General features: G+C 64.4%; 60 protein-coding genes, 1 tRNA gene and 4 pseudogenes (2 of these 65 running past the window's edge). 43 read left to right on the top strand and 22 right to left on the bottom strand.

Translation table 11 applies throughout. The annotated features are described in order from the left end of the window. On the bottom strand, positions 1 to 224 hold the 5' portion of the coding sequence (locus RDV64_RS03540) for a metal-sensitive transcriptional regulator (RefSeq protein ID WP_309197902.1). The gene continues 52 nt to the left of window position 1, outside the view; only the first 224 of its 276 coding nucleotides appear in the window; it begins with the start codon at positions 222 to 224; the stop codon falls past the left edge of the window. Positions 225 to 553: 329 nt separating this feature from the next. On the opposite strand from RDV64_RS03540, the gene RDV64_RS03535 reads away from it, so the two are divergent. The 4 genes from RDV64_RS03535 (at position 554) to RDV64_RS03520 (ending at position 2,852) form a co-directional block, all read left to right on the top strand. After that, positions 554 to 1,288: a glutaredoxin gene (locus tag RDV64_RS03535; protein ID WP_309199424.1), complete on the top strand. Its 735-nt coding sequence runs from the start codon at positions 554 to 556 to the stop codon at positions 1,286 to 1,288. An 89-nt stretch (positions 1,289 to 1,377) separates the two neighbouring features. After that, a complete protein-coding gene (locus RDV64_RS03530) occupies positions 1,378 to 1,848 on the top strand; it encodes a DUF411 domain-containing protein (protein WP_309197901.1) in 471 nt (156 codons plus the stop codon). A gap of 13 nt (positions 1,849 to 1,861) precedes the next feature. After that, on the top strand, positions 1,862 to 2,338 hold the full coding sequence (locus RDV64_RS03525) for a cytochrome c (RefSeq protein WP_309197900.1): 477 nt from the start codon (positions 1,862 to 1,864) through the stop codon (positions 2,336 to 2,338). Between the two features lie 112 nt (positions 2,339 to 2,450). Continuing rightward, entirely contained in the window at positions 2,451 to 2,852 is a 402-nt protein-coding gene (locus tag RDV64_RS03520) for a tyrosine-type recombinase/integrase (RefSeq protein ID WP_309197899.1), read from the top strand. A gap of 58 nt (positions 2,853 to 2,910) precedes the next feature. Here RDV64_RS03520 and RDV64_RS03515 read toward each other — a convergent pair. Next, positions 2,911 to 3,692, bottom strand: a protein-coding gene (locus tag RDV64_RS03515; RefSeq protein WP_309197898.1) for an IS5 family transposase whose coding sequence is annotated in 2 segments (ribosomal slippage) — positions 2,911 to 3,339 and positions 3,342 to 3,692 — 780 coding nt in all. Because the reading frame shifts where the segments join, the coding sequence is not laid out codon by codon here. Between the two features lie 308 nt (positions 3,693 to 4,000). On the opposite strand from RDV64_RS03515, the gene RDV64_RS03510 reads away from it, so the two are divergent. Genes RDV64_RS03510 through RDV64_RS03485 form a run of 6 tightly spaced genes read left to right on the top strand, consistent with a single transcriptional unit; the run spans position 4,001 to position 12,356 of the window. Further along, the gene (locus tag RDV64_RS03510; RefSeq protein ID WP_309197897.1) at positions 4,001 to 5,239 is read left to right on the top strand and encodes a hypothetical protein; all 1,239 of its coding nucleotides are present in this window, start codon (positions 4,001 to 4,003) and stop codon (positions 5,237 to 5,239) included. Positions 5,240 to 5,253: 14 nt separating this feature from the next. Next, a complete protein-coding gene (locus tag RDV64_RS03505; protein ID WP_309197896.1) occupies positions 5,254 to 7,137 on the top strand; it encodes a VWA domain-containing protein in 1,884 nt (627 codons plus the stop codon). Then, complete coding sequence (locus RDV64_RS03500; RefSeq protein ID WP_309197895.1) at positions 7,137 to 7,469, top strand: LemA family protein; 333 nt, start codon at positions 7,137 to 7,139, stop codon at positions 7,467 to 7,469. The genes RDV64_RS03505 and RDV64_RS03500 overlap by 1 nt, the downstream gene beginning before the upstream one ends. Continuing rightward, complete coding sequence (locus RDV64_RS03495; RefSeq protein WP_309197894.1) at positions 7,469 to 8,491, top strand: hypothetical protein; 1,023 nt, start codon at positions 7,469 to 7,471, stop codon at positions 8,489 to 8,491. The genes RDV64_RS03500 and RDV64_RS03495 overlap by 1 nt, the downstream gene beginning before the upstream one ends. Next, on the top strand, positions 8,488 to 9,717 hold the full coding sequence (locus RDV64_RS03490; RefSeq protein WP_309197893.1) for a hypothetical protein: 1,230 nt from the start codon (positions 8,488 to 8,490) through the stop codon (positions 9,715 to 9,717). The genes RDV64_RS03495 and RDV64_RS03490 overlap by 4 nt, the downstream gene beginning before the upstream one ends. Further along, the gene (locus tag RDV64_RS03485; RefSeq protein WP_309197892.1) at positions 9,684 to 12,356 is read left to right on the top strand and encodes a hypothetical protein; all 2,673 of its coding nucleotides are present in this window, start codon (positions 9,684 to 9,686) and stop codon (positions 12,354 to 12,356) included. The genes RDV64_RS03490 and RDV64_RS03485 overlap by 34 nt, the downstream gene beginning before the upstream one ends. A gap of 235 nt (positions 12,357 to 12,591) precedes the next feature. Here the strand turns inward: RDV64_RS03485 and istB are convergent. The 5 genes and pseudogenes from istB to RDV64_RS03460 all read right to left on the bottom strand — a co-directional run. Next, positions 12,592 to 13,170 (bottom strand): annotated as a pseudogene (gene istB, locus RDV64_RS03480) (IS21-like element helper ATPase IstB); the annotation flags it as partial. A 20-nt stretch (positions 13,171 to 13,190) separates the two neighbouring features. Beyond that, positions 13,191 to 14,302, bottom strand: a protein-coding gene (locus RDV64_RS03475; RefSeq protein WP_309195819.1) for an IS3 family transposase whose coding sequence is annotated in 2 segments (ribosomal slippage) — positions 13,191 to 14,053 and positions 14,053 to 14,302 — 1,113 coding nt in all. Because the reading frame shifts where the segments join, the coding sequence is not laid out codon by codon here. A gap of 27 nt (positions 14,303 to 14,329) precedes the next feature. Next, positions 14,330 to 14,524, bottom strand: a complete 195-nt coding sequence (locus RDV64_RS03470) for a hypothetical protein (protein WP_309199601.1) — start codon at positions 14,522 to 14,524, stop codon at positions 14,330 to 14,332. After that, positions 14,524 to 15,813: pseudogene (gene istA, locus RDV64_RS03465) on the bottom strand (IS21 family transposase). The gene RDV64_RS03470 and the pseudogene istA overlap by 1 nt, the downstream one beginning before the upstream one ends. A gap of 368 nt (positions 15,814 to 16,181) precedes the next feature. Beyond that, positions 16,182 to 16,511, bottom strand: coding sequence for a hypothetical protein (locus RDV64_RS03460; protein ID WP_309197891.1), 330 nt, complete (start codon positions 16,509 to 16,511; stop codon positions 16,182 to 16,184). 1,279 nt (positions 16,512 to 17,790) lie between these two features. Here RDV64_RS03460 and RDV64_RS03455 point away from each other — a divergent pair. The 14 genes from RDV64_RS03455 to RDV64_RS03390 all read left to right on the top strand — a co-directional run bounded on the left by RDV64_RS03455 (position 17,791) and on the right by RDV64_RS03390 (position 32,938). Then, positions 17,791 to 18,621, top strand: coding sequence for a LysR substrate-binding domain-containing protein (locus RDV64_RS03455; RefSeq protein WP_309197890.1), 831 nt, complete (start codon positions 17,791 to 17,793; stop codon positions 18,619 to 18,621). A 470-nt stretch (positions 18,622 to 19,091) separates the two neighbouring features. Beyond that, the gene (locus tag RDV64_RS03450) at positions 19,092 to 19,868 is read left to right on the top strand and encodes an RNase A-like domain-containing protein (protein ID WP_309197889.1); all 777 of its coding nucleotides are present in this window, start codon (positions 19,092 to 19,094) and stop codon (positions 19,866 to 19,868) included. Positions 19,869 to 19,904: 36 nt separating this feature from the next. Continuing rightward, complete coding sequence (locus RDV64_RS03445; RefSeq protein WP_309197888.1) at positions 19,905 to 20,201, top strand: contact-dependent growth inhibition system immunity protein; 297 nt, start codon at positions 19,905 to 19,907, stop codon at positions 20,199 to 20,201. A 284-nt stretch (positions 20,202 to 20,485) separates the two neighbouring features. Then, positions 20,486 to 20,749 carry a transposase gene (locus tag RDV64_RS03440; RefSeq protein WP_309197887.1) on the top strand — a complete coding sequence of 88 codons (264 nt, stop codon included), beginning with the start codon at positions 20,486 to 20,488 and terminating at the stop codon, positions 20,747 to 20,749. Beyond that, positions 20,746 to 21,093, top strand: coding sequence for an IS66 family insertion sequence element accessory protein TnpB (gene tnpB / locus RDV64_RS03435; protein ID WP_309197886.1), 348 nt, complete (start codon positions 20,746 to 20,748; stop codon positions 21,091 to 21,093). Before RDV64_RS03440 ends, tnpB begins: the two co-directional genes overlap by 4 nt. 54 nt (positions 21,094 to 21,147) lie before the next feature. Next, entirely contained in the window at positions 21,148 to 22,662 is a 1,515-nt protein-coding gene (locus tag RDV64_RS03430; protein WP_309197885.1) for an IS66 family transposase, read from the top strand. A gap of 371 nt (positions 22,663 to 23,033) precedes the next feature. Beyond that, entirely contained in the window at positions 23,034 to 25,805 is a 2,772-nt protein-coding gene (locus RDV64_RS03425) for a hypothetical protein (RefSeq protein ID WP_309197884.1), read from the top strand. A 394-nt stretch (positions 25,806 to 26,199) separates the two neighbouring features. Continuing rightward, positions 26,200 to 28,512 (top strand): PAS-domain containing protein, encoded by a 2,313-nt coding sequence (locus RDV64_RS03420; protein WP_309197883.1) that lies wholly within the window; start codon positions 26,200 to 26,202, stop codon positions 28,510 to 28,512. Next, positions 28,509 to 29,246 carry a response regulator gene (locus tag RDV64_RS03415; RefSeq protein ID WP_309197882.1) on the top strand — a complete coding sequence of 246 codons (738 nt, stop codon included), beginning with the start codon at positions 28,509 to 28,511 and terminating at the stop codon, positions 29,244 to 29,246. The genes RDV64_RS03420 and RDV64_RS03415 overlap by 4 nt, the downstream gene beginning before the upstream one ends. Positions 29,247 to 29,414: 168 nt before the next feature. Continuing rightward, positions 29,415 to 30,461 carry a calcium-binding protein gene (locus RDV64_RS03410; protein ID WP_309197881.1) on the top strand — a complete coding sequence of 349 codons (1,047 nt, stop codon included), beginning with the start codon at positions 29,415 to 29,417 and terminating at the stop codon, positions 30,459 to 30,461. A 99-nt stretch (positions 30,462 to 30,560) separates the two neighbouring features. Next, a complete protein-coding gene (locus RDV64_RS03405; RefSeq protein ID WP_309197880.1) occupies positions 30,561 to 30,950 on the top strand; it encodes a hypothetical protein in 390 nt (129 codons plus the stop codon). Positions 30,951 to 31,415: 465 nt separating this feature from the next. After that, complete coding sequence (locus RDV64_RS03400) at positions 31,416 to 31,748, top strand: hypothetical protein (protein ID WP_309197879.1); 333 nt, start codon at positions 31,416 to 31,418, stop codon at positions 31,746 to 31,748. Between the two features lie 213 nt (positions 31,749 to 31,961). Next, positions 31,962 to 32,141 (top strand): hypothetical protein, encoded by a 180-nt coding sequence (locus RDV64_RS03395; RefSeq protein ID WP_309197878.1) that lies wholly within the window; start codon positions 31,962 to 31,964, stop codon positions 32,139 to 32,141. 65 nt (positions 32,142 to 32,206) lie between these two features. Continuing rightward, positions 32,207 to 32,938 (top strand): ADYC domain-containing protein, encoded by a 732-nt coding sequence (locus RDV64_RS03390; protein WP_309197877.1) that lies wholly within the window; start codon positions 32,207 to 32,209, stop codon positions 32,936 to 32,938. Here RDV64_RS03390 and RDV64_RS03385 read toward each other — a convergent pair. The 4 genes from RDV64_RS03385 to RDV64_RS03370 form a co-directional block, all read right to left on the bottom strand. Then, the gene (locus RDV64_RS03385) at positions 32,916 to 33,278 is read right to left on the bottom strand and encodes a recombinase family protein (RefSeq protein ID WP_309199422.1); all 363 of its coding nucleotides are present in this window, start codon (positions 33,276 to 33,278) and stop codon (positions 32,916 to 32,918) included. The genes RDV64_RS03390 and RDV64_RS03385 overlap by 23 nt on opposite strands. Before the next feature lie 50 nt (positions 33,279 to 33,328). After that, positions 33,329 to 34,045 (bottom strand): DUF2161 family putative PD-(D/E)XK-type phosphodiesterase, encoded by a 717-nt coding sequence (locus RDV64_RS03380; RefSeq protein ID WP_309197876.1) that lies wholly within the window; start codon positions 34,043 to 34,045, stop codon positions 33,329 to 33,331. A gap of 415 nt (positions 34,046 to 34,460) precedes the next feature. Further along, positions 34,461 to 35,663: a biotin/lipoyl-binding protein gene (locus tag RDV64_RS03375; RefSeq protein ID WP_309197875.1), complete on the bottom strand. Its 1,203-nt coding sequence runs from the start codon at positions 35,661 to 35,663 to the stop codon at positions 34,461 to 34,463. Then, the gene (locus tag RDV64_RS03370) at positions 35,656 to 36,003 is read right to left on the bottom strand and encodes a hypothetical protein (RefSeq protein WP_309197874.1); all 348 of its coding nucleotides are present in this window, start codon (positions 36,001 to 36,003) and stop codon (positions 35,656 to 35,658) included. Before RDV64_RS03370 ends, RDV64_RS03375 begins: the two co-directional genes overlap by 8 nt. Before the next feature lie 202 nt (positions 36,004 to 36,205). Here RDV64_RS03370 and RDV64_RS23810 point away from each other — a divergent pair. Beyond that, a pseudogene (locus RDV64_RS23810) lies at positions 36,206 to 36,386 on the top strand (transposase); the annotation flags it as partial. A gap of 330 nt (positions 36,387 to 36,716) precedes the next feature. Here RDV64_RS23810 and RDV64_RS03360 read toward each other — a convergent pair. The 5 genes from RDV64_RS03360 to RDV64_RS03335 form a co-directional block, all read right to left on the bottom strand. Further along, complete coding sequence (locus RDV64_RS03360) at positions 36,717 to 37,058, bottom strand: hypothetical protein (RefSeq protein WP_309199600.1); 342 nt, start codon at positions 37,056 to 37,058, stop codon at positions 36,717 to 36,719. A gap of 371 nt (positions 37,059 to 37,429) precedes the next feature. After that, positions 37,430 to 37,738 (bottom strand): DUF5681 domain-containing protein, encoded by a 309-nt coding sequence (locus RDV64_RS03350; RefSeq protein ID WP_309199421.1) that lies wholly within the window; start codon positions 37,736 to 37,738, stop codon positions 37,430 to 37,432. Positions 37,739 to 37,764: 26 nt separating this feature from the next. After that, a complete protein-coding gene (locus tag RDV64_RS03345) occupies positions 37,765 to 38,028 on the bottom strand; it encodes a DNA methyltransferase (protein ID WP_309197871.1) in 264 nt (87 codons plus the stop codon). Between the two features lie 59 nt (positions 38,029 to 38,087). Then, positions 38,088 to 38,420 (bottom strand): hypothetical protein, encoded by a 333-nt coding sequence (locus RDV64_RS03340; RefSeq protein ID WP_309197870.1) that lies wholly within the window; start codon positions 38,418 to 38,420, stop codon positions 38,088 to 38,090. A gap of 3 nt (positions 38,421 to 38,423) precedes the next feature. Next, positions 38,424 to 38,903 carry a ParB/Srx family N-terminal domain-containing protein gene (locus RDV64_RS03335; protein WP_309197869.1) on the bottom strand — a complete coding sequence of 160 codons (480 nt, stop codon included), beginning with the start codon at positions 38,901 to 38,903 and terminating at the stop codon, positions 38,424 to 38,426. Positions 38,904 to 39,152: 249 nt separating this feature from the next. Between RDV64_RS03335 and RDV64_RS03330 the strand changes: the two are divergent. The 17 genes and pseudogenes from RDV64_RS03330 to RDV64_RS03250 all read left to right on the top strand — a co-directional run. Next, a pseudogene (locus RDV64_RS03330) lies at positions 39,153 to 39,218 on the top strand (DUF3489 domain-containing protein); the annotation flags it as partial. A 68-nt stretch (positions 39,219 to 39,286) separates the two neighbouring features. After that, positions 39,287 to 39,469, top strand: a complete 183-nt coding sequence (locus tag RDV64_RS03325; protein WP_309197868.1) for a DUF2924 domain-containing protein — start codon at positions 39,287 to 39,289, stop codon at positions 39,467 to 39,469. 8 nt (positions 39,470 to 39,477) lie between these two features. Beyond that, on the top strand, positions 39,478 to 39,714 hold the full coding sequence (locus RDV64_RS03320; RefSeq protein ID WP_309197867.1) for a DUF2924 domain-containing protein: 237 nt from the start codon (positions 39,478 to 39,480) through the stop codon (positions 39,712 to 39,714). After that, positions 39,711 to 41,462 (top strand): recombinase family protein, encoded by a 1,752-nt coding sequence (locus RDV64_RS03315; protein WP_309197866.1) that lies wholly within the window; start codon positions 39,711 to 39,713, stop codon positions 41,460 to 41,462. The genes RDV64_RS03320 and RDV64_RS03315 overlap by 4 nt, the downstream gene beginning before the upstream one ends. A 499-nt stretch (positions 41,463 to 41,961) precedes the next feature. Then, complete coding sequence (locus tag RDV64_RS03310) at positions 41,962 to 43,248, top strand: integrase arm-type DNA-binding domain-containing protein (protein ID WP_309197865.1); 1,287 nt, start codon at positions 41,962 to 41,964, stop codon at positions 43,246 to 43,248. Beyond that, positions 43,245 to 43,601 carry a hypothetical protein gene (locus RDV64_RS03305; protein ID WP_309197864.1) on the top strand — a complete coding sequence of 119 codons (357 nt, stop codon included), beginning with the start codon at positions 43,245 to 43,247 and terminating at the stop codon, positions 43,599 to 43,601. The genes RDV64_RS03310 and RDV64_RS03305 overlap by 4 nt, the downstream gene beginning before the upstream one ends. Before the next feature lie 69 nt (positions 43,602 to 43,670). Next, positions 43,671 to 43,853, top strand: a complete 183-nt coding sequence (locus RDV64_RS03300) for an AlpA family phage regulatory protein (RefSeq protein WP_309197863.1) — start codon at positions 43,671 to 43,673, stop codon at positions 43,851 to 43,853. Continuing rightward, positions 43,853 to 44,077, top strand: coding sequence for a hypothetical protein (locus tag RDV64_RS03295; RefSeq protein WP_309197862.1), 225 nt, complete (start codon positions 43,853 to 43,855; stop codon positions 44,075 to 44,077). The genes RDV64_RS03300 and RDV64_RS03295 overlap by 1 nt, the downstream gene beginning before the upstream one ends. An 8-nt stretch (positions 44,078 to 44,085) precedes the next feature. After that, positions 44,086 to 45,117: a bifunctional DNA primase/polymerase gene (locus tag RDV64_RS03290; protein WP_309197861.1), complete on the top strand. Its 1,032-nt coding sequence runs from the start codon at positions 44,086 to 44,088 to the stop codon at positions 45,115 to 45,117. 418 nt (positions 45,118 to 45,535) lie between these two features. After that, positions 45,536 to 47,044, top strand: coding sequence for a terminase TerL endonuclease subunit (locus RDV64_RS03285; RefSeq protein WP_309197860.1), 1,509 nt, complete (start codon positions 45,536 to 45,538; stop codon positions 47,042 to 47,044). Next, positions 47,035 to 47,400, top strand: a complete 366-nt coding sequence (locus RDV64_RS03280) for a hypothetical protein (RefSeq protein ID WP_309197859.1) — start codon at positions 47,035 to 47,037, stop codon at positions 47,398 to 47,400. The genes RDV64_RS03285 and RDV64_RS03280 overlap by 10 nt, the downstream gene beginning before the upstream one ends. Continuing rightward, on the top strand, positions 47,397 to 47,693 hold the full coding sequence (locus tag RDV64_RS03275; RefSeq protein WP_309197858.1) for an HNH endonuclease signature motif containing protein: 297 nt from the start codon (positions 47,397 to 47,399) through the stop codon (positions 47,691 to 47,693). The genes RDV64_RS03280 and RDV64_RS03275 overlap by 4 nt, the downstream gene beginning before the upstream one ends. After that, positions 47,687 to 48,961, top strand: coding sequence for a phage major capsid protein (locus RDV64_RS03270; RefSeq protein ID WP_309197857.1), 1,275 nt, complete (start codon positions 47,687 to 47,689; stop codon positions 48,959 to 48,961). Before RDV64_RS03275 ends, RDV64_RS03270 begins: the two co-directional genes overlap by 7 nt. Before the next feature lies 1 nt (position 48,962). After that, positions 48,963 to 49,505 (top strand): HK97 family phage prohead protease, encoded by a 543-nt coding sequence (locus RDV64_RS03265; RefSeq protein ID WP_309197856.1) that lies wholly within the window; start codon positions 48,963 to 48,965, stop codon positions 49,503 to 49,505. Further along, positions 49,502 to 50,029: a hypothetical protein gene (locus RDV64_RS03260; RefSeq protein WP_309197855.1), complete on the top strand. Its 528-nt coding sequence runs from the start codon at positions 49,502 to 49,504 to the stop codon at positions 50,027 to 50,029. The genes RDV64_RS03265 and RDV64_RS03260 overlap by 4 nt, the downstream gene beginning before the upstream one ends. After that, positions 50,010 to 51,059, top strand: a complete 1,050-nt coding sequence (locus tag RDV64_RS03255) for a phage portal protein (RefSeq protein WP_309197854.1) — start codon at positions 50,010 to 50,012, stop codon at positions 51,057 to 51,059. The genes RDV64_RS03260 and RDV64_RS03255 overlap by 20 nt, the downstream gene beginning before the upstream one ends. Positions 51,060 to 51,090: 31 nt before the next feature. Then, complete coding sequence (locus RDV64_RS03250; protein WP_309197853.1) at positions 51,091 to 51,546, top strand: hypothetical protein; 456 nt, start codon at positions 51,091 to 51,093, stop codon at positions 51,544 to 51,546. Position 51,547: 1 nt separating this feature from the next. On the opposite strand, the gene RDV64_RS03245 is transcribed toward RDV64_RS03250, so the two are convergent. The 4 genes from RDV64_RS03245 to RDV64_RS03230 form a co-directional block, all read right to left on the bottom strand. Next, positions 51,548 to 51,784: a hypothetical protein gene (locus tag RDV64_RS03245; RefSeq protein ID WP_309197852.1), complete on the bottom strand. Its 237-nt coding sequence runs from the start codon at positions 51,782 to 51,784 to the stop codon at positions 51,548 to 51,550. A 115-nt stretch (positions 51,785 to 51,899) separates the two neighbouring features. Further along, positions 51,900 to 52,346: a type II toxin-antitoxin system HicB family antitoxin gene (locus tag RDV64_RS03240; RefSeq protein ID WP_309197851.1), complete on the bottom strand. Its 447-nt coding sequence runs from the start codon at positions 52,344 to 52,346 to the stop codon at positions 51,900 to 51,902. Beyond that, complete coding sequence (locus tag RDV64_RS03235; protein WP_309197850.1) at positions 52,346 to 52,534, bottom strand: type II toxin-antitoxin system HicA family toxin; 189 nt, start codon at positions 52,532 to 52,534, stop codon at positions 52,346 to 52,348. Before RDV64_RS03235 ends, RDV64_RS03240 begins: the two co-directional genes overlap by 1 nt. A 308-nt stretch (positions 52,535 to 52,842) precedes the next feature. Beyond that, positions 52,843 to 52,935 (bottom strand) — tRNA-Ser (locus tag RDV64_RS03230). A 433-nt stretch (positions 52,936 to 53,368) separates the two neighbouring features. On the opposite strand from RDV64_RS03230, the gene RDV64_RS03225 reads away from it, so the two are divergent. Next, positions 53,369 to 54,526, top strand: a complete 1,158-nt coding sequence (locus tag RDV64_RS03225; protein ID WP_309197849.1) for a diguanylate cyclase — start codon at positions 53,369 to 53,371, stop codon at positions 54,524 to 54,526. A gap of 36 nt (positions 54,527 to 54,562) precedes the next feature. Here the strand turns inward: RDV64_RS03225 and RDV64_RS03220 are convergent, their stop codons facing one another. Together RDV64_RS03220 and RDV64_RS03215 are read right to left on the bottom strand one after the other, a co-directional pair. Continuing rightward, entirely contained in the window at positions 54,563 to 55,219 is a 657-nt protein-coding gene (locus RDV64_RS03220; RefSeq protein WP_309197848.1) for a GntR family transcriptional regulator, read from the bottom strand. A gap of 1 nt (position 55,220) precedes the next feature. Then, positions 55,221 to 55,431 carry the 3' portion of a hydroxymethylglutaryl-CoA lyase gene (locus RDV64_RS03215; RefSeq protein WP_309197847.1) on the bottom strand. The gene runs 716 nt beyond the window's last position, so 211 of the gene's 927 nt are visible here — the last part of the coding sequence; the start codon falls outside the window, past its right edge — the gene reads right to left on this strand; its stop codon occupies positions 55,221 to 55,223.

Raw genomic sequence — 55,431 nt, 5'->3', positions numbered from 1 at the left:
TGGTCCTCGGGGTCTCCGGCCGCGATGGCGTCCTCCACGCAGTGGTGCGCATGGTTTTCCAGTACCAGTCGCTCGACGCCCTTCAGCGCGGCACGGATTGCTGCGGTCTGCGTGAGGATGTCCACGCAATAGCGCTCCTCCTCCACCATGCGGGCGACCCCGCGCACCTGCCCCTCCAATCGGGAGAGGCGCTTCAGGAGCGCACCCTTGTCGCAATGTTTCATGCAGCCTCCAAACCCGCCTTGCAGAAGGAACCACGCTCGCTGGGCGCCGTTCGTCCCATACCCCGTAGGCCTATAGGTCAGAAGATGGACGCATGGGCGTCTCGCGACAACCGGGCTGAACCCGGGTTCAATGCCGGTTTCGCGTCAGCCCTTGCCTTTCTGTGGCCTCTATACCTATGTGGGGTATATTGAAGATCGAGGGCATCATGAGCACCGCTGAGAATCTCGAACGTGAGCACGCCGCGGACGGACCGTCCGGCGACACCCGCGCCGAAGAACGCGCGACCGAGCCGGGGCGCAGCGGCGAAAAGGTCGCCACGCTCTACCGGATGGCGACGCCGGAGCACCTTTGTCCGTTCGGCCTGAAGTCGAAATCGCTGCTGGAGTGGCGCGGCTATGAGGTTGACGATCACCTCCTGACGAGCCGCGCGGAGCAGGACGCCTTCAAGGCCGAGCACGATGTGAAGACAACGCCGCAGACCTTCATCGGCGGCGAACGCGTCGGCGGCTACGACGATCTGCAGCGCCACTTCGGCAAGCACGTGAAGAGCAAGGACGAAACGACGTACCGTCCCGTCATCGCGATCTTCGCGACCACGGCGCTGATGGCGCTGGCGCTCGTCTTCAACCTTTACGAAGGCTTTCCCATTGCGACGTGGGTGAAGTGGTTCTTCGCCTTCTCCATGGTCGCGCTCGCGCTGCAGAAGCTGCAGGACGTCGACGGCTTCGTGAACGGCTTTCTGGGCTACGACCTTCTCGCCCGCCGCAAGGTGACCTACGGCTATATCTATCCTTACGCGGAGGCCTTTGCGGGCCTCGGCATGATGGCGCTCATTTCCAACATGAACTGGGCGGTGTTGCCGGTCGCTTCGGTTTCGCTCTTCATCGGGACGATCGGCGCGGTGAGCGTCGTCAAGGCGGTCTACATCGACAAGCGCGAGCTGAAGTGCGCCTGCGTCGGCGGCGGCTCCAACGTACCGCTCGGGTTCATCAGCCTCACCGAGAACCTCGTGATGATGGTGATGGGCGCGTGGATGCTCGCCGAATGGTTCAGCCTCATCTGACGAGCGGCAATCGGGCGCGATGTGAAGGATAATTTGCCCGTGTGCCCCGACCTGCCGACATCCACCTCTCGCAACCCGGAGCCTGAAAGATGAAGATGTTTTACGCGGCAGCACTTGCCGCGACCCTCGCTATTGTCGCGATGCCTGGATTGCCGCGCACGGCGCACGCGGAGCCGCAGAACCACACGATGCACGTTTACAAGACGCCATGGTGCGGCTGCTGCACGAGCTGGGCCGACCACATGGATCGCATCGGCTACAAGGTTGAGATCACGGAGCTGGAGGACCTTGCTCCCGTGCGCCAGCAGGCCGGCGTGCCGGCTGGTTTCGAGGGGTGCCACACCGCCGCGGTGGAGGGCTATGTGATCGAGGGGCATGTCCCGCCCGAAGCGATCGCCAAGTTGCTGAAGGAGCGGCCGGCCATTCGCGGGATTGCGGTGCCCGGCATGCCGATGGGCTCGGTGGGCATGGGCAATGATCCGCGCGCCCGGTACGACGTGCTGGGCTTCGGCGGGGACGCCGCCGAGGGCGCGTCTGTCTATTACCAAGCGGGCCGCTGAGCGGATGCGCCTCATGCGGCCCTTACTTCTTGCAGGCGCTGGCGTTGCAATCGGCCTTGCGGCGGTTGCCGCATTCGGCCTCTGGCCGCCGAAAATCGACCCGCCCAAACGCCTCCTGCCCGGTGATGCGCAGGTCGTGGCACTCGGCCAAACCATTTACGAAACCCGGTGCGCCTCCTGCCACGGCCCGAACCTCGAGGGTCAGCCCAACTGGCGCGAGCAAGGGCCGGATGGCCGCCTGCCCGCCCCTCCCCACGACGAGACGGGGCACACCTGGCACCATCCCGATGCGCTCCTGTTCAAGCTGACCAAGTACGGTTTGCCAAAGGAGATGGGGAACGGTGAGCCATATTTTTCCAATATGCCGGCATACGAAGGCATGTTGACCGACGAAGATATCATCGCCGTCCTCTCCTACATCAAGAGCCGATGGCCTCAGGAAATTCGCCAGCGCCACGACACGCTGAACGCACAGATGGCGGCGCAATGACCGCGAAATCGAGCGTTCGTCGATAGACGTCGACGGGGGAGGGGGCAGCGCCAAATCGTGCGTCGGGATGGGATGCCGGTGCTCGACCGCCGAGGCATGGGAGCAGCTCTGGGTGCGTCTCCACGAAAAGCGTGGCAACCGTCACAAGGTGCCCCGCCACCACATCCTCGAAGGCTATCTGAACGATTATCTCGACAAATGCGGCCTGTGTGAGGACTGCACGGGCCATATGTTCTGCACCATTGACCGGGATACTAAAACGCTCTCAGAGCGCCGCCTTCCCCAGGCGAATGTCTGGCAGATGATCCGGCGACGGACGCGGCCGGCCGATATCGACACGCTGATCGGATGCCACACGTTCCGGGCGACAGGCATCACCGCCTACCTCAAGAACGACGGGACGCTCGAGAAGGCGGCTCAGATGGCGAACCACGCCTCAACGCGCACAACGCGTGGTTACGACTGGCGGGCAGACGAGATCAGCCTTGATGAGGTGGAGCGAGTATCGATCTGAAAGAGATTGGGTTGGTTGTGTTTCAAGCTTAGAGCGTGTTTGAGAAGGGGCACAACCATCACCTGACGAGTGTTGCGGCGGCAGCGATCACTATGAGGGCTTCGGCGACGATGGTGAGCTGCTCATAGTCTCGTGCGAGGCGTCTGGATTTCATGATCCACGCAAAGGTGCGCTCGACCACCCAGCGGCGGCCAATGACCACGAAGCCCTTCATCCAGGGCATGCGACGGACGATCTCAAGGGTGACGTTGGTCTTGTCCTTCGCCCAGTCAACGAGGCGTCCGGCATAGCCGCCGTCCGCGAAGACGGTCTCCACGAAGGGGAATGATCGCCGGGTGCGTTTCAGCACGCCCTTCGCGCCGCCGCGGTCCTGAACGTCGGCGGCGTAGACTTCGACCGCGAGCAGGCGACCGTCGGTGTCGGTCAGAATGTGGCGCTTTCGCCCGAAGATCTTCTTGCCGACGTCGTAGCCTTTGAAACCCCCTTTTGATCCGCCGCCCTGACGCTCTGGCTGTCGATGATGGCGGCGGAATGCGAGGCCTCGCGCCCCGTGCGCTCCCGGTCCGCCATGGCGAGGCTGTGGTGGACCCGCGCCCAGACCCCTTCGCCCTCCCAGCGCCGGAGAAAACAATACACCGTCTGCCATGGCGGGAAATCGTGCGGTAAAAGCCGCCAGGAGCAACCGGCGCGCAGCAGATAAAGGATCGCCTCGACGATCTTGCGCTTGGGCGAGCGGCGCGGGCGACCGCCCGGCGCGGCGTCGGGGATCATCGGCTCGATCACGGCCCACTGGCTGTTCGTCAGGTCGCTCGGATAGGCGCGGCGCTTGCGTCGGGGCATCGGCGTTCGTCTCGCATCAGGGACTCCGACACACCATGAATCACGACGCAATCGCCGTCGGAAACCACCCTCTCAAACACGCTCTGAGCGTCTACGCATGACTTCCATATCGGGCGAGTTAGTTGGAATGTACTCTGTTTATTTATGGAGGTAGGATTATAGTCTAGCCGCATTGATGTCGAGAAACGTACATATCTACGGGGCGCTTAATGAGCAGAAACAACCGAGAATTTCGCGCTTTGATGCTTGTCACATTGCTAGTCGCCGGATCGCCCGCGTGGGCCCAGTCCGCAAATGATGCTGCACTCTTGCAGCTGACGCGTTCGTTCTATGACGTTGTTATCGGCGTTCGCGCGAGCGGTGCGCGGATTACCGAGACACCCGGGCTGACAGAGGCGTTCGTCTCGCCACAAGTTGCCGAAGCGCTGGCGAAGACCGGCACCGGTTTTGATCCCCTGTCAGGCGGTCACCAGCGCGTAATTGAACGCTATGAATTGCGCAGCGTTGAAAGTGGCCGCGTGGATGCAGCTGTTCTGGCGGGCGGCGAAGCCAAAATTGTAAACTTCAGGCTGGAGGACGGGTCTGATGGCCTGCGTATCGTCGACATCTTCGGCGATGGTTGGACCCTGGCGAACGTTGCCGCAATGTCGGACAGTGCCAGCGGATCCGGCGGGAGCCTGTTTGACCAACTGGCGGCTCCCGCCACAGAGGCCGCACGGTCCGGCAACACGCCTGGCGAAACGGCCACGCTCGACATAGAGGCGCTGATCGCCGCAGACGGAGACGAGCCAGTAACCGCCGGGGGGGCCGCTCAAACGGCGAGCTTGTCACTCCCTTTTATTGACGACTTCGATGGCCGGGACCTTGGCCCGGCGTGGCAGGTCCAGAATCCCGACACTGGCGCATACATCGTCGAAGGCAGCGCGTTGACGGTGATCTCTTCGGGCGGAAACGACACTCTGACCAAGGCCGACGCCGACAACGTCTTCATTCTGGAGGGGACACCGGCAGGCGACTTCGACATCTCACTCACAGCCAAGCTGGAGCCGAAGACCGGGTCCGACGCAGTCGAGCTTGCCCTCTTCGGCGGGCCGGAAAACGTGATCCGGCTGAGCGCGTACATCTACACGAGCGGCTGCGGGGCGCAGCTTTATGTGGGGATCTACAACACGCGCGCCGTCGGCGCCGCGAACAAGTCGGTGACGACGAGCTTCTCCCGATCGATGTTCAATGGCCCGTTCGTCAAGTCCGTGTGCAGCGGTAACCCAGGCGGCCGTGCCTACGGCGATGCCATCCTCACCGCGCTTGAGAACGACGGGTTTCGCCTCATTCTCTCCAGGCGCGGCCCGCGCTATTCCGGCCGCCTTGAGATGACACTGCCGGCGAACGGTGACCAGCCCGGCGGTCCTGCGCAGTACAACACCCAAGCCGTGGCGGCATTCAAGGTGCCCGGCCCCGTCGCACTCCTGGTCGGTCAGGGAAAGTCGCGCGGGGAAACCGTGGGGCGGCTGGAGCGCCTCGAAATCACAGCAGCAACCGCGAACTGAGTCTGGAGCCCATCGTGAAGCTTTTTGCCGCTTTCCTCGGAGCGTTCGCGTTCTCCGTTCTTTCCGCTCTTCCTGTCCGCGCGCAGGACGATGTCGGCGCGGCGGTCGCCCTTGTCGAGGCGTTTGTCAACGAACACCTTGCGCGCCTGGAGCAGGGGCGCGGATCGCTCTTGAACGATGGCCCTGCGCTGAGGCGCTATCTGGTCGACCCGCTGGCGGATGCTGTGGTGCGCACAAACTTGGAGTTCGACCCGGTGTTCGATGCGCAGGACTTCGACATCACCGGCCTTTCGGTCTACGCTGACGACGATGTGCCGATCCTTCAGGGCGCGGCGCAGGTGTGGACCGAGTTCGACAATTTCGGCGCGCCGCAGCGCATCGCCTATACCCTCGTCAAGCGCTCGCCCGGTGAGCCCTGGCAGATCTCACTGATCTCATCCTCGGCAAACAACTGGAACCTCGCCCAGATGGTCGACGCAGGCCGAGGTGACCCGAACCAGCCTGAGATCGCGCTCGGCGCCGAGCCGGCAGCCGACGAACCCATCGAGGGGGATATGCCAGGCTTCAGGCCGGACCCGTCGCGCGGCGACATGCTGTTCATCCTGGACGGGTCGGGTTCGATGTGGGGGCAGATCGACGGTGTTGCGAAAATCACGACGGCCAAGGACGCGCTTCGCGGCCTTGCGGCGGACCTGTCGGGGACGCTCAACCTCGGTTTGATGGCGTATGGCCACAACCGCGAGGCCGATTGCAGCGATATCGAGGTTTTGCTCGCCACCGGCGCGCACGACAGCCGCGTGATCGGTGATTTTGCCGAGCTTGTGACTCCGCGTGGAAAGACGCCGATCGCGGGCGCGCTGTCGCGGGCCACCGACGCCATCTCGCCGGGTGACCGGCAGGCCGATGTTCTCGTCATTTCCGATGGCCTCGAAACGTGCGGCGGCGATCCCTGCGCGGCGGCGGCCTCCCTGGCCGCCCGCGGGGTAAGAACCCGCGTCCACGTCGTCGGCTTCGGGCTGACCGAGGAACAGAACGCTGCGCTTTCGTGCATCGCAGAGGAAGGCAACGGGCTTCAACTTGCGGCCAGCAACGCCGCAGAGCTGACGGATGCGCTGGTCGAAGTCGCTGAAGCTGCCAGCGCCGACGTCCCGGTTCCGGCACCTGAACCTGAGGTGCCGCCGGTTCCTGCAGCTATGCCGTCCGAAGTGCGTTTCGAGGAAACCTTTGACGGGCCCCTCGACCCGGCGTGGCAGGTCGAGCAGCCCGCACCAGAGCTCGCCTCGTTGGACGGGAAGGGCGCGCTGTTTGCCGCCGTCGCTGGCACGACAGTCTACTCCGACGAAGAGCCTTTCAACCGCTACGTTCTCGATGAACCGCTGCCAGATGGCGATTTCGACCTCGTCGCGGACGCCCGCATGTCGCCGCAAACCGGGGCCGCGGGTCTGTTTCTTTCGCTCTTTGACGATGCGCAGAATCAGTACACGGCCGTGCTCTACCAGGATACAAAGGGCTGCGGCACGCGCCTGATTCTCGCCGCTGTCAGGCTCTCCGACGGCCAGATGACAGTGGTCGACAAGGATCTCTTCGCCGGTCCCTTTGCCAGAGATATCTGCAGGCTGGGCAGTGCATACGCCGAAAAGGTCCTGCAGTCGCTGGAAGTTGACGGCGCACGGCTCACTTTGAAACGCCGCGGCCGCGAACTGACTGCAGCCGTCACGATGACGCTGCCGGCGAACGACGAGCGCGCTGCCGAGGAGATGACCGTCACGACCGAAACGCTCACCGCGCTTCGCGTGTCGGGACGGGCGGCGTTTCTGCCCGGCCAGTATTCCGATGCCAGGAAAGGCGAAAGCCATATCTGGGTCGACCGGTTCGCCATCGAGGTCCCGGCGCCCTGATGGCGGTCTCGATTATCGGGGAGGCCGGTCCCTCGGCCTCCCTGCAGGCCCTTCTGGTCTCCGCTTTGTCCAACCCGGCGCGCACCGCGGGCGAGAACGTGGCCATCCTCCAGCGGCAGCTTGAGGAAACCGAGGGCCAGATCGCGGCGGCGCGGCGGTTCTGCAACGGCAGCGCTCGGGACTACATCACACTGATCCAGTCGACCCCTGCGAACTTCAACGCAGTGCGCAGAAGTTTCCGGCCGGCCAGCGACGTCGAGCTTGGCGCGGAAAACCGGGCGACCGTCACGGTGCCGCCCCGCGTCGGCATCGGACCGGAGGCAAGCGACTGATGGCAGGCGATCTGGCAACCCTCGTCAAGCGTGCCGAGGAGGCCGAGGAGGGCCGCGACGGCACCGTCGTGCGTGAGCACTGGGACCCGTTCGCAGGCGGGATATCGGTGGCGACACCGGACCCGTCATCCATCCGCAAGGGCTTTGCCGTCCCGCGCGCCGTCACCTCTTTCGCACTTTACGCGGTGCTTGCCTCGGTCGTCTGGGTTGGCTGGGATCTTGTCGCCGGGCGTGATCCATGGGGCGGGATCGCACTCTTCACCGCTGGGATGGCGGTCGTCTTCGGCGCCGACAAGCTGGCCAACGCCAAGGGTCGCCGCACCGTTCGGCGCATCGCGCTCGCCAACGAACTCGGCTGGTCCTACACCGGCAAGCTGGTGCGGGACGTCGGCGGGGGCGACACCCGGCGCCGATCGCCGCGCATGACGCTCATTGCCAACGAACAGCCGGGCCTCGTCACGCAGTTGCGCCCGATCGACGGCGAATTCTGGGGCACAAGCGACATTGATGGCGCGCCTTTCTGGCTCGGCATCGGCACGCTCGACCATGATGCAACTCTCGGTGCTGCTGCGTTGCGCAAGGACGCGCGCGGCGGCAAGGGGCGGCTCGGCGTTATGCTCACGCTCACCGGCGCTTACAGGCTCGGCCGCGCCACCGGCGTGCGCGCCGTTATCGCGCCCGACGCGTTTTTCGCCGGCCGCGGCAACGGCCCGGACCTCGACACGCTCTCCACCGAGTTCAGCGGGAAATACCACGCATCCGTGGAGCCCGGTCCGGACGGGGCGACGAACGAACTCGCGCTTCACCGGATCCTCACACCCGCGACGCAGACGACGCTGCTCGACCTTGCCGAACACTACGCCCGCGTCGGTTTCATCATCGACAACGATGTGCTGTTCTTCACCGCCACCGAACTTCTGATGGGCAAGAACGCCAGCCAGGCCGGGCTCGACGAGAATGTCCCCGCGGTGCTGAAGGATTTCGAACGCGCTAAGGTCGCGATCAAGGATTACGTGGAATGATGGCCGGGCGCATTGCGGCCATCGTGCTTTTCAGCGCCGCCGTCAGCACCGGCGCCACAGCGCAGAGCCTGTTCGAACAGGCGCAGCGCGACAACGCCCGATGCGCCGACGACCTGTTCGCGCTCGCCGAAGGGCGCTGCGATGAACCGGCTTCGCCCGCAGCCGCTGACCCCGCGGAGGGGACAGAACCGGACGCGCCCGAAGTTCTGCCGCCGACTCCAGCCCATGCGCCCATCTTGATGACCTCGAACGATTGGCACCAGCGGCTTCGTCTCCGGCGGCGCGGGAAGGAACGCGGCGGTGTGCGCCCGGTCGCGCAACATCGTTTTCCGGACTCCGTGCGAAGGGTCTTTCGCGCACCGGCCGAACCCGGCGACTACGAGATCGTCGACATCACCAAGGGTCGCGAGTTGGTGGCGAGGGTGAAAGTGACGCCGTCAGACGCAAAGATCGCCGCCCCTGCGGTCATAGAGCCTTGCGCGCCGACGTTTCCGGTGCGCATTCGCGGCCCGCGCTGGCATGGGGACGGGATCGACGTGAGCACGCAGGATGGCGACGTCTTTGCAAGCTTCACCTTCCTTGATGATGGCGGCAGCAACACCTTGCATCTTCCCGTGCCCGAAGCGGCCGGGGCCTATCGGGTAAGCTACAAAAGCGGTGGGCACAGTCTCGCCGCAACCACGTTCACGCGGCCGGCTTGCACGGTTCCAGCAGCGCCCGCGGAGCCGCCACTGCCGGACTTCGAGGCATTGAAGTCGGGCGGACCGGCCGCACCGCCGGAGGGACTGACGTTCGATCCTGCGAACGGAGAAACGCCTCGGCTCGAAGTCGCTGACCGCACCGTGCCGATCTGCGGCCCCATCGAGATCACCTGGCACGGGCCGGCGACACCCCGGACGCCGACGCGTTCTCTCGGATGGCCCGAGACGGTGCGGCGTGTCACGCTCGCGCTCCCCTGGCGCGAAACGCCCGACATGCTCGACTGGCAGGAACTCTACAGCGGGTTCCACACCGTGACGCTGTTTGCCCCGGCTCGGCCCGGCCCGGTGGAAATCCGCTACATCGCAATCGACAAGCGCGGCGCAGAAGCGAGCATCCTGGTGGCTGTTCCCATCACGGTCACGCCTGGCGATCCTGCGGCTTGCGCAGCGGTTGCCGGCGCCAAGCGCGCCCGTGCTGCCGGAACGACACAATGGATCACGGAAAACGGCGGGAGACCCCAATGACGGCACGTTGGATCGTGGCAGCCTTGTGGACTGCTCTCGCGCTGACGAGCGCAACGGCGCAGATCGAAACAGGCGCCTTCTCGCTCCCGTCACCCGAGCCGGTCGAACACCGCCACATCCGTGGGCCGGGCGTGCCGCCCATCAACCTGTTTCCCGACTCGCCGGAGTGGGCCGGCGCCGCCGCATCGCGGATCGGTCTGCCACCGCGAAGCCAATGGAACAACATTGCGGATTGGCAGCCGACCAATGTGGTCACTGACTGCGGGCTGGTTAGCCGGCGCGGCCATGATGCCTGCGCGCAACTGCTTCTCACCAGCGCGCTTCGCCTGGAGGCGGAACTGTCCGCGGCAATGGGCTACCTTTCCAAGCGCATCGATGTCAGCCCCGATATTCTGGGGCCAGTCGTCGACGGACCGGGCGAGGCCTCTTCGCTGGTTGTGTTCGTCGACAACAACATGAAGCCAGACGTCGTCGCTCATTTTGCGTTCTGCGACTGGACGGCCGATGCGGGGCAATCCGGTTTCATCGCCTTCAACGGCCTGCACCTCGCGGTCGACCCCGCCTACGATGTGGGCGCGACCGCCATGCACGAACTTGTGCACGCTGTGCAGGCCACAACGATCCGCAGTTCGATGAACGCCCGGCGGCCATGTTTCGACAACATCCTCACCGAAGACGACAAGTGGCTATACGAAGGCAGCGCACAGTTCGCTGCTGCTCGCTTCATCGCGGCACGGGGCACTGCACCGGAGACGATCGAACCCGGCGACCGCAAGCAGGTCTTCGGCGCAGCGAACTACGCAATCGGTCTCTTCCACCCGTCCAACGCCTACAAGGGTGGCAGCTTCTTCGCGCATCTGGCCGAGCGGTATGGCAATGGCAGCGTCAGCCTGCTCGACACGATTTTTCCGTCCGATCCGTTCCGGCCCGTGGCGCGCGAGGCCGACGCGGTGCGCTGGTTCGATAGTCTGATGCGGCAACGGTTGAACACGGCTCCCTTCGGTCCGGCGCTGACCCTCGCGATGGCCGATATCGCCAGCTACCCCGGAACCTCGTTCGAAGGGTTTCCGCGCACCCCGCCAGACATCACGCGCAGTGAATGGCTGGGCACCATGTTCAATTGCAAGGGTGTCGAGCTTTCCAAGAACAACCTGCGCTACGATAGGCCCGCCGCGCCATTCATGAACTACGCGGGACAATGCCATCAGATCGCTATCCCTACCGGCTCCGGCAAGGCGGAAATCATGATCCGGCTGGTTGCGGACGATCTCGCCACGGCGGACGGGTTTCACCTCGGCCTTGCCGCGATAACCGCCGGCGAAGATGCCTATCAGGTGCCGGTGTTCTCCTGCGCCGACGCGCTCGACGCGTCGTTGGAGGAAGGGCGCCGGGCGTGCCTGCCGATCCGCGAGGGACCGACCCGCGATGGTGCAACCCACGCCGTGCGCTGGGTTATCCCGGTGCCGCTGCTGGATCGGCCGCAGCAAATCCAGGTTGTCTACAATCAGTCCCCCATGCGCCGGTTTGGCGAGGGGGACCGGGCGACCCGGCGGTTTGTGACGGAGAAGACGCCGTGGCGTGAAGCCGACCTCGCCATCGCGCTGAAGCTGACTGATACGGCGGGGGCCACCGGCCCGGCGCCTTCGGGCAGCGGCGTCCACAGCGCCGTCGTGATCGAACCGACAACCCGCGCCTTCGGACCCAACGACTTCAACCCCTTCGATTTCGGGGACGATGAGCGCTCGGACCTTGTCGGTCCCGAAAATCGCCCGATCCTCAACGATATGTCGCGAGTGGCCGTAAGTGCGATCCAGATGCTCTTGATGACAGCTGCGGACCCCGTCACCATGGCGAAGCTGCCGCGGCTTGCGTCGAGACGCGTCGACTGGGGGGGCGCGCGCCGCGAGGTGCGCGAGGGCCTCGCAGGCGACGACACCGTCTCCGGCTTCGACCTTGCCTTCATGCGCTACACGATCCGCGACGGGCAACTCAGCGTGCCGATGACGCAGACCCAACGCGTCAGACTCGCCCTCACGGTCCCGCGCGACGACGGCCTTTTTCACGCGCGCCTCGCGCGATGGCCTGAAATGACAAAGGGCACGTCCTACGAACTGGCGCGGACTGACATGGTGGGGGGCCTTGGCAACCAGGTCGAGCCCGAAGTCTACGCTACCGTGCAGGTGACGGCGCGGGCGGAAAACTCGGTCACGCTGCGCTTTGCGTTCGCGCTGGGACCCCTTGCCGGAAGCAGCGTCACGCAGACTTTTCCGTTTCTGGAGCACAGGGTGCGCCGACCTGACCGGGACCTGGTGGGAACCGCGCTCGGCGATTTCTATCTCGCGCGATGGCGCAAAGAAGTCCGCCAGATCATGCGCGGTGTTGATTCAGCCGAACCCGAGCCGGAAGGGAAGGGCGCAACCCCGGCGCCATCACCGCAACAGCCGAGTGAAAGTGCAGCGGCATCACCCGTGTGCCCATGCACCTGCGCGGCTTTTGGGCGCCACGTCGCCGCTTCCACACCCAAGCATCCGGCGCAGAGTTTTCTGGCATGCGCGGATGCATGCTGTAGCATCTACATGATGTGCCAGACGCCAGATGAACCTGTTGCCCAAACGCTTCAGGACATGTGTCGCTGGTAAACTCGGAGCGTATCCATTTTGAACCGCACCCGCTTTCCCAGAGACCTCCTTTTCTGAGAGAATGGGGTCATCATGACGAAATCGACATCGAAGAGTGTCAAACGGCGTTGAATCGGGCCCCCCTATCGGCGGGCAAAAGGGAGCCCGCTTGTAGCAGTGGCGAGAGACGGGCCTGACACGGCGTAGCTCTCCCATGGCGAAGGCGGGTCAGGCCTGTCGAGGCACGGCGGAGGCATCAGGCGCGGTTTTTGAACCACCAGCTTTCATTGCCGGTCTCGACGATGTCGCAGTGATGGGTCAGGCGGTCGAGGAGTGCGGTGGTCATCTTGGCGTCGCCGAAGACGCTGGGCCATTCGCCGAAGGCAAGGTTCGTGGTGACGATCACCGAGGTCTGCTCGTAGAGCTCGGCGACGAGGTGGAAGAGCAGCTGGCCACCGGCCTCTCGCGAAGGGCAGGTAGCCCAGCTCGTCGAAGACGACGAAGCCCTGCCGGGACAGATGATCGGCGATACGGCCCTGACGACCAGCCCGCATCTCCGCCTCGAGCTTGTTCACGAGATCGACGACGTTGAAGAAGCGACCTCGCGAGCCGCGGCGGATGCAGGCGCGGGCGACAAGCGATCGCGGTGTGGGTCTTGCCGGTGCCGGTTCCGCCGATGAGCACCACGCCCGCGCTGCTGCTCGATGAAGCCGCCGGCGGCGAGGTCGCGCACCAGCGTCTCATTGATGTCGGCGGTGTCGAAGTCAAAGTCCTCAATGTCCTTGGCGAGCGGGAGTTTGGCAACGGTGAGCTGGTACTTGATGGAGCGTGACGTTGCCCCAGAAGTGTCCCCGCTCATAGCTGGACTCTGTTCGTGTTGTGGTCCCATCGGGACCGGGTTGCAAACTCGTTCGGGGTGAGGCCGCCCAGGCTGGTGTGCGGCCTGTCGTGGTTGTAGTCGGTGCGCCATTCCTCAATGATGCGGCGAGCGCCCGGAAGGCTGCGGAAGAGATGCTCGTTGAGGCACTCATCGCGGAAGCGACCGTTCAGGCTCTCTACGAAGCCGTTCTGCATCGGCTTGCCGGGCGCGATGTAGTGCCAATTGACGCGGCGGTCCTCCTGCCATTCGAGGATGGCATGGGAGGTCAGCTCGGTGCCGTTGTCGCTGACGATCGTGAGCGGCTTGCCGCGACTGACGATCAGGCGGTCGAGTTCCCGTGCCACGCGAGCCCCCGACAGTGATGTGTCGACAACGAGCGTCAGGCACTGGCGGGTGAAGTCGTCGAGCACCACCAGCACACGGAAGCGGCGCCCGTCGCTGAGCTGGTCGGAGACAAAGTCGAGGCTCCAGCGCTGGTTTGGTCCTCGCGGCAAGGTCATTGGCGCCCGCGTTCCGATGGCACGTTTTCGGCCGCCGCGCCGTCGTACACTCAGCCTCTCCTCGCGGTATAGGCGGAACAGCTTCTTGTGGTTCACCTCGATACCCTCGCGCCGCAAAAGGATATGCAGCCGCCGATAGCCGAACCGGCGCCGTTCGTTCGCCAGCGTTTTCAGGCGTTGGCGCACCGTCGCATCGTCCGGCCGCTGCGACCGGTAGCGGTAAGTCCTTGGATGCATCCCGATCAGGGCACAGGCGCGCCGCTGGGAATACCCCTTCTTTTCAATCGCCCAACTCACGAAGCCTCTCCGTGCGCTGGGCGTCAGAAGTTTTTTCCCAGAGCGTCCCGCAGCGTCGCCACATCGAGCATCTGTTCGGCGAGAAGCTTCTTCAGGCGGCCGTTCTCATCTTCCAGCGCCTTCAGCCGCCTGGCTTCAGACACTTCCATTCCGCCGTAGCGCTTGCGCCACGTGTAGAACGTCGCGTCGCTGATCCCGTGCTTGCGGCACAGCTCCGACACACCGATCCCCGCGGCATGCTCCTTCAGGACCGCGATGATCTGCTCTTCGCTGAAGCGGCTCTTCTTCATCTCCGTCTCCTTCTGACGGAGTCCAGTTCAGACCGAGGACATTCCAAGGGGCAACGTCAAGCGGGCTCGGCTCTCGTTGATCTCCGCCTTGAGGAGATCGCCGACGACCTGGTGAGGTTCATGCTGGCGCTTCACCGCAGTGGCGATGATGCTGCCCTCGGCACCGCGCATGCCGTAGAGCTTGAGACCGCCCATGGCGGCAAGGATGTAGGACCGTTCCATCACGGAGTTCTCCTGAGGCTGTCGTGAGCCGGGCCCAGTCAGCCGTCGGCGGGCAAGAGAGCCGCAGCGCCTCGGGCGTCATGATCGTGACCGACACACCGGGGTCGCGCCGACGTGCGAGGATGTTGATGACTTGCGTCCGCTGAATGGACGCCCTCGTTCAGCGCCTCTCGCGCACGCCGCTTCCACCGCCGGGAGCCCGTCGGTCAGCGCCGTACTGAGGATCTCCACCGGCCGGCGGGCCGCACTCGCCTCGACCGGCGACCTTGTTGTTGTCGAAGCGAACCAGGCAGGTCTTCGAGACCGATGCGGGGATCGCGTGGAAGCCGCCCTGCGGGCCGCGATACGGGACGAGACTGGCGCGCCCTTCTTCAAAGACCTGCCAGATGGACTTGCCCTGGATCTCCGGATGCGGTTGCGTCCTGGCTCAGGCAACGCATCGGTCCACCAGCCAGTCGTTCAGCTCTTCCAGGCTCTTCACACGGAGCCGCGGCGCGAAGAAGTTCTGACGCACGGTGCCGACCTGGGTATCTCGACCTGGCCCTTCTCCCAGCCCGAGGCCGGCGTGCAAGCCACGGGCTCCACCAGATCGTGGCCGCACATCTGCGCAAAGCGGCGGTTGCAGGCGCGCTCCTTGCCACCGCCGCAAAGTTGCGGCCTTGCCGACGAAGATCGCGTCCACCGCGGTCTTCATGTTGTCGTAGATGCCTCTCGTGCAGGCGCCCTTTGAAGAACGCGAACCCCTTGTCGTGGGCGCCCTACACCATCTCCTGCGTCTCGCGCGGACAGGCCCGAACGAACGGCATGCGGCTATGGCACAACCGCATGTGCGCTCGCCTGATGGTGACGGTCGTTCCGCCGATCAGCACTTGTCCGTGGCTCCAGTCGAACTGGTACGCCTCGCCGGGGTCGAAGCTCAGCGGGACGAATGCCGCCGCTGTTCCGGTGCCCTCGCGCCGTCGCCAAGACGACGCATAGCGCCGGACCGCATCGTAACCACCCTCGTAGCCGAGCCCGCGCAGCTCCTCGAAGATCCGCATCAGCGTCACACGCTTGGCGCTGCTGCGTGCCGCATTGGCACCGAGCAGCCGATCGAGCTCATCGGTAAACGGGCCAAGCCTGGGTTGCGGCTGGACGCTCGGTTCGTACGTGAACGCCGTCTCCTCAGACCGAAGGATTTTGCGCACCGTCTTTCGTGACAGGCGAAGCTCGCGGCAGATCTCCTTGATCGCCTTGCCCTCTACGAAATACGCGCTCCGGATCTTCGCAACCGTCTCCACCACCAGCATCCCAGTCCGGCTCCCGGATTATCCCTGGAAGCACCGTGACCCCTCGTCTCAGTGGGGTCCCGTTTGGACGCCGATCACCCCCGAAGCGGGGTCCTTATTCCACGCTGTTCCACACCAGAGGCAGTTCGAAGGGAGCCCGTGATCGGCGGTGAACAATCCGACCGCGATATGGTCTAACTCCATAGGCAAAGCCCCGTCGAACCGTCGTGCCGAGGCTTCTGGCTGAGCGCCTGATTTCTTTGCCGATGACGGCTTCGTCGTCACCATCAGCGACCCGTGGCTGTGCAACTCCGCCAGCGACTTCAGGAATGCGAGCGCGTCATTCTCGGCCTTGCCATTGAGCCCACTGGGGAGGAAGCGTGCTCGGCTCATTGGGCGCCCCCGCCGTTTCGGCCTTCTTGCGCCGTGACTTCCACGACGCCCTCGCCAATTGCACTGGCCCAAGCGTTAAATGCCTTGCGATCGATCCGGGTCTGCATCGACATCACGCAGCCCCCGCGCTTGCGATCGGCATCTACTCTTCGGACGGCTCGGGGCAGCGCATCGAGATAGGCTTTCAGGTCATCCGCCAAGACGACTGTTCGAGATCCGAACTTCTTGGCTGGCAGGCGTCCGGTCGTGATCTCCGTGAACAGCTTGGTTCGACCGAGACCAGACATCCAGACAGTGTCTGCGATGGAGTATGCGAGTGGTGACATGCGAATCTCCGCGTTCGGGTTTGAACGCGTTTTTCCCACACGGCTAGAGACCGGCTCTGCGGTACGGTCCAAAATCAAACGGGCCAGAATTTCAGCCGGCTCTTGAACGCTGCCTGGATCTGGAGATCCGGCATTCCGACAGCATCTCCCGTCCTCTGCACGGATTCGTGAGGACGGAAAATGAGAAATTGGTCTGTGTCGCGGGAAAGATGCACGTCAGTGGGACCCACAATGGGACCGTGAGTGACGTGATGGCGAGTTCAGCCTTAAAATCAATGATTTAGGCAGGGTCAGTGGCGGTGCTGTCAGACGAAGCGAACAAGTCTCCATCACGTAGGATCGCTCAAAGAGCGTCGATTCCGCGGATGACAGAAACACCATGAGAAAACACCATTCGCGTTCGTTAAATGGCCCGTAAACGAAGGTTTTTTGCCCATCGGTTTCGGGTCTATGGCAACTGACTGTGGGGGACTGTGTGCTTCTGCACCCATTCCGGTCGTTCAGCGCGACGTCAAGCGAGTTCCGAAGCGGACGTCCGTAGAGCGCCCGACGAATGCGGAGCTGCTGACCATCCTGCATTCCTGTCGTCCGGGCTCGGGTTAAGGAAGTTCAAAGCCGATCCAGGGCTATCGGAATCTGTCGGTCCTGACGTGGGCCGGGGCACCTGGCTGATCCTATCCCTGGAGCGCATCGCCGGCGCCTGGCCCGACGTCAGCTCGACGACCTCATGCCCTGGCGCCCGCTCCCTTCCTGCACGGCCTCTGGTGAGCGCCTACGTCCCGGGAGGGTCGCCCTCCGGAAGGACCGCCTTCTGGAGGGCGACCAGCGCACTGTTAAACTGCCCACACCTAGTGGTAGCGCTTTGCAGTTTCCCATTGCCACTAATGGCTCTCCGTAGAAAAACCGAGGATGGGATTGCTGGCAGCGTGAACCTACTTAAGGGCCTACCGCAACGGGCTGCCAACACTCGGGCCCCTGAGGCCCGGCGCTGGCAGACGGAACCGCGGATAGCCATCCGACCGACGGTGTGTTTCAACGGCCTCGGTCCCACTTGCGAGCCACGAGCGTCCGCTTCTGAGGAGTGTTCCCCATCGTCGCTACGACCGGAATTGGCACACTCCCGACGGCTTGCAGGCCGTCATTCGGGTTTCGACGACGGGGCCACAAACGGTCGTTTCTGTCCCAATCCGACACTTGGCGGCGTCGCTGGCGTATTTGCGCCCCAAAACCCCGTCCCAAAACCTTTGCGGTTTTTGGGGCGTTTTTCTCATCATGCTGCATGATTCTCGGATACGCGCGCGTCTCGACGGACGAACAGAACCTCGATGCTCAGACCGACGCCCTCACGGCGGCCGGGGCCGGACGCATCTTCGCCGACAAGATCAGCGGCACGACCCGATCACGACCGAACCTGGCTGCCATCATCGACCACGCACGCGAGGGCGACGTGATCGTGGTCACCAAGTACGACCGCCTGGCGCGCTCGCTCCATGACCTTCTCGAGATCGTGGAAGCCATCAAGGTCATCCCCGCGCTTCCCGCCTTCCTGGAGCGCCATCCGCGGATCGACGTGGCGTTCGGCCAGAGCGAGCGCATCGTCGATCTGGTGCGTGAAGGGGTGGACTGCGCCATCCGCGTCGGCGACCCGGTCGACGACAGTCTGATGATGCGCCGCCTCGGCGCCTTGCAGGAGGTAACGGTGGCAAGCCCTGACTACCTGCGTCGCCACGGCACGCCCCAGACGGTGGACGACCTCGGCGGTCACGCGATGATCGGCTTCATCTCGTCGCGAACGGGGGACGTGATGCCGCTGGAGTTCACTGTCGGTGAGGACGTGCACCAGCAGCGCCTGCCGTACCGGGTGAGCGCCAATGACGCCGAAACGGCGGCCGATCTCGTCACCCTCGGCTACGGGCTGTACCAGGCGCCCTTTTATCGCTTCGCCGAGGCGCTGCGGGCCGGCACGCTCGTGGAGATGATGGGCTCATACGCGCCGCCTCCCACATCAGTCTCGGCGCTGTACGCCCGCACGCGCCAGCCGACCCCGCGCCTGCGCGCCTTCCTGGACTGGGCGAGCGCCATCTTCGCAGAAGAGCTACCACGGCTGTGAAGCCGCCCGGCTGGGCCGTTTGTCCCCGAGTGCGACTGCGATGCGACACGCACCTCGCAGGCTCTCGGATCCAGCGAGGCTGGAACGGGACATTACTAAATGGCCGTTACACGCGCCCGACGCGTAACGGGCGGTTATGGAACCCGAAGGGGCTTACTCAAGGTCTGGCGAGCTTCGTCGCCAGCATCGTTGCGTCAGTGGACGCGCGATGCACTTTAGACGATTCGTTGGTGATTCACGAAATTTCTGGCAAAGTAGCGGGGCCTCAAGTGAGGAACCAAGATCCAGCGCTACGGACTTCCTCTATACATCGCTTGATCGGCTGTTTTTAGCATTGCACCGGCATGGGAAAAACGATTTGCATCGGTGATCGGCAATAACGCCCACGATGATGCGGAAGCGATTTACATTTCTCGGAATAAATAGAATTCATCAGTCTGATGTGCACCCCATAAATCGAAATTTTCACTATGTCTGAAACAGATTTATCGATCGTACTTACGCCCTTGCAGCTCGCAGCATTGCTTGAAGGCGAAACGATTGACGAAGACAGCAGTCTAAATAATCGCCTCTGGGGTGTGTTCAACGCGGTGTTCGGCGCCGCCGAAATGATCGGCGGCGCCGCCTTGTTCCTAATACCAGAGCCCACGACGGTCACAAAAATCGGCGGCGGGGCACTCGCCCTGCACGGGGCTGATACAGCGCAAACCGGCATCTATCAGATCGTTACGGGAAAGACGCGCGTCACGCTCACCGCGAAAGGTGCCGAGGTCGCGGCCTCGCTCGCAGGTGCCGATTCAGAGACGGCGCGCAATGTGGGCTTTGCCGTTGATATCACGGTTCCACTTGCGGCTGGTTTCGTCGGTGTCCTACGGGCTGTAGCTATCCGCAACGGCCGTCTCTTCCTTAATGCGGCTGAAAAGGCAGGGGGCCACACGATCGCAAGACACATCAGTCTGAGCGATGAAGCGCTACTTGCCCGATTAGGCAAGGACAACCGCATTTCCGCCGTCTCATCATTTCGCTCGTTGGACGACGCCGCGGCTGCTGTTTCGGCTTGCCTCAGGGCCAATCGCGACTCTATTAAGACTTGGACTAGAACGGCGAACGCTGGAAGCACGAAAACTTTTGAATTCAATCTTGGCAAGACAATTGGTCGAAGAGTAACTCGTCTGACGAAAACTCCTCAGGATTCATCGAGTGTAAAAATTGTTTTAAAGATGGAAAAATCCAACAATAGATTGTAATTTCTTCTTACATCGTACCCAATATAGAATTTTACTATGGATAATTACAAGGATTTTTCGGAATTTATCCGTGGATGGTTCCATCAGGATTTTGATTTAAACGGGCAGACTGTTGAGGAGATCGTCGGCGCGTACGTACAATCATCACGCTCCGCCGAAAGGCTGGCGTTACTTGACGAAATTGCGGCGTACAGACGCGCTCATTCCGCCGATATTGAAGATGATTTCATCGAACGCTTCTCTCCCGAGGTCGACCCAATTGCCTTCAGCGGCTCCGTCGCGACGTTCCTATACGAAATTGAAGACGCTCTGCGAAGCAGCGTTCAAAAGTAAACGATCCTCTCAAACCGTCTCGTCGAAACAGCCGGGCTGTCATTCGACGCGCTATCTGGCGCAGAATTTAACAAATTATCGTAACCGTCCGGTGAGCAGGCGTTTGTGACGTTCCCGATCTGGTCCAGATTTCGAAAGTAACTTGGCAAGTTGTTTCGAAACGAGTGGGCGGATGGGGCGGATCGAGATCCTGACGGGACGAGAGCGTCGGCGGCGGTGGAGCAAGAACGAGAAGCTCCTGATGCTGGCGGAGGCCGAAGACGAGGGCATCGCGCTCGCCGAGCGTGGCGCGGCGGCACGACGTCCACCCCCAACAGCTGTATGCCTGGCGCAGCATGATGCGGAAGGCGTCGTCGCCGCCCGTGCCGGTGCAGACGTTCCTGCCGGTCGAGATCGCCGAGCAACCGGTGCAGGATCCCGCACCGGAGCGGCGTTGCCGCACGAAGGCGGTCGAGGTGACGCTGCGCAATGGGCGGCGTCTGCGTGTCGATCCGGAGATCGCGCCGGAGACGCTGGCCCGGCTTATCCAGACGCTGGAGAGCGCATGATCGGCCCCGGCACCGGCGTGCGCGTCTATCTCGCCTGCGGCCCGCCCGACTTGCACAAGGGGATCGCCGGGCTTGCCGCCGCGGCGCAGGAGGTGCTGCGGGAGGATCCGTGCTCCGGCGCGGTGTTCGCCTTCCGAGGCCGGCAGGGCGATCGGCTGAAGCTCCTCACCTGGGACGGCCAGGGGTTCTGCCTCTATTATAAGGTCCTGGAGCGCCGGCGCTTTCCCTGGCCGTCGCGTGCCGACGGGACGGCGCGGCTGACCGCGGCGCAGCTGGCGATGTTGTGGGAAGGGATCGACTGGCGCCGCCCGAGGTGGAGCGCACCGCCGCAACGCGTCGCCTGACGGCGAGGGCGGAAAGCGCTTCCGGTCCATCGCATTCTCCGTAGATTCAAGGGCATGCGGACTGATTCGCTGCCCTCCGATCCCGACGCACTGAAGGCGAGCGAACTCGCGGCCAAGGGGAGCGTGATCGAACAGCTGAAGACCGAACTCGCGGTCCTGAAGCGGGCCCGGTTCGGGACGTCGTCCGAGAAGCTCGCCCGGATCATCGACCAGCTCGAACTGGCGCTCGGCGAGTGCGAGGCGGACGAGGCCGCAGCCGAAGAAGAGCGCGCCGTGCCGACCGCTGCGCGCGTGAAGGCCGATCGACCCGCGCGCCAGCCGTTGCCGCACCACCTGCCGCGCGAGGGGATCCTGCACGCGCCTCCTGCGACGTGCCCGGACTGCGGGGCCGGCGACGTGTTGAAACGCGGCGAGGACGGCACGGAAGTGCTGGAATACGTCCCGGCGTCCTTCCGGGTGATCCGGCACGTGCGACCGCGGGTGGTGTGCCGCTCGTGCGACCGGGCGATGCAGGCGCCGCCGCCACGCCTGCCGATCGAACGGGGCAAACCGGGGCCCGGCCTCGTCGCCCACGTTCTCGCGGCGAAGTATTGCGACCACCTCCCACTCACCTGCCAGGCCGAGATCTATGCCCGTGAGGGCGTCGAACTCTCCCGCTCGACGATGGCCGACTGGGTCGGCCGAGCGGCCATGCTGATGAAGCCGCTCACCAAGGCTCTCGCCGCGCACGTCTTCTCCGGCGATCGCCTGCACGGCGATGACACGCACGTGCCGGTGCTCGCCCCCGGCAACGGCAAGACGCGGCAGGGGCGGCTGTGGGACTACGTGCGCGACGGCCGTCCCGCCGGCGATGCCCAGACGCCGCCAGCCGCCTGTTACCGCTTCTCGCCGGACCGCAAGGGCATCCACCCGCAGCGTCACTTCGAGCCGTTCCGCGGCGTGCTGCACGCCGACGGCTACGCCGGCTTCAAGGACATCTACAAGGCCGCCCCGGACGGATCCCGCGTCCTCGAGGCGGCCTGCTGGGCGCACGTCAGGCGCAAGTTCTTCGACCTCGCGGCCGGCGGCAAGGCGCCACTGGCCGAGGCGGCGCTGGAGCGGATCGGCGAACTCCACGAGATCGAGAGGCGGGTCCGTGGCTCTCCGGCCGCCGAGCGCGAACGGATCCGCCGGGCAGAGGCCGCGCCGAAGGTCGCTGCGCTCAAACTCTGGCTGGAGCGCCAGCTCGCCCGCCTCCCGCCGAAGAGCGAGACGGCGAAGGCGATCCGCTACGCCTTGGCGCGTTGGCAGGCGCTCGAGCGATACCTCGGCGACGGCCGCATCGAGATCGATAACAACGCCGCCGAACGGGCCATCCGCCCGATCGCGCTCGGCCGCAAGAACTGGTTGTTCGCAGGCTCCGACAGGGGCGGCGAGCGCGCCGCCGGCATCCTGTCGCTGATCGAGACCGCCCGCCTCAACGGACTCGATCCGGAGCGCTACCTGCGCGATGTTGTCACCCGCATCGCCGACCACCCGGTCAACCGGGTCGCCGAGCTCCTTCCTTGGAACATCGCGAAAACCGCCTGACCGGCCTCAACGGACGGTTACATCCTTGGTGTAGCCCTCCGCAGAGATGATCAGCCTGATCATGCTGCTCTCGATGAACGAGCCACCGACGCATCGCGCAGTTCGAGCAACGTTTCTGTCTGACGTGCGCTCGCCATTGTGAATTCCATCTCGTGCATGAAGGCGATTGGCGACGCCTCGACGACCTGATGGCGCTGATGGCTGATGGCTGCACTATAGTTATGTTTTTCTTGATGTGAGGGGATTTGGCCCTTACCGATGGAATCAAATCCTGTGGGTATGTGAGATTCGTATCGTCGCCTCGACGAGCTCTCCCATTGCGAATGTTGATCGCGTGGCCCGCGCAACCAAAAAAAATGGAGCTCCCGACCATGCCCACCGTCATCGACCTGTCCGATTTCACCGCGAGCCAGACGCAGGGCTTCATCATCCAGGGCGACGCCGACGGCGACCACGCGGGCTGGAGCGTGTCGGCCGCGGGCGACGTGAACGGCGACGGCATTGCCGACGTCATCGTCGGGGCGAACAGCGGCGACGACGGCGGGACGAATGCCGGCGAGGCCTACGTGGTCTATGGCCGGTCCGGCGGGCTCGGCAACATCGACCTCACCACGCTGACCGCCGCCGAGGGCTTCATCATCCAGGGTGACACCGCCAACGACAACGCCGGCTACAGCGTGTCGGCCGCGGGCGACGTGAACGGCGACGGCATCGCCGACGTCATCGTCGGGGCGCCGTACGGCGACGACGGCGGGGGCTCTGCCGGCGAGGCCTACGTGGTCTACGGCCGGTCCGTGGGGGGCGGCAACATCGACCTCGCCACGCTGACCGCCGCCGAGGGCTTCATCATCCAGGGTGACGCCGGCAGCGACAACGCCGGCTACAGCGTGTCGGCCGCGGGCGACGTGAATGGCGACGGCATCGACGACGTTATCGTCGGGGCGCCGTACGGCGACGGCTATGTCGGCGAGGCCTACGTGGTCTACGGCCGGTCCGGCGGGGGCGGCAACATCGACGTCGCCACGCTGACCACCGCAGAGGGCTTCATCATCCAGACCGACACCGTCGCCGACTACGCGGGCTGGAGCGTGTCGGCCGCGGGCGACGTGAACGGCGACGGCATCGCCGACGTCATCGTCGGGGCGCCGTACGGCGACGACGGCGGGGGCTCTGCCGGCGAGGCCTACGTGGTCTACGGGCGGTCCGGGGGGGTCGGCAACATCGACCTCGCCACGCTGACCGCCGCCGAGGGCTTCATCATCCAGGGTGACGACGCCTTCGACTACGCCGGCTGGAGCGTGTCGGCCGCGGGCGACGTGAACGGCGACGGCATCGACGACGTCATCGTCGGGGCGTACAACGGCGACGACGGCGGGTTCAATGCCGGCGAGGCCTACGTGGTGTACGGCCGGTCCGGCGAGGGCGGCAACATCGACCTCACCGCGCTGACCACCGCCGAGGGCTTCATCGTCCAGGGCGACACCGCCGGCGACTACGCGGGCTACAGCGTGTCGGCCGCGGGCGACGTGAACGGCGACGGCATCGACGACGTCATCGTCGGGGCGCGGTACGGCAGCGACGGCGGGAGCTCTGCCGGCGAGGCCTACGTGGTCTACGGCCGGTCCGGGGGGATCGGCAACATCGACCTTACCACGCTGACCGCCGCCGAGGGCTTCATCATCCAGGGCGACATCGCCTACGACTACGCGGGCTACAGCGTGTCGGCGGCGGGCGACGTGAACGGCGACGGCATCGACGACGTCATCGTCGGGGCGCCGTACGGCGACGACGGCGGGAGCTCTACCGGCGAGGCCTACGTGGTGTACGGGTTCCGTACACTGAGCGTCGGCGCCGATACGGTGACCGGTACCAGCGGCGACGACACCGTCACCTTCACCGCCGCCACGCTCAGCGACGGCGACAGCTTCGACGGCGGCGCCGGCACCGACACCGTCGCGCTCGCCGGCGGCGGCACGTTCGACTTCACCGGCGTGACGCTGACCTCCGTGGAGGCGATCGTCACCGACGGCACCGACGCCACGCTCATCCTGCCGGACGCCTCGTACGTGCCGTTCGTGACGAGCCTCGGCGGATCCGACGACACCGTCGTCCTCTTTCCCCCGGTCGACGTTGCCAGCCTCTTCGCCCTGATCGACGCCGGCGCCGAGACGATCACCTTCGAGCGTGGCGTGGCCACCGCGTCGGTGACCTCGCCGGCGGAGGACCGCATCGAGATCGTCTACACCGACGCATCGGAGGACGGCACGGGCACGCGCTACCAGACGCAGACGCAGCTTATGGACCGCGACGGGGACCTGCGCCAGGTCCACACCGTCTTCGACGACGGCCACTCCGCGACCACCAACTACGACGAGGACGGCGTCATCACTCAGCGCGTGGTCGTCGACGGCCCGGGCAACACGAAGGCCTATACGTCGATCACCAGCACCTACGTGGACGGCGTGCGCTCCCAGATGACCAAGGCGCTCGACAACACCCTCACGTTGACGAAGACCTACGCCGCGGACGGGCAAACCCCAACCGAGACGACGGTTCGGGACGGCGCCGGCGACGTGCGGCGCTACGAGACCCTCACAACGTCCTACAATGCCGACGGCTCCATCGCCTCCCGCGTGATCGACCACGACGATGACGACCCGCGATACACGTCCGCCGCGTACGACTATGACGCGAGCGGCGCGATCGTGTCGCAAACGCTGAACCTGACCGGCGGCGGCGCCACGGAAAAGACGTTCGAGGACGGTGTCCTGGTGCTCCGGGAGGGCACGGACGAGGATGGCAACCGCACCGTGTTCGGCTTCGACGGCGACCAGGTCATCGCCGGCGGTTCGGGCGACGATCTTATGGAGGGTGGTGCGGGCAACGACCGGTTCGTCTTCGCTGACGACACCCGCTCGGGCGGCTCATTCGGAACCGACTTCGTGCGCGACTTCACCGACGAGGAGGACCGCCTCGACCTCACCGACTACGGGATCACCTCGCGCGCCGACGCGGAGGCGATCGGCACGGTGACTGAGGTCGGCCGCAATACCGTCATCGACCTCGGCGCCGACGGCGCTGTCACCTTGAGGGACTTCGCCCTCGCCAACCTGACCGATGACGACTTCGTCGCCTTCACGTGACTGGCTGGCCGGAGCGCGAGCCTTCGTGTTCCGGCCACCACGCGCCCCGCCGCCATCACAGGCGGCTCGATCCGGCTTGATGCCAACGCAGTCAGGTTAGGGCCGTCGAAGCCGGATGGGCGACGCGTATAAGCAGTTGATAATATCCTTTATCAGTCAGCCAGTCAGGCGCTTATAGCCCCGTCGCCGCTTCTGCCGCGTGACCACTTGAAGTGCGACGAACGCTGGGCCTGCAGTCTGCTGGTGGTCGTGCCATTGCCGCCCTGAACGATCGATCCGCCTCATTTGCGCACCGGAACCGATCGCCCCATCCCTCTGATACAATCGATACAATGCGCGAGGCCGTTGCGATACATCGCAATGCTACCGAATTGCGTTCGTGTGGGAGAGTATCGTGACGACTGGACCCGTGTCCCGCCCCGCTCCGCAGCCCGGCGCCGCCCGGCCGACGGTGGAAATGCTGAGCGAGGCAATCCACGCCCTCGACCAGGCCGTCGTCCTGTTCGACGCGGCAGAGCGCTTCGTGTTCGCAAACGAGGCCTGGTACGCAATGTTCTACGCGGCCGGCCCGCGCCCCCCGCTCGGCATCTCGGCAGCCGCGATGAACGCCGAACTCGTCGACGACGGCTTCTTCCATCTGGCCGAAGGCGTCGACCCGGACGACTGCAAGGCCGCAGCCCTTGCCGCGATGCGCGCCTACGACAGCGAGTTCTCGCTCGACCTTGCCGACGGACGCCACCTCACCGCCGCAGCCAAGCGCACCGCCGGCGGCGGCTACCTCATCTCATTCCACGACGTCACCGCGAGGGTGCGCGGGGAGCGCCTCTTCGCCGACGCCATCGCCCGCCTTCCGGTCGCGCTCGCGGTGGAGGACGCCGCCGGCCGCCTCACACACCTCAACGCCGCCTTCGCCGACATCTGCGGCCTTCCCGAGGACACCCTCCGGGCCATGGATCTGGAGGCCCGCATCCGCGCGATCCTGCCACGCCTCATCGAGATCGATGGCGTGCCGCTCTCGCGCGCCCCCGCGAGCGCGCAGCACCAGGCGGAAGCGGCGATCCATCGCGCTCTCGCCGTCCCGGTCGAGGCGCGCCTTGCCGACGGGCGCGCCATCCTCCTGGAACGCGCCGCGATCGGCGAGGGCGGCGAGGTCGCCGTGATTACCGACATCACCGCGACCAAGGCGGGCGAGACGACGCGCCTCGAAGCCTTCACCGACGCGGTCCAGACCCTCTCCACCGGCATCGCGCTGTTCGACGCCGACTTCCGCTTCATCCTGGGCAACGAGCGCTACTTCGAAATGTGGTTCCCGCCGGACGGCATCCCTCGCCCCGTCGCCGGAGAGCCCTTCGAGGCGCTCATCACCCGCCTCATCGCCGCCGGTGAGTTTCTCGTGCCGGACGGGCTGACGGCGGAAACCTACATCGACGCGTTGATCTTCGAGAGCCGCGCCTACAGCACCGACCACCTCGTCACGACCCCGCGGTTCACCCTGTCTGCGTCCTCGCTGAAGAGCCGGCTCGGTGGCGTGCTCCTCGAATTTGCTGACGTCACCCAGCAGCTGAAGACGGCCGCAGAGCTCGAGAACCAACGCGAGCTCGCCCACCAGTCGGAAAAGCTCTCCGCCCTCGGCGAGCTTCTGGCCGGTGTCGCGCACGAACTCAACAACCCGCTCTCGATCGTCTTTGGCTATGCGCAGATGCTGGAGGCACGGGTCACCGACCCCGAGCACAGGGAATGGCTGGAGCTGCTCAGCCAGGCGGCCGAGCGGGCTGCGCGGATCGTGCGCATGTTCCTCGCAATGGCCCGGCAGAGGCCGCAGCGGATCGAGAAGTGCGCCGTCGGCGACATTGTCGCCGCCGCGCTCGACGTGTCGGGCTATGGCCTCAGGACGAGCGGCACCGCGATCACGTTCGACCTGGGCGAAGACCTGCCGCCGGTCGCGGCCGACGCCGACCAGCTGACGCAGGTTCTTTCAAACCTCGTCGTCAACGCCGCCCATGTTCTGGAGCCGATGGGCCGGGGCGGACGCTTCCACATCACGACCCGCGCGTCGGGCGAGCGCGTCACGATCGAGGTCTGCGACAACGGGCCGGGGATCCCGAAGGAGATCCAGCGGCGCGTCTTCGAGCCGTTCTTCACCACCAAGGAGGTGGGCGTCGGCACCGGCGTCGGGCTCGCCTTCAGCCACCGCATTGTGGAGAGTCATGGCGGTACGCTGACATTCAGCTCCGGGCCGGACGGAACGACCTTCCGCATCGTCCTTCCCGCCGCGCCCAGTACCGCCGCCGCCGCGTTGCCTGAGGACCACGGCACCCCGGTCGCCTCCCGCACCGTCCTCGTCATCGACGATGAGGTCGCGATCACGCGCCTTCTCACCGACGTCCTCGGCGCGCACGGACACAGGGTCACCGCGACTGCCGACCCGCGCCATGGGCTCCGCCTCCTTGCAACGCGCCGCTTCGATGCGGTGCTGTGCGATGTCAGGATGCCGGGGATGAACGGGCTGGAATTCCTCTCGGCATTGCGCCGGATCGCGCCTGCCGCGGCCGGGCGGCTCGGCTTCATCACGGGCGACGCGCTGGGGGTGAGCGTTGCCGAGGGCCTTGCGGCGAGCGGCCGGCCGCATATCGAAAAGCCGATCATGGTGGACGAGCTTCTTGCGCTCCTCGAGACGCTCGCCAGGACGCAGGAGACCGTGCGATGACGGCGCCGCAAAGGATCGTCGTGTGCGATGACGAGGCGCCGATGCGCCGGATGCTGCGCGACCATTTCGGCGCCAGCGGCTACGATGTGCGCGAGGCGGCGGACGCGGCCGCGCTCATGGCTGCGCTTGCGGCGGAACACGTGGATCTCGTGATCCTCGACGTCAGGATGCCGGGTACCGACGGCCTCGCGGCATTGCGCGAGCTGCGCATGACCTCGCGCGTTCCCGTCATCATGCTGACGGCGGCCGACGACGTGGTCGACAAGGTGCTGGGGTTGGAGTTCGGCGCCGACGACTACGTGGTGAAACCGGTGGACCTGCGCGAGCTTCTGGCGCGCGTCAGGGCCGCCCTGCGGCGCGCCGAGGTTCCTGTGTCGCCCAAAGCGCCGGGGCCGGGGGCGGACAGCCCAGTCACCGAAACGGCGATCCCGGACGGTGCGGTGGCGTTCGGGCCGCACCGCCTCGACCTTGCCGGGGCGCGCCTGTTTCGGGCCGATGGCGAGGAGATCCCCCTCACCGCGATGGAATTCTCGCTCCTGCGCACATTCGCGCAGAACCGGGGCCGTGTGCTCAACCGTGACCAGCTCCTTGCCCAGGCGCACGGCGGCGACTGGGACCCGTTCGACCGTTCCATCGACCTCAGGGTCTCTCGCATCCGCCGCAAGATCGAGGCGGTGCCGGAGAAGCCAGTGATCATCCGCACCGTGCGCGGCATCGGCTACGTGTTCGACTGAACCTGGCAGCCGGGACCAGTACAATCGAGACATTGTATCAGCATCCGGCGACACGGGACTGACAAGAGTAATTCCCATCTTTCATCCAGCGACGAGGCCAGCAGTATTCGCCAGCCTCGATCGTTTGGAAGACGCCTCGGCGTCAAGAAAAACATGGGAGATATTTTCATGAGTTTACGAACCGAGAATTTATTGATCGACGCGCCGTCGGGGTCCCCCGGCCTTGCGGACCTTATCACGGCGGCCGGCTCCGGATCGCCCGGCGTCAACGCACTTTTCGCCTCGCCTTTCGCGGGCGGCGACCTCGGCCTTGCCCCGGTCATCTCCTTCATCGACTGGGCCGGAACGGACGAGTACGACGGCACCCCCTACAACGATCTCGCCTACGGCCTGTGGGGCGACGACACGATGTTTCTGGGCAACGGCAACGACACCGCCCACGGCGGCACCGGAGACGACCACATCTACGGCAGAAGGGGCGATGATGCCCTTTACGGCGAGAGCGGCAACGACACCCTGAACGGCGACCTCGGCAACGACACGCTGATGGGTGGGGCGGGCAACGACGTGCTCGACGGCGGCAACGGCACCGACCAGATCAAGGGCGGCACGGGCAACGACTGGGTGAGTGCCGGCCACGGCACCGACTATGTCCGGGGCGAGGAGGGGAACGACAAGATCGACGGCTGGTGGGGCAATGACCACCTCTGGGGCGACGAAGGCAACGACCTCGTCGACGGCGGGGCGGGCAACGACCAGGTGTTCGGCGGACTAGGCCACGACACCGTTCTCGGCGGGTCCGGGAACGACCAGGTCTTCGGTGCCGGCGGCAACGACCACATCCGCGGCGGGACCAACGCCGAGGGCGGGGCGGGCGGGATCGGCGACCTTCTGCGCGGGGATCACGGCGCTGACGTCTTCTATTTTGCGCCCGGCGACAGCGGTGGCCCGTCCGGCTCCGTCGACCTCGTGGACGACTTCGCGCCGGGCGAGGACCTTCTCGTCATCGAGGAGTTGTCGGCCGATTTCCTCGGCGAGGCGTCCGGCTTCTCCGAAGGTCAGGGCGCCGAGGCCTACATCGAGCACACGTCCATGGACGGCGTCGGCGCCGTGACCCTCCTCCACGTCCGCGACGACAACGGTGCGGACGCCGACCTCACGATCGCGTTCTCGGGCAACGTCGGCCTTACGGCGGACGACCTCTTCTTCATCTGACCTTTTCTTCGACCGGCCGGCGGGAGCGCCTCTTTGCCTTGCGCCGGAACCATCACCAACAGCTTCGAAAACAACTTCAAAACCCAAAGGAAAATCGAAATGAACATCAGGACCATCATTCTCCCGGCTTTCACCGCCATCGCCGTCGGCACGGCGGCCATGGTGTCCCTCCCGGCCATCGCGGAGGCGAAGAACCGGATCGTGACCTGCAACGACGGCACGGTCTTCAACTTCGGCCCGGACGACGCGATCGGCAGCCAAGTCGCCTGCGCCGGACACGGCGGCGTGCGCCCCGTCTTCCACGCCAAGCGCACGGCGGCCCCGAAGGCCAACACGCGGGGCGTGCGGCAGGCCGGCACCCGCGCCTCGGCAAGCGGCTTCGGTGACAAGAACAAGGCGGTCGCCTGGACCAAGGGTTGCTACGCCGAGTTCGGCCCGAGCGCGACCCACCCCGACGCCGCCCTCCTCGAGAAGTGCCTCGGCACCTGAACCGTCACGGGCCTTGCCCAACCGGATTCCGAAGGGTCGCCCGGCTTGACGGACAGACCTCGAGGCGAGGCCCCTTCGTGCATGCCCGAGCCTGGACAGTGTTCAGGCATGCCTTTCATCCGTCCAGGACGAACCGCTGTTCCGCCGGGTTCAGCACATCAACTTCCGGTCCGGATCGATGCAGCTGCTTATTCCGGACAAGCCCAACATCACCCATCGCAAGTCAATCGGGTACGTCTTCGGCTGACCATCGCACGAAGATGCCCAACCTGATGCGCCAGAGCCTGACCTGTTCCTTGAAACCCCGAACGCCCTGCCGCTGCGCAATATTGTTCTCGACGCCAGAACGACGCCTCTGGATACAATTGATGCAATTGATATTCTTTGCGACATCAAGCTGATCAACAACGCAACTATATTCGAATAGTCGACGACGTCGACTTAACAACACAAAAGGTATTACTTATGAAACTTCAAAAGAACAAATCCCTTGCCGTTGTCGGGCTCGCGCTCACCATGATGGTCGGCCAGTCCGCCTCCGCATTGGCATTCGACAGGACCCCCGGGGCTTCAGTCGTGCAGTTCGCCCAGAACATGCGCGCATCGGGGTCCGAACGTCAGACTCGACTGCCCGGCCGCGTCCCCGCGCGGCAAGGCTTCGCCATCCAGACTCGTGCGAACGGCCCATTCCAGACGTTTGGTCCGGGCCAGGAGTTGAATGTTGCCGGGATCTGCGTCGAGGTGGATTGCCCTCCGCAAATGCCGGGGGACACGACCTGCTGGCGCTGCAAGGAGTAGCGCCGGCGCTCGAAGAACGGGCGGCGGGTCAGGGCGTTCTTTCGACGCGATCCGCCGAACAAGAACACTGGTAACGCCCGGCGTTCATTGCACTGAACCGGCCCGACGCACTGCTGTTGCAAACACTTAATTCTGTGAAAAAGTAAACAATAACAATCCGCTTAATTTGAACAGTCAACACACACTTTCATGAAAACAATAAGGGATCTACCAATGAAACGTTTGATAAGCGCGGCTCTTGCCGCAATCGCCCTCGCGATCACCGTTGCGGCCGCAGTACCGTCCAACGCCTTGCCCATCAGCGAGTGCACGCGTTGGCGCTGCGGTTCCAATGGCACGAGCTTCGACGGCCTCGCCATCGAGGTCGGCACCATCCTGCACGCGCTTCGCTAGGGGAAAGGCTGGTGATGGACCGCCGCACAAGCCTCCGTCGCGCTCTGCTCGGAGGTCTCTTCGCCTTGGCCGCGGCCCTCACCGGCTGCGACGGCGAGACGGATCGGCCCATTGCCACATGGCTCGTGGAGGGCACGGACATCGTCGCCCCTGAACATGGCGTGCCGGCCGGCCGATACCTGGTCGGCCGCACGTTGCTCTACGCCGACACGCCACTTCTGTTGCGCCGAGTTGTTTACGTACAGACGCTACACGGCCCTGTCACACTGTACGATTTCACCGCCGAACGTGATGGCCGTCGTGTTGCACTTTGCCAACCTGATCGCGACGGACGCCGCCTGGCGCTACCCGTCCTGGATGCGGAATTGAGGCCGCGGTTGACCTGCACCTCCGGTGCGCAAGGCAAGTGTATTCTCTGGGGCTATCGACCGTGGGAGGAGACGTCGAGGGGCCCACCGCTCGCGGATCTTTTTGCCGCGTGCACGCGGATGGTTCGCGCCGACTACGCCGGCGACGGCCGCACTTTCACGAAGGACGGAGTTACCATCTTCGTCTGCGATCGCTTCGGCGTCCGCCCCTGTTCCGACAAGCCTCCGTTCGCGTTCGAGGCGGCATGGAATGCAGACGGTGCCGTCTGCCTCGCGCGCCCGCGCCTTGGCGGCAACGCACCGCCCATTGCACCCTGCGGGGCAGATCGCGGTGGTTCGGGCGCTCTCCTCTACAACTGGTCGATGCAGCGCAAGTGCACTTCAGTCGGGAAGAGATCGAGCTCGTTCACGTCGGCTCATTCCGTGTGATCGTGGCGCGCGGTGCAGGCAGATAACGGTAGAGCGTCGCCGGCGACCCCCCCATGCGCTTCGCGACCTCGTCCACGGTGAAGTCCTCTGCCGAAAGCATCGCCATTGCGGCTTTGAGATCCGCGTCAGTCAGCTTCTTGGGTAGCCCGCCAGTCCGGCCGAGTGCCTTCGCGGCATCGAGGCCTGCACGGATCCGCTCTCGATTAATGGCACGCTCGAACTCGGCGAGCGCGCCAAAGATGTGGAAGACGAGCTTGCCACCCGAGGTGATCTTGTCAATGGCCTCGGTCAGTGAGCGGAAGCCAATACCCTCGGTCTCGAGCCCTTCGACGGTTTCGATGAGCTGCTCCTCCCAAACCTTTCTCGCAAGATCGGCGTTTCTGAACGAGTTCAGGAGGCTCCGAGCTCCGGACCCTGGGTGTTCACCGGTGGCGGCATCCGGGCAATGCCATAACGCGTCAGCCCATCTCGTCCGGCGTCAGTCAATGCGTAGAGTCCCGGGCTCAGACGCTCGAACCAGCCATAGTGGTTGTCGCGCATCATTCGCGTCGCCGCCGCAACACCCGTGGCACTGGCAACGGCCGCCCCCTTGCTCGGGCCGGTCGCGGCCAGATGGGCTGCGATCGAAATCGCATCTTGACGATAGGCTGTGACCTGCTCGGAGCGCGTAGCACCGCCCTGTGCCGGATCGCCACGCCGCCTGGCAAACTCGCGGAGCAGGCGTCCCCGACGCGCGATGGACTTGCGGGGCGTGTAGGGGCCCGGATCGCAATGCACCTCCACAAGGGCGTCGCTCAAACGCACGGTCATCACGCCGATACCCAAGCGACGGTAGAGTTTGAGGTTGTCGTTCAGCGATCGCGAGGCGATTCGTCCGGAGCGCCGTGGCACGCAGACGTAAACGGCATCTGTGATGGCAAGTCGCGCCACGGCCTGGTGGAGGAGGGAAAGCGAAAAGCCCACCTTCAGCTCGACGATGACCGGCGGGTCATCACCGCGACAGGCCACGACATCGGCGTCCGCCACTTCGCCTTTCACAGCGAACCCCTGACGCTCAAGAAAGCCTTTGACCGGCCCGTAAAGCTCTGTCTCGCGAAATCCGCTCATGCCCATGGAGTGATTTATGGATGCGATAGCCTGCCCATAGGCGGCGAAAACAGTGAACGCGCTCTCAACACGCCGTGCGTGCCGCTGTCGTGAGCACCGAGGTGCGGCAAGCGCCTGAATCGCGCCATCGATCCGCAACGTGAATACGCAACATCTGCAAACCGCCGAAAACCTCACATTCCACCGATGTTGCATAAGTCGTGAATTGTGCAACGAGAGGTGCGCCATGAAATGTCTCATCATCATCGCGACCTGAGCCCGGGCTATGCGTCTGTCACGGTATTGGACTTGGAGGGTTATTCTCAACCCGATCGCGAGACGAACAGCGGGCGCACCTCCGGCGAAATGCAAGGCCACCCGCAACGTTCACCGCCGCGGGAAAAGCCGAAGGAACCGAGTCCCTGCGGCTATTGGCTCAATGACCGCCGCCGCCCAGGCCAACACCGGTCACGAGCGCGGTCCAAGCCTTGGTCCGCAGGAGGACGGCCTTGATGACGCCCATTGCTTCAACCGCATGTGAGACGAGGCCGCCTTCCAGGGGGCCGGACAGGTGCGTGGTGTAGGTCTGCACGATGCAGCTGCTGCCACGCGGAAGCAGGGCTTCGTGTTCCGGGTATTCGAGCGCTAAGTTCACAACAACATCGCCTTCGTTGGCGACGGAGGATGGTTCGAGAAGCTGTCCGGTCGGCGCGATCTGCCCCGCGGCGATCACGTTCTGGATGCGGACGATCCGTGCCGGCAGGACCGCATCGGTCATCATGACGTTGAGCCTTGAGTAACACACGACTTCGGCCGCCATTCCCGTGTGGAGCACGGAGCGGGCAGCCTGAGCAAAACCTGCCGTGATCTGGAGCGGTCCGTCTGGCACAATCAACATGGCCGGGCCGAGGTTCGTCTGACCGGCCCGAGCGCCTACGTTGAGGGTCAATTGCTGGATGGTGCCAGCGACGCTTGAGCGTACATTCGTGTGGTCAAGCTCGACCTGAGCCTGAGCGAGCGTGGCATTGGCGCTCTCCCGCCGAGCCGGCAGGCGCTCGGTGACTTCTAGCTGCGCCGTCTCGAGAAGCGCGGTCGCCGCAGCAACCTCGGCTTCTCGGGCCGTCACGGTGTTTGTGAGGCGCTCGTACTCATTCTCGCGGAATGCAGAGGAGTTGCGACTACGAAGTTCCTCTTGGTCGGCAAGGCTGGCGCTCGCCTGTTTCAGCGCGGCGCTCGCCTGGTCAACGGTTGCCTGCGCGGCGCGCACTTGTGCGTTTGCTGAGGAGGCGGCGCTTTCGATCTCTTCGAGTTGCCGCTGGGCCACTTCGACAGCCGCCAACTCCTGACTGTCGTCGGTTGTGAAGAGGACCTCGCCCGGTTCCACGCGCTGGCCGACCTCGACCATCACAGCTGTTACCGTGCCGCCTCGCTCGGCGACAACCGGCACGATGCGAAACGGCACCACTCCACTGTAGGACTTGGGATGATAGTAAAACACCGCAAAGAAAACGATGAGCGCGAGGACCAACCACAGAAATAGCGCGCGGTGAAGATTGTAGAGCGTGATTGGCATGCCACGCCAGCGTAGATAAAGGACGCGCAGCCAGAACGGAATGGACGTGACGAGGATCTCAATCACGACCAGGCACTTCAGTGACTTGGGTATGTTCCGGGCTCCACCACAGCATGATGTCTCTGGCCAGAGCGGCGATGATCAGCGCGAGCGGCAGGAGGTAGCTGAAGTGCGCGAGCGGTGGAAGAAGCTCGTAGGCCAATCCGATCACCAGCATCGTAGGGATGGTGGTCTTCAACGGAGTGTTTTTGCCTCTATGCTCGGTATACTGGTCAAACTTTGCGTAGAGGAAGACTACGAGGAAAAGAATAGCGACAAGAAATCCGAGCGCGAGCCACGCGAACGTGTCTGTCTCGCCGGGTGCAATCCACCACGCTGGGCCGGGGTTCGCTACGTTGGTCTCCATCCGCCCACCCCGCATGCGGCCACCGCCGAACGTGACCTTACGGCGCGCCGAAACTGCAATCAAGCAGGACCGAGCACGCAACTCTCTCAATAATCTTCTGTGTATGATATACTTGAGAAGTTAAATACAATATTTAGTTTGACCTGCCCCTGAGAAATTCCTCCACTTGGAGCTAGGGTCCGACCCTTGAAAGGACGGACGAATGAAGCGAGCGAGATTCACGGAAGAGCAGATAATCGGGATCCTGCGGGAGAACGATGCCGGGGCAAAGGCGGGCGAGCTGGCCCGCAAGCACGGTGTGTCCGAGGGGACGATCTACGCGTGGAAGGCCAAGTTCGGCGGGATGAGCGTGTCTGAAGCCCAGCGGCTGAAGACGCTGGAGGCTTCGTTTCTGAAAGCTCGCTGTCGCCTGCTGAGGCCAACGGCTGAACTTGCCGAGTGCGTATTGGAACGTCTGGTTAGGGGCGCAAAGCGGACGGTGACGACAGCGGGCCTGGTAGACCGCTTTGGATCAAAAGCGAAAGGACGGTAATTCTCAAAAACCGTCGAACTTGCGAAGCCTCGAAAGGCCGGTTCGATGAACGTGCATTATCGGCTCGATGGCGGCTTTGCCGTCACGGCAGAACGTTCCACCATGCGGGCCAGTCTACTTTTCCTGGTGAGCGGGTCGCCTTGAAGACGATCTTCTGCTGCTCGAGTGTAAGCCGCCGATCTCAAAACCTGTCGAGGGCGGCCTGAACGATCCAGGGTTCCAGAACGAGGTGCGCTGTCTCACGAAAGCGGTCCCGCTTTCGGCTGATGCGCAATATCTCACCCGCATCGCTGACGCTTCCAAGCGTAACAAAGGAGCGTATGATCACCGTGATAGGAGATGTTTCGTCGATCAATTGCTTGTCGCGCGCCGCCTCGATTGCAGCCATCGCTTGCCGTGCCGACGCTCCCTCGCCGTCAAGTCCCTTTTTTACCAGATGAAGCAGGAAGGCCTCCGCCGCGGTGACGCGTCGCTCGACGCCTCCTTCGCGGATCAGGACCGTCTGCCCGAGTACTCCCATCATATGGGATCTCTCGCCGTGAGCCTTTCGGACGACCCCGCGGGTTTCGGCTGCGGCCCTTCTGGAATTGCGTCGCCTTTGGTGGTCGACCGTAGCCAATCTCTTCTTTCGCCCTGCCTGAACGCGTGCCCCCATCGCTTGACGCTCTGCGGCGAACGCAACGTCTCCGCATCCCGCGTGCACCGTTTGATTGTCTCGACGTCCCGATCCTCAAGCCTGGCCCCACCACGTCGACGAGAGAGTGCGGCCTGCACCGCCCATTGTTCGAGTAGCAGGTGTCGGCCCTCGCACCGCATTCTGTGATCGCGCGGGTCCTCGCAAGCGATCCCAAGGAGTAAGAGCGCGTCATCGACGTTGCGGGGATCAAGAGCCTCCTACTTCACGACCACCTTCGACGTGGAGCGCTCCCGGGTCTTTGAAAGAGCGGCCTCTCTCTTGGCAATCATCTTGAGGATCTCGCGCTGCGCGGCGCGGTCGCCGGCAAGAGCCGCCTTGTACGTGCGGTGCTGCAGCGCCTCTTCGACCGAGATTTCGTGTTCACCACCATCCCGAGAAACTGTCAGCGTTTTTGCCACGATCACATCGAAGGCCGACGCAGTGGGCTCACTGGATCGAGTCCGGCGCGGCCGTCCCGCGGGATTTCCACTTCTGCCTTTCTCGAACCGACCCCGGCGCGGCGCCACAGCGTCTGCGACATCGTCCACCACGCTCACACCTCTTCGAGAACAGGCTCAAGACCCGTCATTGCTGACCAGCGTGCGAGCGCTAAATCGACGTAGCCAGGAGCAATTCCCCCCCCCCCCCGGAACCGCCGCCCTGTACGCTCGGCCGCGATCAGCGTCGTCCCGGATCCAAGGAAGAGATCAAGCACGAGGTCGCCACGTTTCGTGACGTCCTGAATCGCATCCGCCACCAACGCCGTCGGTTTTACGGTTGGATGCAGCGCGAGGTCTTCGCGCCGGCTTCCCTTCATCGAGTTGACCGACGCATAGTCCCAGACATTCGTTCGATTGCGACCGTGCTTGCCGAGCTCTACGGCATTGAAATGCGCCCCCGCGCACCGACCCGCCAAACGAATATCAGCTCATGCTTCGAGCGATAAAGTGAACCCATCCCGGCGTTGGACTTGTTCCACACGCAAAGGTTCAGGAGATCACCATAGACGGAGCGGCCGACGGTCAAGAGCTGGTCGGTGTGCCTCCAGTCCATGCAAACGAAGTGAACGGCACCGTCCCGCGAGACGACTGCGGCGGCGCCAAGAGTTTCTGCAAGGAAGGTGAAGAACGCCGCTTCGGTCGTTTCGCCAGACGCCATCGCGAATTCGGCATGACGGCCCTTCGCGTTGGCGAAGCCGTTGATCGGCACGTTTTAGGGCGGATCGAGAAAGGCAGCGTCGACCGCCGCATCTTTTCCGACTACCCGGCGCAGGAACTCAGGTTCGCGCCCATCGCCGCAGCCAACGCGGTGTTCGCCGAAGATCCAGACATTTCCTGGCCTCGTCCGCGGGGTCTTTGGCACGGCAGGAACGAGTTCATCGTCGGGGTCCTCGGAACCGCCGAGGATCACGTCGATCTCGCCCGATGCAAAGCCGGTCAGTGTCAGATCAAGGTCGACATCGAGCGTTGAGAGTTCGCCCAGCTCGGCTTGCAGAAGATCAATGTCCCAGCCAGCATTCAGCGCGATCTTGTTGTCGGCGAGCCGCAGGGCGCGTTTGCGTGCCTCGTCCAGACCTCGCAGCGCGATGGTCGGAACTTCGGTCATTCCGATTGCGTTCGCGGCCATCAGCCGTCCGTCCCCGGCGATAATCACGCTGTCGTCGTCGATCAGGATCGGGTTGGCGAAGCCCAAAGCCCGGATGTGCCGGTAGCGGCGGAGTTTGATCCGCTGCGGAACCGGGAGCCGCTTATGACCCCCACGAAGAAATCGAATGTCAGGGGTGCCGCCGACGCCAGGGCGGAGCACGAGGTAAAGCCTTCAAGGGCGTTATCTCGAACGGCGACTCCTCAGTCCGGAAGCACGGCCGGCCCGTCCGCGCCGGCCGCATTGAAGCCCATGAAGCTCGCTGTCTTGACGGAGTTGCTTTCCTGACCCGAGGGGTCGACCCTCGCCGAGATGACCGCCGCGACCGGCTGGCAGACCCATTCGGTTCGTGGCGCGCTCTAGAAGAAGGGCTTGACCGTTACCTCGGAGAAGGCGGACGGCGTCCGCCGTTATCGCATCGGAGACACGGCATGAGTGACAACGTGCTTGCAACCAACGTGGATGCGATCCGTCATTCCGATCTCAACAGGCTGCGCGTAAAATGGCGCACGCGCTGGGGCACGCCTCCAAAGCTGCGCTCTGCGGAGCTGATGCGGCTCATGCTCGCATGGCGCCTTCAGGCCGAGGCGCTTGGTGGGCTCGAACGGGATTAAAGCGTCGATTGGCCGCCACTGGCCGTATTCAGGCCGAGGGCTTGGACCTCGGCCTCGGCGCGGTCATGCGACGAAACTGGAAGGGTGAGCTCATCGAGGTCGTTGTCGAAGCAAAAGGCTTTCGGTGGCGCGGCGAACTCTTTCCCAGCCTCTCCGCCGTCGCGACGGCAATCGCCGGCGCGCGCTGGAACGGACCGCGGTTCTTTGGTCTGCGGAAGCAGGATATCGGGACTGGCCGGCCATGACGAAGCCATCGATCAAGCGCTGCGTCCTCTACACTCACAAGAGTTCAGAGGAAGGCCTCGAACAGGCCTTCAACAGCCTCGATGCGCAACGGGAGGCCTGCGCCGCTTATGTGAAGAGTCAGGCCAGCGAGGGATGGCGGGCCTTGCCGGACCGCTATGACGACGGCGGCATCTCCGGTGCAACAATGGAACGCCCGGCGCTGAAGCGGCTTCTGGCGGACATCGCCGCGGGCCAGATCGACGTCGTTGTCGTCTACAAGATCGATCGGCTGACCCGCTCCCTCGCCGATTTTGCCCGCATGGTCGAGATCTTCGACGCCCACGGCGTCAGCTTCGTTTCCGTCACCCAAGCGTTCAACACCACCAGCAGCATGGGCCGGCTGACCCTCAACGTCCTTCTCTCTTTCGCCCAGTTCGAGCGCGAAGTCACCGGCGAACGCATCCGGGACAAGATCGCCGCCTCCAAGGCCAAGGGGATGTGGATGGGCGGCACACTGCCTCTCGGAGACGACACGCCAGCCCCGGGATCACGCGCGCTCGAGGTCAACGCTGCCGAGGCAGAGACCGTGCGCTCGATCTTCACGTCCTATCTCGAACTCGGCTCAGTGCATGAACTGGAGCGCAGGCTGGATGAGGGCGGCATCAGGTCCAAGTCGCGCGTGACGGCGAAGGGGCGGACGCTCGGTGGCAAGCCGTTCAGCCGGGGCGCGCTGTTCCACCTTCTCAGGAACCGGACATATCTGGGAATGACCCTCCACCGCGACCACGCCCATCCCGGCCAGCATCCGGCCATCGTGGGTGCTGATCTTTTCGAGGCGGTTCGGCGCCAGCTCGATGCAAATCCGAGACGGATGGGGACTGCCAACAGCGATCCACAGACCGCAGCCCTCGTCGGCCGCATCTTTGATGCCGCTGGCGCGCCCATGTCTCCGACGTCTTCACGCGGCGCGCGTGGCAAGACCTACCGCTACACCGTGTCCGCACCGTTGCAGCAGGGGCGGCGCAGTGGCGATGCAGAAGATGGCGTGGTTGGCCGTGTTCCCGCCGCTTCCTTCGAGGGCCGGCTCAGCGAGATCCTGCGCCGCTTCCTCCATGGGCTTGGCGCCGAGCCGCTTGACCTCCTTCGTCGCGTCGACGTCCATCGGGACTCCATCCGGCTGACGTTGCCTGCTGAACATCTGGCGACAATCCGGGCCCACATCGATGGCGACGAGATGGTCGAGCGTGATCCGACGAATCGAGCAGCCTGCCGCCTGATCATTCCGTTCAGCATCGCCGTCCGGGGCGGACGGACCTTGATCTCGGGCGGTGGCAAACGGGTCGCGCGGCCAGACCCGAAGCTGATCGCAGCGCTACGCGAGGCCCACGCAATGCTTCGCCGGGATGCGCGCGGGCTTCCTATGTTGGACGCCTCCCCGGAATCATCCTACCGGCGCCGACTTGTTCGGCTCGCCTTCCTCGCGCCCGATCTGCAGCGCGCCATCCTTGAAGGACGCCAACCGCATGGCCTCACCATTTCGGCACTGCTCGCCAGCGATATTCCGCTCGGTTGGCAAGACCAGGAGCAGCTGTGGGCCGCGCGTAGGGCAGCAAACAACGCTGCCCGATGCGGCCGTGGCATCGAAGAGAACGGAAGCAGCCGGGCTATGGATTGTCCGGCCAAACGCCCTGTTATGCTCATTGAGACCCCTGTTAATGCGAAACAATGCGACCTGTTATGCACTTCTCGAACCCTGTTCCGCGCATAAACAGGGAATCGGGTTTCAGTGGCCGCTAATCGATTGAAGTTGCGTCCCTTCGCGCGCACGAGACCATCCTTGTGCGCCGGATTCGGCCTGTTTTCCGCCGATACACCGCAAATTTCCCTGTTCTTGCCCTTGTGGCCGAAACTCCACCTTCCTGCCGACCGGAGGAGACCGCCCTGAACGGACGCCTGAATCCGGGCTGAGACCGCCGATACAGGACGGGCCCGTGCCGGAAGCAGGACGAAAACGCGCCCTGTTCCGCGGGCTTAATGCCCAGCGTTCAAATCAGAGAAATGTGTAGGGGGTGCGTGGCGGAGCCGGAGGCAGCCATTGCCATGTTTCAAGCTGTGTCATCCAAGCGCAAAATCGGCAGTTCCTGTGGGAGTTTGGCTTCCTTCGTGGTGCGTCCCGTTGCAACCTGTAACGTCCAATGCCATACCTGTTGGCGGGTAGATTGGTAGGCTGATTTTCGGCCTATGGCGGACGCAGCGGGAATCGAACTATGCCGAAGAAGGCGCGGGAGCTATCGGCGCTTGACGTGAAGCGTCTTCGGCATCCCGGACACGGCCTCAACGCAACATTCGCCGTTGGTGGCGTCGACGGGCTCATTTTGCAAGTGACGCCGACCGGGGCGCGGTCCTGGTTGCTGCGGTGTCTGGTGGCCGGCAAGCGGCGCCATATCGGCCTCGGCGGTTATCCCGACGTGCCGTTGGCCGGCGCGCGTGATCGCGCACGAGAAGCCCGCGAGCTGATCCGGCAGGGTGTCGATCCGGTGGAGCATCGGAAGGCGACGGCGGCGGCGTTGGTAGCGGCCCGAAAGCGGGGCATGACCTTCAGCGACGCGATGGAACGGTATCTTAAAAACAAGCTCGCTGAGTTCCGCAGCGACAAGCACCGCAAGCAGTGGCGGTCCACGCTGGATGCCTACGCGGTCCCGGCCGTGGGTGACATGCTGGTGTCGGATATTGGCGTTTCCGACGTGCAACGTATCCTCGCCCCTATCTGGGTTGAGAAAAACGAGACGGCATCACGGCTACGCGGGCGAGTGGAAGCGGTGCTGGCCTGGGCGACCGTCAACGGGCATCGCACCGGCGACAATCCTGCGCGGTGGCGCGGCAATCTAGATGCTATCCTTCCGAAGCCCTCGAAGGTGCAGACGGTAGAGCATCACCCGGCGCTTAAGCTCGACGAGGCTGCGGACTGGTTCGTGGATGTGCGCGCTCGCAACGGGAGCGCCACGCGCGCGTTGGAGTTCATGGCGGTGACAGCGGCGCGCTCCGGCGAGGTTCGTGGCGCGGTGTGGGCAGAGATCGACCTTGCCGCGCGGTTGTGGGTCGTGCCGGCGGTGAGGATGAAGGCCCGTGTCGAACATCGCGTCCCGCTCACCGACGATGCGATATCGCTTCTGGAGGGATTGGCGCGGATGGAGGGCAGCGACTTCGTGTTCCCGGCGGCGCGGGGCGGGATGCTGTCGGACATGGCGCTGTCGGCGTGCATGCGGCGCGTAAACACCGCGCGGGAAGGGGGCTATCTGGATCGCCGATCAGGACGACCGGCCGTTCCGCACGGGCTGCGGAGTACGTTCCGCGATTGGGCCGCCGAGCGGACTCAATGGCCCTATGAAATGGCCGAGATCGCGCTCGCGCACACAGTCGGTTCAGAAGTGGAGCGAGCCTATCGGCGCGGGGACATGTTGGAGAAGCGGCGTGCGATGATGGCGAGCTGGGGCTCTTTCCTTCACGGCGAGGAAGATGCGGCGAACGTCGTGCAGATGGCTGCACGAGCATGATGGACGCGGAGGAGACAGAACGGCGCCTGAAACGCCTTCTCGTTCGCACGCAAGGTGCTGACAATGTCAAGGGGCCGGCTTGGTGGGGAGAGGGGAACGCCGATGAGCGTCGCGCTCTCGACGACCTGCACACTGGCCGTTTGGCATGGCGCGAAGCAAGAAGAACGGCGAAGCGGGGCCTTGAAGAGCTTACGGTCGGCAAAGTAGAGCTGGCTGCGGACCTGTGGTTTATTGCAAACGACTTTTATATCGACGCGCTGGAGTCGCGGATCGAGCCAAAGGACGTGGTGTTCCTATCGTCCAGTGCGAAGCGGCGTGGGCGGCGAAAAGCGGCTGACAGGAAAGAAAGATAATAGCCGGGGCATTTTAGACGGCCCGAACATGTGAATTTTAGACGGCACCCGTAACAACGAGGTGCCCAAATGGCAAAACAATACGCTTCCGACAAAAATCTTGCTGCGCGCTGGGGCGTGACGCGCCAGACCGTCTGGCGCTGGCATCGCGAGCAGGCCGAGTTCCCACGCGCGGTGACGCTGTCGCCCGGCTGCACGCGCTGGAAGCTGAGCGAAATTGAGGCTTGGGAACTTGCGAAGGCGGCAGCGTAATGGCCGCCAGGAGCCGCGAGCTTACCCGCGAACGCGATGAAGTTGACACGGTGTCGGCCGCCGTTGCCGAGGCGGCGCAATTTCTCTTCGACACCTCGATTGAAGACCAGCCGCGGCCGATAATTCCGGCGTTGAAGGCGCGGTTCGGCCTTTCCGCCAACGAAGCCTGCAAGGCGGTTGGCCTCGCGAACATCGCCCGCCACGACGCAAGGCACGCCGCCTAGTGACTGGCGTGTTCGCGGCCCATGCAGACGCTTATTCTGCCGCAGGTTTGCCGTGCTTTCCGGTGGATACCCGCCGCAAGCGCCCTGCGGTGCGCAACTGGCAGCGCGCGACGCCACGCTCGGCGCGTGCATGGGCCGAGAAGTTTCCCCACGCTGACGGGCTCGGCGTTGTCATGGGCGAGGCGTCCGGCCTGACCGAAATCGACGTTGACATTGTCGGCGATGCGGCGCTCGGCGCGGCGCTGGAGAGGTTCGGCGAAAGCCCGATAACGATCAGAACGGCGAGCGGGAAAAGCAAAATCTGGTATCGCCACAATGGCGAACGCCGGCTTATTCGCCCGGTAGTAAATGTCGACGTGCTCGGCAGTGGCTTCACCGTTGCCCCGCCGAGCTGGCGCGACGACTTAGGGGCCGGCTATCGTTTCCTGACAGGCTCACTCGCCGATGTGGCGCGACTGCCGACAATCCGCCGGAGGGCGCTGGAAGCCGGTGCAGGATACGCTGGCCGGCCTGCTGAGAGCGTCCAGGCAGGCGAGCGCAACAACCGGCTCTTTCGGTTTGCGATGACGCAGGCGCGCTCTTGTGACGACCTCGCCGCGCTGGAGGACGTGTGCACAACTTGGAATGAACAGATGCCCGACCCGCTATCGGCCGGCGAAGTTGGCAACGTCGCACGCTCGGCATGGGGCTATGAGGCGCGCGGCTCGAATTTCGTCGGGCTGCGAAAGCCTCAAGTCACGGCGTGGGACGCCGCCCGCGATAGTCTCCTAGACTTCCCCGATGCATTCATGTTGCTGCACATGTTCGAGGCTTACCACTCGAACCGAAAGTCGTTCGCAATTGCACCGGGCTCAATGTCTGAGGCGGGGACGCTGCCGTGGCACCGGACGCGGATCCGGCGTGCGCGCGATGTGCTGCTTGAGCGGGGTTTTCTCGAAGTTGTGAGGCCGCCTGACGGTCGCCGCAGGCTGGCCGGTCAATACCGTCTGACTAGGCCGGATCATGGCCACAATCACTTTACACTGCCTCCCCCTCTCTAGGCCCCCTCCGGACTGATAGGGGGCAGGTTAGAGTGAGCACGCCGAACCAGCCGGCGGCGCTAACAATCCATACGGCAGGTCAGGCACGCGATCCGCATACCGGACGGATGGGGCCGGTCGTTGATATTATACACGACCGGCCAACAGGAACTTCCCGCGAGGCCGGCCTCCGCAGGTTGCAGAAGGCCGCCAACGAAGGCAGCGACGAAGCCCGCCAAGTGCGCGATACCTTGTGGACGGTAGCGGAATACCTTTGAGCGCTTAGCGTTGTTGAGGTATTATGATACCGCACGCGAGAACAGACGCTTGGCTAAGCCTGCCGCAGCACCGCACATCAAATTGGTCCCAATGCCCGCGTCTCTGCTGAAGGGTGGGACCGGTGTGGGACATTTCCTTGCTCGCTACCTGGGGGTGGCAGATGGCAACTGACGCAACCCTTGCAACCCGGTTCCTCACATCGCTGGAGATCCCCGAGGGACCCTTGGCGGGCCGGCCGTTGAAGCTGGCGCCGTTCCAGAAGTCGTTCCTCAAGGGTGCGCTTGCCGACGGCGTGAACGTCGCTTGCCTCAGTGTCGGTCGCGGCAACGGCAAGACGGCATTGTCCGCCGGCCTCGCTCTCGGCGCTCTCCTCGGCGTGTGGGACGCCCAGCCCCGTCGCGAAATTTTGATTGGTGCTCGAACCCGCGACCAAGGCCGAATTGCGTGGACCTATATTGAGGGTCTGGCGCGAAGCCTCCCTGACGATATCCGGGCACGTCTCCAGTTTCGTCGCTCGCCGATCCTCTCTGTCACTCTCGACAACGAGCATGAAATCCGCGTGCTGCCTGCGGACGGCAAGTCAGCGCTAGGCACGTCACCGACGTTCGTGCTGATGGACGAACGCGGCCACTGGGCGCTCGACAGGGGCGATTCGCTGGAGCACGCGCTGCTGACCGGCCTGGGCAAGCGTGGTGGCCGGGCGCTGATTATCAGCACTTCGGCGAGCGACGACAGCCACCCGTTTTCTCGCTGGCTGGATGAAGCGCAGGTTGGCGTCTTTTCCCAAGAGCACCGGCCTGCGCCTTCATTGCCTGCTGATGACCGCGAAAGCCTGATGTTGGCAAATCCCGGCGCGGAAGCGGGCATTGGCGCAAGCGTCGAATGGCTGAAAGCGCAAGGCCGGCGCGCCATCGCACGCGGTGGCTCGACCCTCACATCCTACCGCCTCTTTCACCGAAACGAGCGCGTCAGCGGCGAGGCCCGCGACGTGTTGCTAACCACCGACGAATGGCTCAATTGCGAGGTGTCCGACCTTCCAGCGCGTGAGGGCGCCTGCGTCATTGGCGTCGACCTAGGCGGCTCTGCGAGCATGTCCGCAGCGGCGTTTTTCTGGCCTGCCACCGGGCGGCTCGAATGCCTCGGCACGTTCCCGTCGAAACCCTCGCTGCTGGATCGCGGACAAGCTGATGGTGTCAGCGCGCGCTATTGCGAGATGCAGGACCGCGGCGAGCTGGACGTGCTCGGCGAGCAGACGGTGCCGGTGGCGCCCTGGCTGAATGAAGTTGCCCGTCATGTCCAAGGCTATGAAGTCGCCGCCATCGTTGCTGACCGCTACAAACAGGCCGAACTCGGCGAGGCGATAGACGCGACCGGGCTGCGGTTCCCCATCGTCTGGCGCGGCCAAGGCTTCCGTGACGGTGGCGAAGACTGCGAACGTTTCCGGCGCGCGGCCTTTGACGGACAGGTGAAGTCCAAGCCGTCGCTGCTGTTGAGATCGGCTTTCGCGGACGCGGTTTGCCTGCGTGATCCTGCAAACAACCTGAAGCTCGCCAAGGCCCGCTCCAACGGCCGGATCGACGCTGCGGCGGCCACGGTGATCGCGGTGGCGCAAGGCGCTCGCATGGTCGGCCGCGCGACGGCGACGAAGGGGCGAATGGCATGGGGCTGAATCCGGCATTCCAACGGACGGCGACCCGGCTGATCGCCCGCTTCGGGCGAACGGTTGAGATCGTGCGTCCCGGCGAGCCGACCGATGACGGCTATGGCAACGAAATACCCGGCGAGGCGACCGTCTACCCGGCTACCGCCGCGACGATCGACGCAACCGTTGTCCTCGCGCACCAGCAAAGCGGCTCGCTGGAGCCTGGCGACATGCGCGTCCTCGTCTCAACCGATGGACTGCCGATCGAACCGGACACCTCCGACGCGCTGCGGATGGACGGTGAGGACTGGATCATCATCGCGGTGGCGCAACTCGCCACCGACGGCGAACCGCTGTTCTATGACCTGCGGGTGGGCCGATGATCGCCCGCCACTCCAAGCACATCACCCGCGGCGCCCGATGGGCTGCGTTGCGCCTCCAGGTGCTTCGCCGCGACGGCTTCAAGTGCCGTGCCTGCGGTGCCCGTGCTCGCCTTGAGATCGACCACATCAAGCCGGTGCGGACTGACCCGCAACTGGCTTGGGACGCCTCGAACCTCCAGCCGCTTTGCCCCGGCTGTCACACCCGCAAGACCAACCTCGAACAAGGGCGATCCGCCCCAAACCCCGACCGCCTCGCGTGGGCGGCACTTCTGCGTGAGGACGTGAAATGCTGAACAGCACCAAACTACAGCGCCGCCAGAGCGAAATCCGGCAGCAGCTTGCCGAGCTGGCGAGCAACGACAATCCGACCGATGACGAGCAGCGGTCCATGAACACGCTCGATGCCGAATATCGGACGAACGAGGTTCGCTTCCGCGCGGCGCTGATCGCCGAGGACACCGAACGGCGCGAGGCCGGCGAGGAGCTGGAAACCCGCGAAGGCCGCGAATACGCCGATCTGGTGTCCGGCTTTGAGATGCGACAGGTGGCGCTTTACCTCGACGAAGGCCGGCAGTTCAGCGGGCGCACCGGCGAGGTGGTGCAGGAGCTGCGGAGCCGCGGCGGCTATCGCGGCGTGCCGGTGCCGTGGCAGGCGCTGGAAGTGCGTGCCGGCGAGACCGTCGCGGCCGGTGTGCCCGATCCGATCCAGACGCGCCCGATCATCGACCGCCTGTTTCCTGACACTGCGGCGTCCCGCATGGGCGCTCAGGTGATCCAGATCGACCACGGCGAAGTCGAGTGGCCGGTGGTCACGTCGGCGGTGACGGCCGGGTGGGCCGATGGCGAGACCGCGAACGTCGCGGGGCCGACGGCGTTCGCCACGACGGATCGCGCGCTGGCGCCCGATCACAACCTCGGCGTCCAAATGCGGATCACCCGCAAGGCGCTGAAGCAGTCCGGCGCCGCGCTGGAACAGGCGGTGCGTCGCGACATGAATAGCGTGATGGCGGTTGCGATGGACCGGGCGGTGTTCCTCGGCACCGGCGCCAACGGCCAGCCGCTCGGCGTCATCACCGGCGCCGCGACCTACGGCATCACCGCAACCGACGTGGACGCGCTTGCGACCTGGGCAGCAGTGCGGGCCGGCGTTGTGCGCTTCATGACCGCGAACGCAGCGACCGGCCCCGGCGGCATCCGCGCCCTGATCCGCCCCGAGTTGTGGAGCCTTCTGGACGACACGTCCGACGCGGACCTCGCCCGGACCGAATGGGATAAGCTGACCCGCAATATCCCGGTCAGCAACATCGCCATGACGACCAACGGGCTTGCCGCACCCGCAGGCGACCCGCTGGAGACGCAGGCCCTTCTGACGACCTCGGCAGGCGGTATCGCACCGATTTTCGTTGGCGCCTGGGGCGCAATCGACATGATCCGCGATCCCTTCACCGACGCACAGTCCGGCGGCCTTCGCATCACGGCCCTCGCGACGATGGACGTCACGGTCGCCCGCCCGGCACAGCTCCAGCTCCTCACCGGGCTTCTGCTCGAAGCGGGCGCCTAAGATGCTGTGGGGGGCGTCTCTCGGCGCGCTGGAATTGCGCAGCGAAGGCGGGGCAACCCGTCTCCGGGCGACGTTCCCCTATGGCGCTGAAACCGAGTTGGCACCGGGCCGGCACGAGGTGATCGCCGCACGGGCTTTCGCTGACCGGATCGACGCGGGCGAGGATATTCACCTCCTCGCCGGACACGACTACAACCGCCCGCTCGCCTCTCGGGCAGCGGGCACACTCAACCTGACCGATGGCGCCGACGCGCTGCGGATCGAAGCGACGCTGGACGGTGGCACGTCCTGGGCACGAGACTTCCTCGCCGCCCATGCGTCCGGGCTGATCCGCGGACTTTCACCGGGCTTTCGTGTTGCCAGCGATGGCGAGCGGATCGAGCGGCGCGGCGCGGACATGCTGCGGACGATCACCCGCGCGGCTTTGTTCGAGATCAGCACCGTCACCCGGCCGGCCTATCCCACGGCACAGATCGAGGCGCGCGCTTGGCAGCCGGATCAACCCGCGCGGCCTACCCGCGCAATGCGGAGGTGGCGCGCATGATCCCGATCATCCTGGGCGAAGTGGAAACCGCGCCGGCGGCCTATCCGAACACGGACGGCGATGTGGCGTGGCAGCGGATTGAAGCCTACGTCGCGCACCGCTGGACTGTCCGCGAAGTCGTTTGGGTGGTGGAAGGTCCGGGCGAATGGTTGCCGCGGCTGTCACCTGCAACCATCGACACCGCCGAAGAGTGGGAAGGCAATGCCTATCAGCCGGTGTCCATGGCCTCGGGGCGTCTCGGCGGATTGATCCTGCCGCGCTGCGCAACGTGGCGCTTCACGGCGGACGTTGGCGCGGGACCGTGCCCCGATGCCGTCCTGGAGGCCCATGCGCGCCTCGTCGCCTACCTCGCAGACACCGACGATCGTGCGGGCGTGACCGCCTACGAGGCCGACATGGCTGGTGCGATCCGCGAATCCTATCAGCGGCCGGCCGCATGGATCGCCAAGGCGCTCCAGAACAGCGGCGCGGCAGACCTTCTCAGACCTTACCGGAGGGCGAATCATGCGCTGGCCCTGGCGTAAACCCGAGATCGAAAAGCGCTCGACTGGCTACACCGCTCAGGTGATCCAGGCGCGCGAGGCGTACATCACCGGCGGGCGCGGGCTGGCGGAATTGACGGCGACGGTGCAGTCCTGCGTCAGCTTGTGGGAGCACGGGCTTTCGCTCGCCGACGTGACCGGCACCACGTTCCTCAACCGCCGCACGCTCGCCATGATGGGCCGGTCCCTGGCCTTGCGCGGCGAGGCGCTTCTCGTGGCCGATGCCGATGGGCTGTTGCCGGTTTCAGACTGGGACCTCTCGACCCGCAACGGCCGGCCGCGCGCCTATCGCGTGTCCGTCGCCGACACCGGCGGCGCGACAAGCCGCACGGTGCTCGCGTCCGAAGTGTTGCACGTCACCATCGGCGCGGACCCGTCGCAACCGTGGTTCGGCAGCGCTCCGCTGAGGCGTGCCAGCCTGACCGCCGACCTCTTGCACGCGCTCGAGGTGGCGTTGGCAGAGACCTATGCTCTGGCGCCGGTGGGCAGCATGATTGTCCCATTTCCGGAGGCGCCCGAGGCGGACCTGGAGGCGCTTGCCCGAGGCTTTCGCAGCGCGCGGGGGCGTGTCTTGGTGCGCGAATCCGTGAACGTAAGCGCGGCCGGCGGACCGGCACCGCAGGCCGACTGGCGGCCCAACGATCTGACGCCAGACCTCTCGCGGGCGATGACGGCTGAGAGCCTTGCGGCGGCCCGTGAGGGCGTCTCCGCGGTGTTCGGGGTGTTGCCGTCGTGGTTCGGCTCGGCGGCACAAGGGCCGCTTGTCCGTGAGGCTCAACGCCATCTTGCGCAGTGGGTGTTGCAACCGATTGCGGCGGCCATCGCCGAGGAGGCCACCGACAAACTCGGCGCGGTGGTCACGCTGGACGTGATGCGACCCCTCCAGGCCTTCGACGCTGGCGGGCGGGCTCGCGCGTTCGGCACAATGGTCAAGGCGATCGCAGAGGCCAACCAGGCGGGGCTGGAGCCGCAACAGGTTGAGGCCGGCTTAAAACTCATCAATTGGGCCTGACGTGCTGGCCCGTGTCTCATGGCCGACACCGGTGCCGCCGACGAAGGCACCGCGCGGCCTGAATGACCGGCGCCGCCAGATGATGGCCGCGGCCGTCGCTGACATTATCCGTGGCGGGCTGGAGGACGGTGCACCCTCCAAGTTCGCCTTCGAGGCACCCATCCGCCAAGCGATTCGCTCGCGACTCTGCCTTCGCGGCAAGCTGTGGTCCGAGGCTGACCTTATCGCGGGGGACGTGGTGGCGCGCGGGCTGGCGCTTGTTGGTGCCGTCCGCCCGACATGGGCCGAAGGACAGCCCGACTACGTGCAGCTCGGCGCCGGTGCGCAGATTGAGCGGACCCGGTGCGTGCGGTGCCACAAGCCGCTGCCGGGCGAGCACACCAAGTTCTGCGGGACGCTCTGTGCGAAGGCCTACCACATGCGCCTTGCCCGCCTACACAACTTCAACGACGAACGGGCCTATGACACAGCCGCTCGACTTTCGTGACCTATGCCCGTGGTGCGGCGGCAAGATCGACCGCACCAAGCCGCACGCGGTGAAGCGTATCTATTGCTCGCTGCGTTGCCAGATACGCCACCACGATCAGCTTGAGGCCGATGCGGTGCTGGAGGCGAAGGCAGGGCGACCACCTTGCGAACGGTGTGGTGCGGATGTGCCAGCCAACATGAACGCCCGTGCGCGGTTCTGCTCGCACGCCTGCCAGAATGCTGGCGGTGTATCCCATCTGTGTGAGAACTGCGGGGCGCCCTTCAAGGGAAGCAGTCGCCGGAGATATTGCGCTCAACGATGCTCGGCGGTCGCGCGCGAGAGAGCGCGACGCCGGTCATAGGCGCCGGAGCTTAGGCGGCTTCATGAGTCCATGCCCGCCCGGCAGGACCAAACTCAAGCGGATGCCCCACAGCTTCAAAAGCCCGTTCAAGTTGATCAAGCTTGCTATTGTGATCTAGCCGAAAGAGACGATCGATGGTTTCACGTCCCACGTCGAGCCGCCTCTGCAACTCTGCACGGCTAATATTATCGAGCTTACAAATCATATAGAGCCAAGACTTGAGCAGGCTCATCGATGGTAGCTGCACCGCATACTGGCCACCCTCGCGATCGTCATAGGGCGGAGGCAAAACCTGATTATCAGCCATCCGAGACGAAATAGCTTCCTCGATAGCACTTACGGCGTTTCTCGCGCCATCTTCCTGTGTGTCGCCAAACGTTGTGACCTCGGGAAAGTCAGGCGAGGTCACAAGCCAAGAGTCACCATCGATCGCAAATTTGATAGGGTAGAAGGCCATTATGCTAACCCCAAATCCTTCTTAATCTTCGCCACTAAACCGCTTCCCAACTCTTTACGGCCACCGTGCATCGGCAGCTGCGTTTTCCTATCTCCTCTTTTGACGGTGAGGTGGCCGCTGCCGCCCTTATGCGTGTCGAACGTGCACCCATGCTTGCTTAGCCAGCGTTTCAGCTCAGGAGCATTCATTTAGCACGTTCCACACATCCGTGAACCTCCACAGAAATGTGAATTTCGAATGTTTGGTTCAATGTGCACCCACATATCATTGGTATTGTGCCCTGATATAAAATGGATTTTCCGCTTAAAACGGATATTGGTCCCGGTATCAAAATCGACCCGTTACGAATTTTATGTCGCAACTCTACCGCATGGAGCTGCCGAGGCTACCACGGAATCGCACGAGATCGTCGGCGCTGAGGATGGCAGGTGCTATGGCTGGTACATCAAAAGCCCGGTTAAAATTCCAAGCCATTTCAATTGGTTAGGAGGGATGATGGCGGAGCCGGAGGGATTCGAACCCTCGAGACGGGTTTACCCCGCCTAACGGTTTAGCAAACCGCCGCCTTCAGCCTCTCGGCCACGGCTCCGTACCGAACGTGTCAGCCAGACCCACCCTGATCAGCACCAATCCGGCACATCCAAAACAGGCTACAACCGCAACGCTCTTGGGATGTCCGGTAGCATGGCAGCTGAGGCTTCCGCAAGGCGTCGCGGCAAAGGTCGTCGCGGGGCGCCGTCGTCGTGCTGTGCGGTGCATTCACGTCCGCCCCCGGCATGCGCCGCCAAGTGCATTGCGGCAGCAATCGGGGTCGTCGGAGGGCATCAGGCAAGGCACGCGCAATGGCCGGACGTCGCGGTGGGGCGATGGACTGAGCCAACGGCTGAGCTGCTGCAAAAACTCCTGAAACAGTCCGAAGAGGGCCTTTAAGAACGTTGTGACCGGGTGTACGGGTGAGGCGATTGAGAATTCCTCTTTATTTTCGGTGCGATGCGAAGATCGTGAGGAGTCTGGAGACCACGATGCTCTCGCTTTACCTGATCCCTTTATTGGATTTTGCCGGCCTGATGGCGCTGAGTGCGCTTTTCTTCGTGTTCGTCAGGCGGTCGGTTTCGGCGCGCCTGACCCGGCAGATCGTGTTCGGACTGATTCTCGGTATGGGTGTGGTCGCCGCGTCGCTGCAGCCGATCATGGTGGTGAGCGGCGTTCAGATCGATCCGCGCAATCTTTTCGTCGGGTGTGCCGGTGCCTTCGGCGGGCCGCTTGCTGCTCTCGTCGGTTTCGCCATAGCGGCCGCGACACGGTTTGCCGAGGAGACGGGGCATGCGCACGTCTGCGTACTGTCTCTCTTGCTGGCCACTGTTGCCGGGCTTGTCTGGCGGCACCTCTCGCGCGGTGTGCCGGACATCAAGGGGAAACATTTTCTGGCCCTTGGGCTGGCAATCAGTGTGTCCTACGTCTGCACGTTTTTGCTGCCGCGAGAAAGCTGGTGGCCGATCCTGACAACCGCGTTGCCGTTTCTGGTGTCGATCAACATCGTCGGCGCGATGCTGGTTGGCGGGATCCTCGAACGCGATCAAAGGCGCAATCAGCGTGAGCGGCACCTGTCGCATCAGGCCTCTGTGGATCCGCTGACGGGTCTGATGAACCGCCGGGCGTTCGAGACGCTCTATGCCACACTGACCCGCAATCCGGTCTCCTCGGGAACAGCCTGCATCCTCATCGACCTCGACCATTTCAAGAAGGTGAACGACACGTTCGGACATGCTGTCGGCGACCGCGTTCTCGTCAGTGTATCGAGGCGCCTGCGCGCGACCATTCGCGATGCGGACATTGCCGCCCGTTTCGGCGGTGAGGAATTTGCGGTCTGCCTGCCGGGCGCGGACAAGACGCAGACCGCCATTGTCGTGAAGCGGATCCGCGAAGCGATCGCTGCGGTGGGCACCACCGAACTGGAATTCGGCGTTCCGGTCACCGCAAGCGTCGGCATCTGCTGGAGCGAGGTGCCGATGGCGCTCGACGCCGCACTGGAGGTGGCGGACCGGGCGCTCTACCGGGCCAAGATGAGCGGCCGTGACCGGATGTTGTTCGGCAATAGCGGTGACGGGGCGGGCAAGACGTCCGCCGGCATCTCGCGCCCGGCAGCGCGGCCAGCCCAGCGCGAACCACTGGCGGGCTGATCGTTTTACGCGCGCTGTGAGGGACCGCCGGCGTGTTCAGTCATCCCCGCGCATGGCAACGGCTGCTGCGGCATGGAGGTGGGACGCCATAACGCTGGCCGCCCACTCCGGCGCCCGTGCCTCGATGGCGTCGGCAATTTCCAGATGGTGGCGGGCAGAGCGGACCATGTCGCGCTCGCCGTACATCCGAAAGGTGCGAAGGACGAGCCCGACATTGACCGTCGCCGCCAGCATTGTGGACAGCCGCGGCGATTTTGCCGCCTCCATGATGAGGTTGTGGAAGCGGGAATTGCGCTCCGGCAACCGCTTGCTCTCCTCGGCGTCGGAGGGCGGGGTGATGGCGTACATCTCTTCGGCAAGGTCGCGCAGCTCGGCAATCTGCGCATCGGTGGCGAAGCGGGCGGCACGCCGGGCGGCGAACGGCTCCAGCATCAGCCGGATCTGGAAGATCTGCTCCACCTCGTCGGGCTGAAGGCCGATCACGCGCAAGCCCTCACCCCGGACGCGGGACAAGAACCCCTCCATGATGAGCCGGCGGATCGCATCGCGCACGGGGGTCCGCGAGAGGGCGAGGCTTTCGGCGAGCGCTGTCTCGGTCAGCCGCACGTTGGGCGCAAGCTCGCCGGTGAGGATTGCGTCGCGCAGGGCGAGGTAGGCGAGATCAGCGGCCCTCTGCGGCTCGCCGTCCATCATGTCAGGCCGCGCTCTGTACGGGCGCCTCAGCGGGAAAACCGCCAGCCTTCATCACCATTCCCGGCATGGTGTTGTCGAGCGCGTCTTCCAGCCAGCGCGCCGCATCGCACAGGGCGTCGAGGTCCATGCCGGTCTCGATCCCGGCGCGGTCCAGCATGTAGACCAGATCTTCGGTGGCAATGTTGCCGGTGGCGCGCGGCGCAAACGGGCAC

It is taken from the genome of Acuticoccus sp. MNP-M23, from assembly GCF_031195445.1.
GTDB lineage: Bacteria > Pseudomonadota > Alphaproteobacteria > Rhizobiales > Amorphaceae > Acuticoccus.
This window is presented reverse-complemented; position numbering and strand designations above follow the sequence as displayed.

Coding starts and splice junctions, on each gene's coding strand:
- RDV64_RS03535 (WP_309199424.1), top strand. CDS start 554: ATGGCGACGCCGGAGCACCTTTGTCCGTTCGGCCTGAAGTCGAAATCG.
- RDV64_RS03530 (WP_309197901.1), top strand. CDS start 1,378: ATGAAGATGTTTTACGCGGCAGCACTTGCCGCGACCCTCGCTATTGTC.
- RDV64_RS03525 (WP_309197900.1), top strand. CDS start 1,862: ATGCGGCCCTTACTTCTTGCAGGCGCTGGCGTTGCAATCGGCCTTGCG.
- RDV64_RS03500 (WP_309197895.1), top strand. CDS start 7,137: ATGGCGGTCTCGATTATCGGGGAGGCCGGTCCCTCGGCCTCCCTGCAG.
- RDV64_RS03495 (WP_309197894.1), top strand. CDS start 7,469: ATGGCAGGCGATCTGGCAACCCTCGTCAAGCGTGCCGAGGAGGCCGAG.
- RDV64_RS03490 (WP_309197893.1), top strand. CDS start 8,488: ATGATGGCCGGGCGCATTGCGGCCATCGTGCTTTTCAGCGCCGCCGTC.
- RDV64_RS03485 (WP_309197892.1), top strand. CDS start 9,684: ATGGATCACGGAAAACGGCGGGAGACCCCAATGACGGCACGTTGGATC.
- RDV64_RS03470 (WP_309199601.1), bottom strand. CDS start 14,524: ATGGAACGGTCCTACATCCTTGCCGCCATGGGCGGTCTCAAGCTCTAC.
- RDV64_RS03460 (WP_309197891.1), bottom strand. CDS start 16,511: ATGTCACCACTCGCATACTCCATCGCAGACACTGTCTGGATGTCTGGT.
- RDV64_RS03455 (WP_309197890.1), top strand. CDS start 17,791: ATGATTCTCGGATACGCGCGCGTCTCGACGGACGAACAGAACCTCGAT.
- RDV64_RS03450 (WP_309197889.1), top strand. CDS start 19,092: ATGTCTGAAACAGATTTATCGATCGTACTTACGCCCTTGCAGCTCGCA.
- RDV64_RS03445 (WP_309197888.1), top strand. CDS start 19,905: ATGGATAATTACAAGGATTTTTCGGAATTTATCCGTGGATGGTTCCAT.
- tnpB (WP_309197886.1), top strand. CDS start 20,746: ATGATCGGCCCCGGCACCGGCGTGCGCGTCTATCTCGCCTGCGGCCCG.
- RDV64_RS03430 (WP_309197885.1), top strand. CDS start 21,148: ATGCGGACTGATTCGCTGCCCTCCGATCCCGACGCACTGAAGGCGAGC.
- RDV64_RS03425 (WP_309197884.1), top strand. CDS start 23,034: ATGCCCACCGTCATCGACCTGTCCGATTTCACCGCGAGCCAGACGCAG.
- RDV64_RS03415 (WP_309197882.1), top strand. CDS start 28,509: ATGACGGCGCCGCAAAGGATCGTCGTGTGCGATGACGAGGCGCCGATG.
- RDV64_RS03410 (WP_309197881.1), top strand. CDS start 29,415: ATGAGTTTACGAACCGAGAATTTATTGATCGACGCGCCGTCGGGGTCC.
- RDV64_RS03405 (WP_309197880.1), top strand. CDS start 30,561: ATGAACATCAGGACCATCATTCTCCCGGCTTTCACCGCCATCGCCGTC.
- RDV64_RS03400 (WP_309197879.1), top strand. CDS start 31,416: ATGAAACTTCAAAAGAACAAATCCCTTGCCGTTGTCGGGCTCGCGCTC.
- RDV64_RS03395 (WP_309197878.1), top strand. CDS start 31,962: ATGAAACGTTTGATAAGCGCGGCTCTTGCCGCAATCGCCCTCGCGATC.
- RDV64_RS03380 (WP_309197876.1), bottom strand. CDS start 34,045: ATGAGCGGATTTCGCGAGACAGAGCTTTACGGGCCGGTCAAAGGCTTT.
- RDV64_RS03370 (WP_309197874.1), bottom strand. CDS start 36,003: ATGGAGACCAACGTAGCGAACCCCGGCCCAGCGTGGTGGATTGCACCC.
- RDV64_RS03360 (WP_309199600.1), bottom strand. CDS start 37,058: ATGATGGGAGTACTCGGGCAGACGGTCCTGATCCGCGAAGGAGGCGTC.
- RDV64_RS03345 (WP_309197871.1), bottom strand. CDS start 38,028: ATGAAGGGAAGCCGGCGCGAAGACCTCGCGCTGCATCCAACCGTAAAA.
- RDV64_RS03325 (WP_309197868.1), top strand. CDS start 39,287: ATGAGTGACAACGTGCTTGCAACCAACGTGGATGCGATCCGTCATTCC.
- RDV64_RS03315 (WP_309197866.1), top strand. CDS start 39,711: ATGACGAAGCCATCGATCAAGCGCTGCGTCCTCTACACTCACAAGAGT.
- RDV64_RS03310 (WP_309197865.1), top strand. CDS start 41,962: ATGCCGAAGAAGGCGCGGGAGCTATCGGCGCTTGACGTGAAGCGTCTT.
- RDV64_RS03305 (WP_309197864.1), top strand. CDS start 43,245: ATGATGGACGCGGAGGAGACAGAACGGCGCCTGAAACGCCTTCTCGTT.
- RDV64_RS03300 (WP_309197863.1), top strand. CDS start 43,671: ATGGCAAAACAATACGCTTCCGACAAAAATCTTGCTGCGCGCTGGGGC.
- RDV64_RS03295 (WP_309197862.1), top strand. CDS start 43,853: ATGGCCGCCAGGAGCCGCGAGCTTACCCGCGAACGCGATGAAGTTGAC.
- RDV64_RS03285 (WP_309197860.1), top strand. CDS start 45,536: ATGGCAACTGACGCAACCCTTGCAACCCGGTTCCTCACATCGCTGGAG.
- RDV64_RS03280 (WP_309197859.1), top strand. CDS start 47,035: ATGGGGCTGAATCCGGCATTCCAACGGACGGCGACCCGGCTGATCGCC.
- RDV64_RS03275 (WP_309197858.1), top strand. CDS start 47,397: ATGATCGCCCGCCACTCCAAGCACATCACCCGCGGCGCCCGATGGGCT.
- RDV64_RS03270 (WP_309197857.1), top strand. CDS start 47,687: ATGCTGAACAGCACCAAACTACAGCGCCGCCAGAGCGAAATCCGGCAG.
- RDV64_RS03265 (WP_309197856.1), top strand. CDS start 48,963: ATGCTGTGGGGGGCGTCTCTCGGCGCGCTGGAATTGCGCAGCGAAGGC.
- RDV64_RS03260 (WP_309197855.1), top strand. CDS start 49,502: ATGATCCCGATCATCCTGGGCGAAGTGGAAACCGCGCCGGCGGCCTAT.
- RDV64_RS03255 (WP_309197854.1), top strand. CDS start 50,010: ATGCGCTGGCCCTGGCGTAAACCCGAGATCGAAAAGCGCTCGACTGGC.
- RDV64_RS03245 (WP_309197852.1), bottom strand. CDS start 51,784: ATGGGATACACCGCCAGCATTCTGGCAGGCGTGCGAGCAGAACCGCGC.
- RDV64_RS03240 (WP_309197851.1), bottom strand. CDS start 52,346: ATGGCCTTCTACCCTATCAAATTTGCGATCGATGGTGACTCTTGGCTT.
- RDV64_RS03235 (WP_309197850.1), bottom strand. CDS start 52,534: ATGAATGCTCCTGAGCTGAAACGCTGGCTAAGCAAGCATGGGTGCACG.
- RDV64_RS03225 (WP_309197849.1), top strand. CDS start 53,369: ATGCTCTCGCTTTACCTGATCCCTTTATTGGATTTTGCCGGCCTGATG.
- RDV64_RS03220 (WP_309197848.1), bottom strand. CDS start 55,219: ATGATGGACGGCGAGCCGCAGAGGGCCGCTGATCTCGCCTACCTCGCC.